The organism is Flavobacterium sp. Root186, assembly GCF_001428525.1.
GTDB lineage: Bacteria > Bacteroidota > Bacteroidia > Flavobacteriales > Flavobacteriaceae > Flavobacterium.
In genome coordinates, this window is sequence record NZ_LMHW01000011.1 from 57672 (window position 1) to 115342 (window position 57671).

Annotated in this window: 38 protein-coding genes and 2 pseudogenes (1 of these 40 only partly in view); 23 read left to right on the forward strand and 17 right to left on the reverse strand. The window is 34.4% G+C overall.

Annotated features, from left to right (window positions below; all coding sequences use genetic code 11):
- From ASD98_RS09395 to ASD98_RS09410, 4 genes are all read left to right on the forward strand, one after another.
- A protein-coding gene (locus ASD98_RS09395; protein ID WP_056203406.1) for a glycoside hydrolase family 2 protein crosses the window boundary here: on the forward strand, window positions 1-529 show its 3' portion. Its footprint begins 1286 nt before the window's first position; the window shows 529 of its 1815 coding nt (coding positions 1287-1815); its start codon lies beyond the left edge, outside the window; it ends in the stop codon at window positions 527-529.
- A 32-nt stretch (window positions 530-561) separates the two neighbouring features.
- Window positions 562-1584 (forward strand): family 43 glycosylhydrolase, encoded by a 1023-nt coding sequence (locus tag ASD98_RS09400; RefSeq protein WP_056203409.1) that lies wholly within the window; start codon window positions 562-564, stop codon window positions 1582-1584.
- Window positions 1585-1664: 80 nt separating this feature from the next.
- Entirely contained in the window at window positions 1665-2840 is a 1176-nt protein-coding gene (locus ASD98_RS09405) for an aldose epimerase family protein (protein WP_056203412.1), read from the forward strand.
- A 191-nt stretch (window positions 2841-3031) separates the two neighbouring features.
- On the forward strand, window positions 3032-4018 hold the full coding sequence (locus ASD98_RS09410; protein WP_056203416.1) for a glycoside hydrolase family 43 protein: 987 nt from the start codon (window positions 3032-3034) through the stop codon (window positions 4016-4018).
- A 567-nt stretch (window positions 4019-4585) separates the two neighbouring features.
- Here the strand turns inward: ASD98_RS09410 and hmpA are convergent.
- Window positions 4586-5797, reverse strand: coding sequence for an NO-inducible flavohemoprotein (gene hmpA / locus ASD98_RS09415; protein ID WP_056203419.1), 1212 nt, complete (start codon window positions 5795-5797; stop codon window positions 4586-4588).
- 362 nt (window positions 5798-6159) lie between these two features.
- Here hmpA and ASD98_RS09420 point away from each other — a divergent pair, with 362 nt between their 5' ends.
- Together ASD98_RS09420 and nagB are read left to right on the forward strand one after the other, a co-directional pair.
- Entirely contained in the window at window positions 6160-8250 is a 2091-nt protein-coding gene (locus ASD98_RS09420) for an alpha-L-fucosidase (RefSeq protein ID WP_082577825.1), read from the forward strand.
- A gap of 149 nt (window positions 8251-8399) precedes the next feature.
- On the forward strand, window positions 8400-10313 hold the full coding sequence (gene nagB / locus ASD98_RS09425; protein ID WP_056203423.1) for a glucosamine-6-phosphate deaminase: 1914 nt from the start codon (window positions 8400-8402) through the stop codon (window positions 10311-10313).
- 139 nt (window positions 10314-10452) lie between these two features.
- On the opposite strand, the gene ASD98_RS09430 is transcribed toward nagB, so the two are convergent.
- Window positions 10453-11166: a LytTR family DNA-binding domain-containing protein gene (locus ASD98_RS09430; protein WP_056203426.1), complete on the reverse strand. Its 714-nt coding sequence runs from the start codon at window positions 11164-11166 to the stop codon at window positions 10453-10455.
- Between the two features lie 68 nt (window positions 11167-11234).
- The gene (locus ASD98_RS09435; protein ID WP_056203429.1) at window positions 11235-12293 is read right to left on the reverse strand and encodes a sensor histidine kinase; all 1059 of its coding nucleotides are present in this window, start codon (window positions 12291-12293) and stop codon (window positions 11235-11237) included.
- A 121-nt stretch (window positions 12294-12414) separates the two neighbouring features.
- On the opposite strand from ASD98_RS09435, the gene ASD98_RS09440 reads away from it, so the two are divergent.
- The 17 genes and pseudogenes from ASD98_RS09440 to ASD98_RS24570 all read left to right on the forward strand — a co-directional run.
- A complete protein-coding gene (locus tag ASD98_RS09440; protein WP_056203432.1) occupies window positions 12415-14658 on the forward strand; it encodes a GH92 family glycosyl hydrolase in 2244 nt (747 codons plus the stop codon).
- A 44-nt stretch (window positions 14659-14702) separates the two neighbouring features.
- On the forward strand, window positions 14703-16580 hold the full coding sequence (locus ASD98_RS09445; protein ID WP_056203435.1) for a sodium:solute symporter family protein: 1878 nt from the start codon (window positions 14703-14705) through the stop codon (window positions 16578-16580).
- A gap of 65 nt (window positions 16581-16645) precedes the next feature.
- Window positions 16646-17611 (forward strand): glycoside hydrolase family 130 protein, encoded by a 966-nt coding sequence (locus ASD98_RS09450; protein ID WP_056203439.1) that lies wholly within the window; start codon window positions 16646-16648, stop codon window positions 17609-17611.
- Between the two features lie 7 nt (window positions 17612-17618).
- Complete coding sequence (locus tag ASD98_RS09455; RefSeq protein WP_056203441.1) at window positions 17619-18689, forward strand: carbohydrate-binding family 9-like protein; 1071 nt, start codon at window positions 17619-17621, stop codon at window positions 18687-18689.
- A 14-nt stretch (window positions 18690-18703) separates the two neighbouring features.
- On the forward strand, window positions 18704-19780 hold the full coding sequence (locus ASD98_RS09460; RefSeq protein WP_056203444.1) for a putative glycoside hydrolase: 1077 nt from the start codon (window positions 18704-18706) through the stop codon (window positions 19778-19780).
- 20 nt (window positions 19781-19800) lie between these two features.
- Entirely contained in the window at window positions 19801-20826 is a 1026-nt protein-coding gene (locus tag ASD98_RS09465; protein ID WP_128414811.1) for an isoaspartyl peptidase/L-asparaginase family protein, read from the forward strand.
- 262 nt (window positions 20827-21088) lie between these two features.
- On the forward strand, window positions 21089-24226 hold the full coding sequence (locus ASD98_RS09470; protein ID WP_056204368.1) for a glycoside hydrolase family 2 TIM barrel-domain containing protein: 3138 nt from the start codon (window positions 21089-21091) through the stop codon (window positions 24224-24226).
- 5 nt (window positions 24227-24231) lie between these two features.
- Window positions 24232-26553, forward strand: coding sequence for a family 20 glycosylhydrolase (locus tag ASD98_RS09475; protein ID WP_056203448.1), 2322 nt, complete (start codon window positions 24232-24234; stop codon window positions 26551-26553).
- 274 nt (window positions 26554-26827) lie between these two features.
- Complete coding sequence (locus ASD98_RS09480; RefSeq protein ID WP_056203451.1) at window positions 26828-28312, forward strand: alpha-L-fucosidase; 1485 nt, start codon at window positions 26828-26830, stop codon at window positions 28310-28312.
- A 4-nt stretch (window positions 28313-28316) separates the two neighbouring features.
- Window positions 28317-30566 (forward strand): GH92 family glycosyl hydrolase, encoded by a 2250-nt coding sequence (locus ASD98_RS09485; RefSeq protein WP_082577826.1) that lies wholly within the window; start codon window positions 28317-28319, stop codon window positions 30564-30566.
- A gap of 12 nt (window positions 30567-30578) precedes the next feature.
- Window positions 30579-33239, forward strand: coding sequence for a glycoside hydrolase family 3 N-terminal domain-containing protein (locus ASD98_RS09490; RefSeq protein ID WP_056203454.1), 2661 nt, complete (start codon window positions 30579-30581; stop codon window positions 33237-33239).
- 262 nt (window positions 33240-33501) lie between these two features.
- Window positions 33502-36588 (forward strand): SusC/RagA family TonB-linked outer membrane protein, encoded by a 3087-nt coding sequence (locus ASD98_RS09495; protein ID WP_056203455.1) that lies wholly within the window; start codon window positions 33502-33504, stop codon window positions 36586-36588.
- Between the two features lie 17 nt (window positions 36589-36605).
- On the forward strand, window positions 36606-38192 hold the full coding sequence (locus ASD98_RS09500; protein WP_056203457.1) for a SusD/RagB family nutrient-binding outer membrane lipoprotein: 1587 nt from the start codon (window positions 36606-36608) through the stop codon (window positions 38190-38192).
- Between the two features lie 90 nt (window positions 38193-38282).
- Window positions 38283-39332: an exo-alpha-sialidase gene (locus tag ASD98_RS09505; protein ID WP_056203460.1), complete on the forward strand. Its 1050-nt coding sequence runs from the start codon at window positions 38283-38285 to the stop codon at window positions 39330-39332.
- Window positions 39333-39349: 17 nt separating this feature from the next.
- Window positions 39350-39682, forward strand: coding sequence for an L-rhamnose mutarotase (locus ASD98_RS09510; RefSeq protein ID WP_056203463.1), 333 nt, complete (start codon window positions 39350-39352; stop codon window positions 39680-39682).
- Window positions 39683-39841: 159 nt separating this feature from the next.
- Window positions 39842-40813: a M20/M25/M40 family metallo-hydrolase gene (locus tag ASD98_RS09515; protein WP_056203466.1), complete on the forward strand. Its 972-nt coding sequence runs from the start codon at window positions 39842-39844 to the stop codon at window positions 40811-40813.
- Window positions 40814-40819: 6 nt separating this feature from the next.
- Window positions 40820-40954, forward strand: a pseudogene (locus ASD98_RS24570) (transcriptional regulator); the annotation flags it as partial.
- 64 nt (window positions 40955-41018) lie between these two features.
- On the opposite strand, the pseudogene ASD98_RS09520 reads toward ASD98_RS24570, so the two are convergent.
- The 14 genes and pseudogenes from ASD98_RS09520 to ASD98_RS09585 form a co-directional block, all read right to left on the reverse strand.
- Window positions 41019-41316 (reverse strand): annotated as a pseudogene (locus ASD98_RS09520) (transposase); the annotation flags it as partial.
- Window positions 41317-41367: 51 nt separating this feature from the next.
- Complete coding sequence (locus ASD98_RS09525) at window positions 41368-41787, reverse strand: hypothetical protein (protein WP_056203473.1); 420 nt, start codon at window positions 41785-41787, stop codon at window positions 41368-41370.
- Between the two features lie 4 nt (window positions 41788-41791).
- The gene (locus ASD98_RS09530) at window positions 41792-45412 is read right to left on the reverse strand and encodes a DUF6443 domain-containing protein (RefSeq protein WP_056203475.1); all 3621 of its coding nucleotides are present in this window, start codon (window positions 45410-45412) and stop codon (window positions 41792-41794) included.
- Window positions 45413-45419: 7 nt separating this feature from the next.
- Window positions 45420-48830 (reverse strand): RHS repeat domain-containing protein, encoded by a 3411-nt coding sequence (locus ASD98_RS09535; protein WP_128414812.1) that lies wholly within the window; start codon window positions 48828-48830, stop codon window positions 45420-45422.
- A 182-nt stretch (window positions 48831-49012) separates the two neighbouring features.
- The gene (locus ASD98_RS09540) at window positions 49013-50149 is read right to left on the reverse strand and encodes a type II secretion system F family protein (RefSeq protein WP_056203480.1); all 1137 of its coding nucleotides are present in this window, start codon (window positions 50147-50149) and stop codon (window positions 49013-49015) included.
- Window positions 50139-50615 (reverse strand): type II secretion system protein J, encoded by a 477-nt coding sequence (locus ASD98_RS09545; RefSeq protein WP_056203482.1) that lies wholly within the window; start codon window positions 50613-50615, stop codon window positions 50139-50141. Before ASD98_RS09545 ends, ASD98_RS09540 begins: the two co-directional genes overlap by 11 nt.
- Entirely contained in the window at window positions 50597-50941 is a 345-nt protein-coding gene (locus tag ASD98_RS09550; RefSeq protein WP_056203485.1) for a hypothetical protein, read from the reverse strand. The genes ASD98_RS09545 and ASD98_RS09550 overlap by 19 nt, the downstream gene beginning before the upstream one ends.
- Complete coding sequence (locus ASD98_RS09555) at window positions 50929-52206, reverse strand: hypothetical protein (protein WP_242412094.1); 1278 nt, start codon at window positions 52204-52206, stop codon at window positions 50929-50931. The genes ASD98_RS09550 and ASD98_RS09555 overlap by 13 nt, the downstream gene beginning before the upstream one ends.
- A gap of 2 nt (window positions 52207-52208) precedes the next feature.
- A complete protein-coding gene (locus tag ASD98_RS09560) occupies window positions 52209-52694 on the reverse strand; it encodes a hypothetical protein (protein WP_056203491.1) in 486 nt (161 codons plus the stop codon).
- Window positions 52695-52701: 7 nt separating this feature from the next.
- Window positions 52702-53808, reverse strand: a complete 1107-nt coding sequence (locus tag ASD98_RS09565) for a pyocin knob domain-containing protein (protein ID WP_128414813.1) — start codon at window positions 53806-53808, stop codon at window positions 52702-52704.
- Window positions 53809-53815: 7 nt separating this feature from the next.
- Window positions 53816-54766: a tail fiber protein gene (locus tag ASD98_RS09570; protein WP_056203496.1), complete on the reverse strand. Its 951-nt coding sequence runs from the start codon at window positions 54764-54766 to the stop codon at window positions 53816-53818.
- Window position 54767: 1 nt separating this feature from the next.
- Window positions 54768-55706, reverse strand: a complete 939-nt coding sequence (locus tag ASD98_RS09575; RefSeq protein WP_056203498.1) for a tail fiber protein — start codon at window positions 55704-55706, stop codon at window positions 54768-54770.
- Window positions 55707-55714: 8 nt separating this feature from the next.
- Window positions 55715-56635 carry a tail fiber protein gene (locus ASD98_RS09580; protein WP_128414814.1) on the reverse strand — a complete coding sequence of 307 codons (921 nt, stop codon included), beginning with the start codon at window positions 56633-56635 and terminating at the stop codon, window positions 55715-55717.
- An 89-nt stretch (window positions 56636-56724) separates the two neighbouring features.
- Window positions 56725-57657 carry a hypothetical protein gene (locus tag ASD98_RS09585; protein WP_056203503.1) on the reverse strand — a complete coding sequence of 311 codons (933 nt, stop codon included), beginning with the start codon at window positions 57655-57657 and terminating at the stop codon, window positions 56725-56727.
- Window positions 57658-57671 lie beyond the last annotated feature (14 nt).

A 57671-nucleotide genomic window follows, 5' to 3' on the forward strand; every position in this document is an offset into this window, starting at 1 on the left:
AATGGATCATTTGTATTCGTATCCAAGTATTGTGGTTTGGGTTCCGTTTAACGAAGCTTGGGGACAATTCAAAACGGTAGAAATTACAGAATGGACCAAAAATCACGATCCAAGCCGCTTAACGAATTCATCAAGCGGAGGAAATCATTTTCAAACTGGAGATATTTTAGATTTACACAATTATCCGGGACCAGAAATGTACTTATATGATGCCAGAAGAGTTACCGTTTTAGGCGAATATGGCGGAATTGGCCTTCCACTTGAAGGACATTTATGGCGAGCAAACGACAATTGGGGTTACGTCAAATTTAAAAATGAAGCTGAGGTAACTGCTGAATATATCAAATACGCTCAAATTCTAAAGAATTATGTAAAAACCGGATTTTCGGCAGCAGTTTACACACAGACAACTGATGTTGAAGGAGAAGTGAACGGTTTTATGACCTATGACAGAAAAGTAGATAAAATGGATTTTAAAGCTATAAATAAAATTAATACAGAAGTTATAAATGCATTGAATCAGCAGTGATTTTTTTAAAGACGGATAATAAAAAAACTAAAATGAAAAAATACCTAATTCTTTTTCTGCTCACAACAATGAGTTTTGCTCAGCAAAAAACATTCACAAACCCCATTCTGCCATCGGGCGCAGACCCATACAGCACGTATTACAAAGGCTATTATTATTACACCAATACACTAGGAAATCGTTTGGTTTTGTGGAAAACAAAAGATTTATCAGATATCAAAAATGCTGAAAGCAAAGTGATTTGGACACCGCCAAAAAATACGAATTATTCGGCAGAAATCTGGGCACCGGAGTTTCATATCATAAATGGAAAATGGTACTGTTATTTTGCCGCAGACAATGGCGATAACAACAATCACAGAATGTATGTTTTAGAAAATAAAGCATCAGATCCGTTTAAAGGAAATTTTGAATTTAAAGGAAAAATTGCTGCAAAAACAGATAAATGGGCAATTGATGGAAATGTCTTCGAACATAAAAAACAGCTTTATATGATTTGGGCTGGCTGGGAAGGCGATACCAACGGACAACAGAATATTTACATCGCCAAAATGAAAAATCCGCTAGAAATTGATGGTGAAAGAGTTATGATTTCCGCACCAACAAACGACTGGGAAATGCATGGCGCATTACATGATGACGTAAATCCGGCACAGGTAAATGTAAACGAAGGGCCGCAGTTTTTAGAAAGAAATAGTAAAATTTTCATAGTGTTTTCGGCAAGCGGCTGCTGGACAGATTTTTACTCTTTGGGATTATTAACTTTTAACGGAGGCGATAATTTATTGGATGCCTCGGTGTGGAAAAAATCTCCCAAGCCAATTTTCAAACAATCAGATAAAAATAAGGTTTATGCACCGGGACATAATTCGTTCTTTAAATCTCCTGATGGAAAAGAAGATTGGATTTTGTATCACGCCAATTCAAATCCGGGTGAAGGCTGCGGAAATAAAAGATCACCAAGAATGCAGAAAATTGATTGGGATGCCAACGGATTTCCGGTTTTAGGGGAACCCGTAAGTGAAGAAACCAAACTGGCAATTCCTTCAAAATAAAAACATTAACTAGAGGATGAGATTAGCTTACGCTCAGTTCGCTGGCGCTCGAGTGCTTCGTTCCTCGCAATGACATAAAGATGAAAAATATTCAAATCGCTGCGGTTGTTTTACTGGCACTTTTTCAATTCAACTGCAAAGACAATAAAAAAGAAAATGCAGCATCAACAGAAACTACTACAACACAAACAGATTCAGTAAAAACTGTTTTAGAAACTAAAAATTTCGATACAATTATCGACGGTAAAAAAGTCAATTTATACTGGATAGAAAACAAAGGAATCAAAGCTGCTTTTACCAATTATGGCGGAAGGTTAATTGGACTTTGGATTAATGATAAAGACGGAAAACCAACCGATGTTGTAGTTGGAATGAACAGCGCAAAAGGTTTTAAAACTTCTACAGAACCTTATTTTGGCGCCACAATTGGAAGAGTTGGAAACCGAATTGGAAAAGGGAAATTTACTTTGGAAGGAAAACAATACCAAGTTCCATTGAATAACGGAAAAAATGCTTTGCACGGCGGTGTAAAAGGTTTTCAGGATGTGGTTTGGAACGCTGAAAAAACAAATGAAAACACATTAGTGTTTACTTATGTTTCGCCAGATGGAGAACAAGGTTTTCCCGGGAATTTAACGGTAAAAGTAACGTACACGATTACAGATGATAATTCGGTAAAAATGGAATATGAAGCCACAACCGATAAAACAACAATTGTCAATTTAACGAATCATGCTTTTTTTAATTTAAACGGAGAAGGAAGCGGCACAATCTTAAATCACGAATTACAGATCTATGCCAATGAATTTACTCCGGTTGACGAAGGTTTGATTCCGAGTGGCGAATTAAAAGCAGTAAAAAACACAGTTTTTGATTTTACTTCAAAACATACCATTGGAGAAAGAATTGAAACGAAAGATGAGCAATTGAAATTTGGAAAAGGTTACGATCATAATTACGTTCTAAACGGAACCAAGAAAAACGGACTTAATCATGCCGCAACAATTTCCGGAGATAAATCTGGAATCACGCTTGATATTTTTACAGAAGAACCGGGATTACAATTTTACAGCGGGAATTTCATGCAGTCAAAAAATACTTTTAAAAGTGGTTCAAAAGATGATTTCAGAACGGCTTTTGCTCTAGAAACACAACATTTCCCAGACGCACCAAATCAGCCAAAATTTGCACCGATTGTTTTGAAAGTAGGAGAAAAATATCATACGGTTTCTTATTATCAGTTTTCGACGAAATAATAAAATAGTTTAACCGCAAAGAGCGCAAAGAATTACGCAAAGGACGCCAAGTTTTTTTTTTATCACTTTTTGTCATCCTGAGCGAAGTCGAAGGAACGCAAAGTAATTCCTTATTTTTTTACTCTTTGCGTGCTTTGCGTAATTCTTTGCGCTCTTTGCGGTTAAAATCACCAACTAAAAACAACCAAAAAATGAAAAAAATACTATCCCTAATAACATCACTTTGTGTCTTCGCAGCCTGCTCGCAGGAAAAAGACACTAACCAAACAAAACCAATAGAAGTAAAACCAGCACCAGCAATTTTACTGGCCGACCCAACCATTTTTTACAACAGTGGAACTTTTTATTTATATGGAACTACAAGCGGAGACATTCCAAATGGAGAAGGGTTTCAAGTTTATACCTCATCCGATTTAAAAGACTGGAAAGGCCCGGTTGGAGCACAGAATGGTCTGGCTTTAAAAAAAGGAGATGCTTTTGGAGACAAAGGATTTTGGGCACCGCAGATTCTTTCGTATCAAAATAAATTTTATATGATTTATACGGCGAATGAAAACATTGCTGTTGCTACCAGCGACAGTCCGCTTGGGCCATTTAAAAGCGATTCAAAAGAGCCGATTATCAAAACCGGAAACCAAATTGATCCGTTTATTTTTATTGATGAAGATGGAAAAAAATATTTGTATCATGTACGTTTAACAAACGGAAACAGAATTTTCGTCGCAGAAATAAACGATGATTTTAAAAGTATAAAACCGGAAACTTTAACGGAATGTATTTCCGGAACTATGCTTTGGGAAAACACTCAAAACGTAAGCTGGCCGGTTACAGAAGGGCCAACAGTTTTAAAACACAACGGTTTGTATTACATGATTTATTCGGCAAATGATTTCAGAAATATTGATTATGCTGTAGGTTACGCTACAAGTAAAAGTCCGCTTGGGCCTTGGGAAAAAGCTACTGATAGTCCAATCATCAGCAGAAAAAATACCAAACAAAACGGAATTGGCCACGGTGATGTATTTTGGGATAAAGACAATAAAATGCATTATGTTTTGCATACCCATTATAGTGAAAGTGCTGTTTCGCCAAGAAAAGCCGGAATTATTTCAATTGAGTTTAAAGATGGAAAAATAGTCGCTGATCCTGCAAGTTTTCAGTTTCTAAAAGTTAATTAGTAATTCAAAAGCCTTCAGAGTACTGAAGGCTTTTTTTTGTTTTTTAAAGAAAACTTAATTTTATCATTTTTTGATACTGATTATCATTCCGTAGGAATGTTTCGTCGGTAGAAAAAAAGATCCGCTACATTTTACGTTCCGTAGGAACGTTTGATAGGTTAGATTATAAAAAAGCGTTGTAAAAATCAAACGTTCCTAAGGAACGTAAACAATGATAACATTATAATTTTCTACCGATGAGATGTTCCTACGGAACAAAATATATAAAATCAAAAAGGACTGTCTCAAAAAATCGAGACAGCCCTTTTTTGATTTCTTGCAAGGTTCCCCAAACCTTGCAGGAATAAAACTCATTTGAAGAATCTATTTTTATTTGAAAATATAAAAAATGAAAACAGGTTTGAAATTAAAGCAGCAACCAGCCAGGAACGCATCCAAAAAAATAAAAAAATAGATTTATTAGAGCAGTTAATACTGGCAAGGGTTAAAGTTATAAAAAACGTTGTTGTCAGATTTTGAAGTATTTGAATTAATAATTTCCTATTATAAAACCGGACAAATCTCATTTTAATTCAAATTAATTAGCTGAGGTCCAAATTCTTCGTAGAAAATATTTTCCTGATTTACGTTTAAATTAATAAGCGCTTCATATTGCGTTTTGATGAACATTTCTGGCCCGCAGATATAATATCTGGCTTCTTCTAATAAAATAGAATCTTTGCATTTATGAAGATCAACACGACCCTGAATTACTTCATTTGAAATCGTATTTTCAGGTGTTACAGCATCATAAAACGTAAATGTTTCCAGATCATTTGCTTCCTCTTTTAAAGCCAAAATCTGATCTTTGAAAGCATGAACAGATTCGTTTCTGCAACCGTGAATCCAGATTGTTTTTTTATTTTGAATCGAATTCAAATTCGTTTCCAGCATGCTTAACATCGGCGTAAGCCCAACTCCGCCGCTTATTAATATTAAAGGATTTTCAGAATCTTTTTCTAAATGAAATAATCCTGCAGGAGAAGAAATCGAAATAATATCCCCTTCAGATTTTGAATGCATTGTATTCGAAACCCATCCGTTTGGATTTGGTGCAATTCCGCTTTCTTTTTTTACCGAAATTCTGTAATATTCAGGATTAAAAGTACTCGATAAACTATATTGTCTTGGCTGTAAAAGATTCAGTTCCGGCACAAAAACCTGAACGCTGATAAACTGTCCGGAATGGAAATTAGCAATCTCTTTTCCGTCTTCAGGATAAAGATAAAAGGATTTAATTTCAGCCGATTCTTCAACAATTTTTTTAATGACGAATTTTCTCCAGCCGTTCCAGCTTCCGGGTTTTTCGATATTTTCCTTGTATAAATCTTTTTCAAGGTTAATCATGATATCGGCAAGTTCGTAAAAAGCAACTGTCCAGGCTTCAAGAATTGGCAGTGTTGCGGCTTCTCCAACAACTTCTCCAATAGAAGCAATAAGGTGTGTTCCTACGATTTTATATTGTTCCGGCTGAATATTAAGGCTTCGGTGTTTGGTTCCAATTCCCTTTAATACGCCAATTAAAACTGACGGATCGTCTATATTTTCGGCGTAAGCCAAAACTGCATTTGCCAAGGCAGATTTTTGTCTTCCGTTTGCCTGATTTCCCATATTAAACATATTTCGCAATTCAGGATGATGCTTAAACATTCTGGCATAAAAATAATTGGTAAGGTCTTCGCCACTCGCTCGTAAAATTGGAATCGTAGCTTTAATAAGCTCTTTTTGATGTGGATTCATTTTGAATAATTTGATTAGGATTTAAATTTAAAATTCTAAGAAATAAAAGGCCTCAGAATTTATATCAACAAATTTAATTCCGCAGTAAAGCTTCATTTTATGATTCAAATCATAATGGGGTAAGTTTTTTTGTTTCAAGTTTCAAGTTTCAGGTTGAGACCCAGAATATAAATATTCTCATTTTATTCGTTGTGTAGACACACTGCTGTGCGTCTCTACAATATACTTTGTGTGATTTTTGATTTTTTTACAATTAATAATCAACAATTAACAATTCAAATCCGTTGTTGGTCGAAATTCTGCATTGCGACATTTCAATTTATAGTACATTTATATTTACAGACTATTTAAGTGAATCAGCAATGAAAAATATTTTTCTTTCCTTATGTTTTTTTGGTTTAATTTCCAGTGGTTTAAGTCAGGAATTGGCAAATGCTCCAAAACCTTTTGGCCCGCTTCCTACGCAAAAACAAATCGACTGGCAGGAAATGGAATTTTATGCTTTCGTGCATTTTTCATTAAACACTTTTACCAATAAAGAATGGGGTTATGGTGATGAATCTCCAGAATTGTTTGATCCGACCAATTTAGATGTTCGTCAATGGGCGCGTATCGTGAAAGCGGCCGGAATGAAAGGAATTATTTTGGTAGCGAAACACCACGACGGATTTTGTTTATGGCCGTCGGCATATACGGAACGTTCTGTGAAAAATTCTCCATGGAAAAACGGAAAAGGCGATTTGGTTAAAGAATTGGCTGCAGCCTGTAAAGAATACGACTTAAAATTAGGATTATATCTTTCACCTTGGGACAGAAGCCGCGCAGATTATGGCAAACCGGAATATGTTACGTATTTCAGAAATCAGCTAAAAGAATTATTGACCAATTACGGAGATGTTTTCGAAATGTGGTTTGACGGTGCCAATGGCGGTGACGGTTATTATGGCGGAGCCGATGAAACCCGAAAAATAAATACACTTGAATATTACAATTGGGATGAAACCTATAAATTAATATATAAAACCGCGCCTAAAACTTTGGTTTGGGGAGTTGGTCCTTCAGAAGCCAGATGGATTGGAAATGAAGAAGGCCGTGCCGGAAAAACAAACTGGTCGCTTTTACGCCAAAAAGATGAATTGGCCGGAAAGGTTCATTATACCGAATTTATGTCGGGTCATGAAGATGGCGAAAAATGGGTTCCGGGCGAAGCCGATGTTTCGATCAGACCGGGATGGTTTTATCATTCGGTTGAAGATGATAAAGTGCGTCCGCTGGATGAAATGGTTGATATTTATTATGAATCGGTTGGTCGAAATGCTACTTTATTATTGAATCTTCCGGTTGATAAAAGAGGTTTGGTTCACGAAAATGACGAAGCGAGATTAAAAGAATTGGTTGCAACTATCAAAGCCGATTTTAAAACCGAATTATTATCTAAAACAAAAATTTCTGCTGATAATGTTAGAGGTAACAGTGAAATATTCGGAGGGAAAAATACTGCTGACGGAAATAAAAACACGTATTGGGCAACAGATGACAATGTAAAAAAAGCTTCGATAACTTTTGAATTTGACAAACCTACAGACATAGACCGGGTTTTGCTTCAGGAATATATTGCACTTGGGCAGCGCGTAAAAGCTTTTAATGTTGAAGCAAAAGTTGATGGAAATTGGAAAACCGTTGCAAACGAAACGACTATTGGTTACAAAAGAATTCTAAGAATCGACAGAGTTAAAGCATCGGAATTAAGAATTAATATTACAGATTCAAAAGCAAATATTGTTATTTCAAATATTCAGGCATACAATGCGCCGACTTTCGTGCGTATGCCGGAAATTCAGCGTGATAAAAATGGCGATATAACGATAAAATCTGAAGATGGAAATCCAGTTTATTATTCGCTTGACGGAAAAAATCCAACGAAAAAAAGTACTTTATATAAAGGTGTATTTCGAGTTAATAAAGCTGTAACAATAAAAGCAGCTACTATTGATGCTTTAGAAAATATTAGCAGCGCTGTAAAAACAGCCAAATATGGTGCATCAAAAGAAAACTGGAAAATTGTAACGGCTTCAAGCGGTGATTTGAGTACTGCAAATAGAATTATAGACGGAAATCCAAATACGGATTGGAGTTTTGGAAATGAAACCAATAAACTTCCTCAGGAAATAACGATAGATATGGGAAGTCTTATAACCATAAGCGGCTTTACATATGTACCGCAGCAAGTGGGCAATAATCTTAATTTAATATCCAATTACGAATTCTACACGAGTGCCGATAATGTAAACTGGACATTGCAGTCTGAAGGTGAATTTTCGAATATTAAACACAACCCAATCGAGCAGGTTAAGACTTTTAAAAAGACTAAAGCGAGATATATTCGTTTTGTTGCCAAGTCAGCGGTAGCGAAGGGATCTACGGTTTCTATTGCAGAAATTAATGTGATCTAAACATTATAATTGCTTTTTGATTTGTAATCTTTTTGCTTAAAGTTTCCAATTTTGTTTTTTAGCGAAGCTTACAGGTTATTAGTCGAATTTTTGATTATTTACATTATGTAATATTTAATTTTATACTAAATAATTACAACAACAGGCAAATGATTAAAGAAAGTATAAATTTCAAAGAAGCAGGAAAGTTTGAAGAAACGCGTTTTGAAAAGATACACAATGTAATTTTCGATTCGTCTAAAGAAGCTTCGATTTTAGTTGCTCAGGAAATCGCCAATATAATTCAGAGAAAAGAAGAATTAAACGAACCTTGCGTTTTAGGTTTGGCAACAGGATCTTCTCCTATAAAAGTATACGAAGAATTAGTTCGTCTTCATAAAGAAGAAGGTTTAAGCTTTGAAAATGTAGTAACTTTCAACTTAGATGAATATTATCCAATGGATAAAAAAGATATTCAGAGTTATTGGTATTTCATGCATGAGCATCTTTTTAATCATGTGAATATTCTGCCTCAAAATATTAATATTCCTGACGGAAGTGTCAGCAATGAAGATCTTCAGCAATATTGTATTGATTATGAAATGAAAATTAAGGCTTACGGCGGATTGGATTTTCAGCTTTTAGGAATTGGAAGAACAGGACATATAGGGTTCAACGAGCCGGGATCTCACGTAAATTCCGGAACGAGAAGCATTACTTTAGATCACTTAACGCGTGTTGATGCAGCATCATCATTTTTAGGAATTGATAATGTGCCTAAAAAAGCGATTACAATGGGAATTGGTACGGTAAAAAATGCCAAAAGAATTGTACTTCTTGGATGGGGAATCAGCAAAGCAGAAATTATAAAGAAAACAATCGAAGGTGAAATTTCATCCCGGGTTCCGGCGACGTATTTACAACAGCACAACAACACAACATTTGTTTTAGATACCGAAGCTTCATCAGAATTAACGAGGGTAAAAACGCCTTGGTTAGTAAAATCTGTAATCTGGACAGACGAATTGAAACTGAAAGCGGTTGCTTGGTTAAGTGAATTGACCAAAAAACCTTTCCTGAAACTGACAGACAAAGATTATAACGATAACGGAATGTCGAGTGTTTTAAGCGAAGAAGGAACTGCATACAATTTGAATATTAAAATGTTCAACAAAATGCAGCAGACTATTACGGGATGGCCAGGCGGAAAACCAAATGCAGATGATACATACAGGCCAGAGCGCGCTACTCCGGAAAGAAAAAGAATTATCATTTTTAGTCCGCATCCTGATGATGATGTAATTTCGATGGGAGGAACTTTTGATAGATTGGTAGAGCAGGGGCATGATGTTCATATTGCATATCAAACTTCTGGAAATATTGCAGTTTCGAATCAGGAAGCTTTAAAATTTGCTGAAATTACAAAAGCATTAAATAGTGATTCTACTGAAGCCGAAAAGATTATTGACTTTTTGAAAAACAAAAAAAGTAATGATATCGATTCATTAGAAGTTAGAAAATTAAAAGGTTTGATTAGAAGAAGTGAATCTCTGGCAGCAACACGTTATTTAGGTTTGCCGGATTCTAATGTAAATTTCCTTGATCTTCCTTTTTATGAAACAGGAACGGTAAAGAAAAATAACCTTGGTGAAGCGGATATTCAAATTATGTGCGATATCATCGAAAGAATAAAACCTCATCAAATCTATGCAGCAGGAGATTTAGCTGACCCGCACGGAACGCACAAAGTTTGTCTGGACAGCTTATTTGAAGCTTTGAAACGATTGAAACACAAAAGTTTTATGGATGACTGCTGGGTTTGGTTGTACAGAGGTGCCTGGCATGAGTGGGAAACATACCAAATTGAAATGGCGGTTCCAATGAGTCCGGATCAGGTACTGAAAAAACGTCACGCGATTTTCTATCACCAGTCTCAAAAAGATGGTGTAATGTTCCAGGGCGATGACAGCCGAGAATTCTGGATTAGAGCAGAAGACAGAAACAGATTAACTGCAGAAAAATATCATGCTTTAGGTTTAGCAGATTACTCTGCAATCGAGGCTTTTAAGAGATATTTCTTCTAAGAGAATCTTTAAAATATAATAAACTATTTCATGTGGTTTATTTGGTTAGTTACCAAGTTTTGAAATGCAGCCGTGGTTGGCTGCATTTTTTTTGTTTTTAATTTAACCGCATAAATCTTAGCGCTCTTTGCGTTAAATACTATATAGAAGAATTCAAAATTCTCTGTTTCACATGATCGATATACGATCGTCCAATGACATATCTAAGTCCTTCAATTTCAATGCTGTTTCCTTCAACGGCGTCTATTTTATCAATTGCAATTGTATATGATCTATGAATTCTTAAAAAGTTTTTTTCCGGTAATAAATCCGTAAAGTCAGATAATGTGCTGTGAATAATATATTTTCCCGTTAAGGTATTTATTTTTAGATAATCTTTTAAGCTTTCAATAACCAGAATTTCGTTGAAGAAAATTTTCTTCATTCTTTTTTTGTCAATTTTAACGAAAATAAAAGGGCTGTCTGTGCTGTTTTCTTGTGGAGAATTGGTTTTATTTTCTAGCCTTTTGCTGATTTTATTCAGCGTTTTCATTAATCTTGGAAATTCAATTGGTTTTACCAGATAATCTAAAACATCCAGTTCGTAAGTTTCAATTGCAAACTGGCTGTAAGCACTTGTAATTACCAGTAAAGGTGGATTTTCAAGACTTTTTATAAAATTAATTCCGTCTAAAACTGGCATATTTATGTCAAGAAAAATAACATCAACTCTATTATTTTTCAGAAAATTTAAGCCCTCAATCGGATTGCTGAAAGTATCTATTACCTCAAAATTTTCAACTGGCTCTAAATAGTTTTTTATAACATTGATTGCCAATGGCTCATCGTCAATAATCAAACATTTTATTTTCATTTCTATAATCTTATGTTATTTGAGCGAAATAATTTAGCAGGTAAACTTATATACGAGGAAAAGTGGTGTTAGGTTACTTTAATCACCAACTTCACGACAAAAATATTCTTTTTATTTTTAAAAGAAAGCTTATAGTCACTTTTATTATAACCTAATTCCAGTCTTTTTTTAACATTTTCGATACCTATACCACTTGACTTGTTAAAATTATCCTGATGCTGTGTAATTTCTGGCGTTGGGTTTGAAATCGTAAAATGCAGAAAATCTCCTTTTACTTTAAAGTCAATATTAATTCTAACTTTTCCTGTGTTTTTATTTACACCGTGTTTGAACGCATTTTCAACAAAAGTCAATAAAATTACCGGAGAAATCTCTTTGTCGTGAATCTCTCCCGAAACTTCCATGTTAACTTCCAGGCGTTCGTCGTTTCTGATTCTTTCTAAATCCAGATAATTCTGAATGCATAAAATTTCGTTTTCTAAACTTTGCTTTTTTCCACTTGTATCATAAAGCATATAACGCATTAATTCTGAAAGTTTTAAAACAATCTTCGGAGTTTTATTCGATTTTTCTACAGATAAAGAATAGATATTATTTAAAGTGTTGAAGAAAAAATGCGGAGAGATCTGAGATTTCAGAAAAAGCAATTCGGTTTCCAACTGCGATTTCTCCAAATCAGTTACTCTTTTTTGTTCTTTTAAAAAGTCTAAAGTGATTTTGATTGCTGTAACAAAAGTGATTACATACAATTCTCCCATCATCATATCAATGGTATAATTAAGTGTCAGTTTATCAATTGTCTGCGGACCTTCCGGCCATACATTATGTGTGATTAACAGATATGTAAGATTAAATTTTACCAATACCATAGCAAAAATGGCAGATAAAACGGCAAGTATATAAAGCACATACTTTTTTCGGTACACCAGATACGGCATAAAAACCAGAATATTCAAATAACATAATGTCATGTGAATTGGGAAACCCAGTAAATTGGTTTTTAGTGAATACAAATAGTCATTAAAATAGCTTCCCCATCTAAAAGTATTAAATAAGAAATAAGTCAGCCAAAAAACCACATGATAATACAAAGGTACGCGGTATAATTTGTTAGAATTGAAATTCATAATATGAGTATGTTTTGTGACTTTTTTTGATGTTTATCTAAGTTTATGTGTTGTCCGTCTAAATAAGTTTTAATAAAAAGTCGGTTTGTTTAAATTTAAAGTTAAATTAAGGTTGTTTTATATGAAGAAATTTCTCGTGCCTGCTTTATTTGCAATTCTGGCTACAAGTTGTAAAATAAATGTAAACAAAAATAATAATCAAGAAAATATTTTTGTAAACCATGTTGATCCTTTTATTGGAACAGGTGGACACGGCCATACATATCCGGGTGCAACCGTTCCTTTTGGTATGCTGCAAGTAAGTCCGGATAACGGAATCTCAAGCTGGGACTGGTGTTCAGGCTATCATTATTCAGATTCTATCGTTTCTGGTTTTAGTCATTTGCATTTAAGCGGAACAGGAATTGGCGATTTGGCCGACATTTTATTTATGCCGACAAACAAAAAAGTCGATTTAACATTAAAAACAACTTCACGCGATCAATTACCTTATAAATCATTTTACAGTCATGTTAACGAAAAAGCAACACCGGGCTCTTACCAAGTTTTTCTTAAGGATCCTAAAATCAATGTAGAATTAACTTCTTCACAAAGAACAGCTTATCATAAGTATACTTTTGCAAAAAACGACAAACAATCTGTAGTTGTCGATTTAGGATTTGCCATAAATTGGGATAAAGCTTTAAAAACGGGAATTACAATTGAAGACGAATATACTATAAGCGGCTACAGATATAGTAAAGGCTGGGCAGTAAATCAAAAAGTATTTTTTGTGGCTAAGTTTTCAAAACCTATCACAGAATCAGTTTTAACAGCTGATAAACAAATTGTTACTGCTAAAAAAGCAGATGGAGAAAATACATCAGTACAATTATTTTTTGATCCGAAAAACTCTGATGAATTATTTGTAAAAGTGGCGCTGTCATCTGTAAGTGTGGCTAATGCCAAAGATAATTTAGACGGAGAAAAAGAAACCTTTGACAATACAAAATCCGAAGCATCTTCGATTTGGAATAAAGCATTAAGCAAAATTAAAGTCGAAACACCAGTAGATTCGTTAAAAACGATTTTTTATACTGCGATGTATCACGCACAAGTTGCCCCTGTAACCTATAGTGATAAAAACGGTCAATTTAGAAAAGAGGATGATCAAATTGTTACAGCAAAAGATTATACTGCATATTCGACCTTATCACTATGGGATACTTTTAGAGCCGAAAATCCTTTATTGACATTATTGGCGTCAGACAAAACTTCAGACATTGTAAACTCAATGTTAGCGTATTACGATACCAAAAAAATATTACCGGTTTGGACTTTATACGCTAATGAAACTAATACCATGACAGGGTATCATTCAATTCCGGTAATTGTCGATGCTTACTTAAAAGGTATAAAAGGTTTTGATGCCGAAAAAGCATTCGAAGCCATGAAAACCACCATGATGCAGGACGAACGTGGTTTAAACTTCTACAAAAAATACGGTTATATTCCGTATAATTTATTAGACGAATCGGTTACCATTACGCTGGAATATGCTTACGACGATTGGTGTGTAGCGCAAATGGCGAAAGCTTTAGGTAAAAATGCTGATTATGAATTTTTCTTAAAACGTTCTCAGGCATACCAATATTTATTTGATCCGAAAACAGGATTCATGAGAGGAAAATCTGAAGACGGAAAATCCTGGAACGAACCTTTCGACCCGAAACATTCTAACCACAGAGAACACACCGATTATACAGAAGGAAATGCCTGGCAGCACAGTTGGTTTGTACCGCAAAATGTTGATAATTTAATTTCGATTCACGGCGGCAATGAAACCTTTACCAAACGTTTAGAACAGTTGTTTACCGAAAGTTCAGAAATTACAGGAAATAATGTTTCGGCAGATATTTCAGGATTAATAGGACAATATGCGCACGGAAACGAGCCAAGTCACCACATTGCCTATATGTTTAATCACGCAGGTCAGCCTTGGAGAACGCAATATTGGGTTCGTCATATTTTAGATACACAATACAATACAACTCCAAACGGATTAAGCGGCAACGAAGACTGCGGACAAATGTCGGCTTGGTATGTTTTTAGTTCAATGGGATTATATCCAATGAATCCGGCTTCGGGAGAATATGAAATTGGAAGCCCGATTTTCGAAAAAGCAACCATCAATCTTGAAAAAGGTAAAACGTTTGTGATTGAAGCAGAGAATGTTTCAGACAAAAACTTTTACATCCAGTCGGCTACTTTAAATGGAGTTGAATTCAATCAAACAGCAATCACACATCAACAGATTTTAAAAGGCGGGGTTTTACATTTTGTAATGGGACCTCAGCCAAATAAAAACTGGGGAACAAAAAAATAAACAAAAACAAAAAAACGTAACTAACCTACTAACAAATAAAATTAATGGATATTATTGACGTATCGATAATCGTAGCTTACATTCTGCTCTCAGTGAGTATCGGAATTTGGATTTCAAGAAAAGCAAAAAAGGGATTAGATGACTATTTTCTTGGCGGAAAAACAATCAAATGGTACTTTTTAGGTCTAAGTAACGGATCTGGAATGTTTGATGTTTCAGGAACTTCCTGGATGATTGGGGTACTTTTTCTATACGGTGTAAAAAGTTTCATGTTCATGTGGCTTTGGCCCATCTGGAATCAGATTTTCGTAATGATGTTTCTCGCAGTCTGGATTAGAAGATCAAAAGTAATGACAGGTTCTGAGTGGATTTTAACCCGTTTTGGAAGCGACAGAGCCGGAAAAGCATCGCATATTATTGTGGCTATTTTTGCCATTATTTCTACAATTGGTTTTATAGCTTATTTCTTTGAAGGAATCGGAAAATTTGTAACCATTATTCTTCCGTGGGATTTAACGCTTCATTATGGCGATTTAATTCTATTGACTTCAGAGCGTTCTTATGCGTTAATCATTATCTTTTTAACTACCATTTATACTGTTAAAGGCGGAATGTTTTCTGTAGTAGCAACTGAGGTTGTACAATATTTAATCATGATTGTAGCCGGAGTTTTAATTGCCGGATATGCTTTTGTTAATTATACTGATATTCAGATTAATTCGGTTATTACCGAAGAATGGAAAAATGTTTTCTTCGGATGGCAGTTTGAAACCCAATGGAGTGATAAATTTCAAACTTTCAATAATTTAATTGATTCTGAAGGATATAAAATGTTTGGTGCTTTCATCGGAATGACCTTGTTCAAAGGATTTTTTGCAAGTGTGGCCGGGCCAACGCCAAGTTACGATTTACAGCGTGTTCTTTCAACTAAATCAGTGAAGGAAGCAGCTTATATGAGCGGTTTCACCAACTTAATTTTATTCATTCCGAGATATTTATTAATTACCGGAATCGTGGTAATTGCGTTGGTAAATTTAGCGCCGGAATTAAATGCAAATACAGGTTTAACCGGAGCAGATTTAGAATTATTAATGCCAAAAGTGGTCAATTTATATATTCCGGTTGGAATTAAAGGAATTCTTTTGGCTGGCTTATTAGCTGCATTTATGTCGGGATTCTCAGCATTTGTAAATGCAGGGCCTGCATATATAGTAAATGATATTTATAAAAAATACTTTAAGCCAGTTGCTACAAACGCACATTATATTAAAGTAAGTCAGATTTCTTCTTTTCTTGTAGTTGGTTTAGGGGTTTTCATGGGATTCTTTGCAGATTCAATTAATTCCTTAACGCTTTGGATTACAAGTGCTTTATACGGAGGTTACGTCGCAGCAAATTTCCTAAAATGGATTTGGTGGCGTTTTAACGGCTGGGGTTATTTCTGGGGAATGTTCGCCGGATTAATTGTAGCTTCTTTGCAATTTGCTTTAGGTCAGGCCAAAGGAAGTTTAACCGAAGGATCATTTTTATACGATTTAGCACAAGTACAAGCCATTTACTTGTTCCCAATAATATTTGGTTTCTCCATTTTAGGCTGCGTTTTAGGAACATTCTTAAGCAAACCAACCGATATGGAAGTTTTAAAATCGTTTTATGCAAACGTAAGACCTTGGGGCTTCTGGGGGCCGGTTTATAAAGTATTAAAAGCGGAAGACTTTACTTTCGAAAAAAATAATGATTTCTGGAGAGATATGATGAATTGTGCCATCGGAATTGTATGGCAGTCCAGTATGATTTTGCTTCCGATTTTCTTTATTATCAGAGATTATCCAAAAGCAATTACGGCTTTGATTGTGTTTTTAGTAACGACTACGATATTAAAATTCACATGGTTAGATAAGGTTAGAAAAATAGAAGATTAAATAATTAGATAATTTGGCAATTAGATAATTATAAGTAAAAACAATAAACAAAAAAAATAAAAAAAATGAGCAGTATTCCTTGGCAAGACAGACCCGAAAACAGTAATGATGTAATGTGGAGATATTCTGAAAATCCAATTATCGACAGATATGCAATACCGTCATCAAACAGTATTTTTAATAGTGCTGTGGTTCCTTTTGGAGATGGTTATGCGGGAGTTTTCAGATGTGATAATAAAGCGGTTCAAATGAATATTTTTGCCGGCTTTAGTAAAAATGGAATCGATTGGGACATCAACCACGAACCAATCGTAATGCAGTCTGGTAATACAGATATGATTGAATCTGCTTATAAATACGATCCACGTGTAGTTTTTATTGAAGACCGTTACTGGATTACCTGGTGTAATGGTTACAATGGACCAACAATTGGAATTGGATATACTTTTGATTTTAAAGAGTTTTTTCAATGCGAAAATGCCTTTTTACCATTCAACAGAAACGGCGTTTTATTCCCTCAAAAAATAAACGGAAAATACGCCATGTTAAGCCGTCCAAGTGATAACGGACATACACCATTCGGAGATATCTGGATCAGCTACAGCCCGGACATGAAATATTGGGGAGAACATAGATTAGTAATGAAACCAAGCCCTTTTGAACAAAGCGCATGGCAGTGTACAAAAGTAGGAGCGGGGCCAATTCCTATCTTGACAAATGAAGGCTGGCTGATGATCTATCACGGTGTTATCAATACCTGCAACGGTTTCCGTTATGCAATGGGATCGGCACTTTTAGATGTTGATTCGCCAGACAAAGTAAAATACAGAACGCAGCCTTATTTATTAGGGCCTGCAGAAATTTATGAAATGGTAGGAGATGTACCAAATGTTGTTTTCCCATGTGCCGCTTTACACGATACAGAAGAAGATAAATTAGCCGTGTATTACGGTGCAGCAGATACCGCTGTAGCCATTGCATTTGGTAAATTAAGTGAAGTAATTCAGTTTACAAAAGATAACAGTTTATAGAAAAAGCATGCGTTTAAAATTTCAATGGTTAACAGTTGTTTTAGTTTCTTTTTCGGTTGTGGGTTTTTCGCAAGCGAAGAAAAATACCATTATTCCTAAAACATACGTCGCGGCAAAAACGACAAGTCCAGTTACTATAGACGGAAACGAATCAGACGCTGCATGGAGTAAAGCAGATTGGACAGCTCTTTTTGAGGATATAGAAAATGGCATTAAACCCAAATATGCAACAAAAGTTAAAATGCTCTGGGATGAAACCAATTTTTATATTTTAGCAAAGATTGACGAGCCGCACGTTTGGGCAAATTTAAAACAGCGTGACACTATTATTTTTTACAACAATGATTTCGAAGTTTTTATAGATCCCGACAGCGACACTTTTAACTATTACGAATTAGAAATAAACGCCTTGAACACTGCTTGGGATCTATTTTTATCAAAACCTTATAGAGAAAATGATCTCGTAGTTTTAAACGACTGGAATATTCCGGGTTTAAAATCAGCAGTTAAAGTTCATGGAACGCTCAATAATCCATCCGATATTGATCAGGGCTGGGTTTTAGAAATGGCGATTCCGTGGGCATCTTACAAAACATCTTATTTTGATCAAAATGTGCCAGTAGATAAATTCTGGAGAGTTAATTTCTCAAGAGTAAATTGGCAGCATTCAATTGTTGACGGCAAATACGAACGTAAAAAAGACGCTGACGGAAAGTTTCTTCCAGAGTACAATTGGGTTTGGTCGCCAATGGGTGTGATCAATATGCATGAACCTGAAAAATGGGGCTATGTTTATTTTTCTTCAAAAGAAGTAAAAGATACCTTTACAATTCCGCAGGATGAAAAAGTAAAATGGGAACTTTACAATTTATACAGAGCTCAAAAAGAATATTTTCAAAAGAATAAAGTTTGGGCAAAATCGCTGGCAAATCTAACAAAAGAAACCATCAGTGTTGATAATAAAATTTTAAAACCTATCTTAGAAAATCATTCCAGCGGATATAATATTTCAATAAAAAGCCCTTTTTCGAATCAAACATTTGTTATAAAAGAGGACGGAAAAATAATAGCAAAATAAACCACAAAGCCACTATGAAACTACCAAAACTATTACTTTTTTTACTGGCATTCAGCATTTTTTCTTGTGCCAAAAAAGAAGAAACCACATTTAAATTTGGAGTCTGGACAACCGCAGATGCCAAAAAATCAGACGCAGATTACACCAAAGAATTCAAAAAATACAAAGACGGAGGTATCGATGAAGTATTAATCAATACGACAACAGACCCAAAACTTTTAAAAAGATTAGTACCTCTTGCTACGAAAGAAGGCCTAAAAGTTCACGCCTGGATTATGGCCATGAACAGACCCGGAGATTCTGTTGCGTTACAGCACCCAGAATGGTATCAGGTAAGCAAAGAAGGAAAATCTTGTTTCGATAACCGTCCGTATGTGGATTATTACCAATGGTTATGTCCAACCAGAAAAGAATCCAGAGAACACGTTTTACATTTAGTTGAAGAACTGGCAAAAGTTGAAGGAATCGAAAGTGTTCACTTAGATTATATTCGTTTCCCGGATATCTTTTTACCAATTAGTTTACTTCCAAAATACAACTTGGTTCAGGATGTAGAATTACCGCAATTTGATTTTTGCTATTGTGAGGAATGTGTAAAAGCATTCGAAAAAATCCACCATAAAAATCCAAAAGAAAGTCACAATACTTCTATCGATATGGAGTGGAAAAACTTCCGTTTAAATGCAATAAAAGCCGTTGTTGATGATGCCTATAAAATTGCACACAAACACAACAAACAATTAACTGCAGCTGTATTTCCTTATCCTGAAATGGCAGACCACATGGTACGCCAGCGTTGGGACAAATGGAATATTGACGAAGTATACCCAATGATTTACCATAGTTTTTACAATGAAGAAATTGACTGGGTTGGTTATGCTACCAAACAAGGTGCTGCTGATTTAGAAGATAAGAAAACGAAGATCAATACAGGAATTTATATTCCGGGATTGAAAAATGATAAAGAGCTAAAACAAGCTATTTTAGAAGCAAAAGAAAATGGAGCGGTTGGTGTTTCATTTTTCGACGGAAATGCATTGTCTGCAAGTAATTTGAAGACAATCAAAGAAACAAAAGCAAGTTTAAAATAATATTTTCTAAAAGTAAAAGCATGTCAAATAGAAGAGACTTTATCAAAAAAGCAGCTTTAGGCGCAGCAGCCGTGAGTTCTGTAGGCTTTAGTGGATTTGCAAAAGAGAAAGAAAATGAAAAGGAAGGCACATTAGAATTTCCTTCAAAAAAAGTAAAAAAACCAGTTGTTATTTCAACCTGGAATCACGGTTTACCTGCCAATCAGGAAACCTGGAAACAATTAAAAGCAGGAAAATCAGCTTTAGATGCCATTGAAGCCGGAATGAAAATTCCCGAAGCAGATCCTAATGTTCGCAGTGTTGGTTACGGAGGATATCCGGATCGCGAAGGAAAAGTAACCCTTGATGCCTGTATTATGGATCACAACAGCAATTGCGGTTCAGTTTGTTTTTTACAAGGCATTATGCATCCAATTTCTGTAGCAAAAAGAGTATTACAAAATACACCGCACGTAATGCTGGCCGGACAAGGCGCATTGCAGTTTGCTTTATCAGAAGGATTTAAAGAAGAAAATTTACTAACTCCGGAATCTGAAAAAGACTGGAAAAAATGGCTGGAAGATTCAAAGTACAAACCAGTTATTAATATAGAAAATCACGATACCATAAGCATGCTAATGTTAGATCAAGATGGCAATCTTTCGGGAGGGTGTACCACCAGTGGTGCTGCCTGGAAGATGCATGGCCGCGTCGGTGACTCCCCAATAATCGGCGCGGGTCTTTTTCTGGATAACGAAGTAGGAGCTGCAGCTGCAACCGGTTTGGGCGAAGCTGTAATTAGGACAGCCGGAAGTGCCATGGTTGTCGAATTAATGCGTCAGGGAAAATCGCCTTATGATGCCTGTAAAGAAATCACAGAACGTATTTACAATAAACACAAAAACCACAAAGACATGGAATATCTGCAAGTTGGTTTTATTGCCTTAAATAAAAACGGCGAACATGCTGGATACAGTTTGAGATCTGGTTTTAATTATGCCGTTTCTGATGATGAAAAAGGACACAGAATGGAAGATGCAAAATTTAAAATGGCTTGGGATAAATAATTACGCAATTTTGTCATTGAATTTTGACAAAGTTTGACCACAATCTTGTCATTTCGAGGAACGAGAAATCTTCGCAAGTAGCTCTACAAAGATTGACAAGCTGCTAGGAAGAGTTTCTTACGAAGATTTCCCCTCCGTTGAAATGATAAAAATTGAGAAAAACTCAATTACGAATAAATTTTAAACACATAGATACATAGATTTTTCTCTCACAATCTATCCCGATAGCTATCGGGGCTATGTGTTCAAACAAAAACAAAGAATGAAAACAACAATATCCATATTAACCTTATTACTTACAGTATTATCAGTTAACGCTCAGGAAAAAGTTCCGTTTTGGCAGAATGAAAAAATCAATGAAGATAATAGAGAGCCAATGCATGCTGCCTATTATGTTTTTGAAAATGAAGCATTAGCTGCTAAAAACGAATGGAGACAATCTAAAAATTATCTGGACATTAACGGAGCCTGGAAATTTAAATATGTTGATAATCCGGCTGCACTTCCAAAAGATTTTGAGAAAACCAATTTTAACGATAACTCTTGGGATAATTTTAAAATTCCGGCAAGCTGGGATGTAAATGGTTATGGATATCCGGTTTACGTAAATACAACTTACGATTTTGATTATTTAATGGCGCCAAATCCGCCGTTTGTACCAACAAAATACAATCCTACAGGAGTTTACAGAAGAGAAATCAACATTGATAAATCCTGGGAAGGAAAAGATATTTTTCTTCATATTGGAACAGCAAAATCAAACTTAACGGTTTGGGTAAATGGCGTTTATGTAGGTTATGGTGAAGACGGAAAATTGCCTTCTGAATTCAAATTAAATAAATACGTAAAAACGGGCAAAAACACTATCGTTTTGCAGGTTATGAAATGGAATGACGGTTCGTATTTAGAGTGTCAGGACATGTGGAGAATGAGTGGAATTACTCGTGATTCTTATCTGGTTGCCCGAAATAAAGCCCATTTAAATGACTTCGAAATTATTTCGGATTTAGATGCAAATTACGTAAACGGAAGTTTAAAAATTACAACTCAATTCTCTGATTTAGATAAAAAAGACAGCTATACTTTAGACGTTCAGTTAAAAGATGGTGACAAGATTGTAACCTCAAAAGTTATTTCCGCTTTAAGCGAGAAACAAACATTTGATTTTGCAGTAGAAAATCCGAAGAAATGGAGTGCAGAAATTCCGAATTTATATCAGGTACGTTTTATTTTAAAAGATAAAAAAGGAACTGTAATTGAAGTTATTAATCAGAATGTTGGTTTCAGAAAAGTAGAAATTAAAGGCGGACAGCTTTTAGTAAACGGAAAAGCAATTTATATAAAAGGAGTAAACCGTCATGAAGTTGATCCGGTAACGGGACAAACCATTTCAAGAGAAAGAATGGAAGAAGATATTAAATTAATGAAACAATTTAATATCAATGCGGTGAGAATGTCACATTATCCTAACGATGAATATTTCTACGAATTATGCGATAAATACGGAATTTATGTGGTCGATGAAGCGAACATAGAATCGCACGGAATGGGTTACGATATTACCAAAACTCTAGGCAATAAACCAGACTGGGAATTAGCGCACATTCAGCGTATGCAGCGTATGATCGAAAGAGATAAAAATCATACTTCAGTCATTATCTGGAGTATGGGTAACGAAGCCGGAAACGGTTACAACTTTTACAGAGGTTATTTATGGATTAAAAACCGCGATAAATCAAGACCAATTCAGTATGAAAGAGCAACTGCCGGAGCTTGGGACGGAAAAGATTTAAAATTCGAATGGGACTCTGATATAATCGATCCAATGTACAGTTCTCCAAACAAAATGGAAGAATATATTCTGGCGAATCCAAATCCATCAAGACCTTACATTCAGTGCGAATATGCGCATGCAATGGGGAATTCGATGGGGAATTTTAAAGATTATTGGGATGTGATTCGTAAATATCCAAACTTTCAGGGAGGGTTTATCTGGGATATGATCGATCAGTCGGTTTATAAAAAACTGGACAACGGAACTACGATTTTAGCTTATGGAGGAGATTTTGGACCAAAAGATGTAAAAAGTGATAATAACTTTGTGAATAACGGCGTATTTACGGTAGACAGAAAACCAAATCCGCATGCGCTTGAAGTACGAAATGTGTATCAAAACATTCTAACTTCCTGGGAAAATAAGGAAACGGCTACAATAAAAGTTTACAATGAATTTTCATTTAAAGATTTAAGCAACGTAACTTTGCATTGGACCTTAATTTTAGACGGAGTGAAAGAAACGACAGGCGTTATCGATTATTTAGCAATCGATCCAACACAATCAAAAACCTATACTTTGCCAATTAAATTAGGCGATAAAAAATTTCAGGAAGCTTTTATAAACATAAGCTACCAGTTAAAACAGGAAGAACCATTTTTACCAAAAGGTTTCGAAATTGCTACAGAACAATTGGCGTATAAAGGAACCTGGAAAAACGATATTAAAATTGATGGAACATCAAAAATCACGGTGGAGAAAAAAGCCAATGCGACAGTATTTAAAAGTGATAAAACTGAAGTTACTTTCGACAAAAAAACAGGATTTATCAGCGGTTATTCCTTCAATAATCAGCCCATTATAAAAGACGGATATCAATTGCGTCCCAATCTTTGGAGAGCACCAAACGACAATGATTTTGGAGCTAATTTTCAGATAAACTTAAAGGCTTGGAAAGATGCGACAGAAAATCCAACATTGGTAAACTGGACATTCTCTCCAACAAAAGACAATAAAATTTTAGTAAAAGCGACTTATAGTTTGCCTCAGGTTTCTTCAACTTTAGAATTGAATTATGAATTAAACGGAAACGGAGAATTAGTCGTAAAAGAAGTTTTAAATATTGATAAAAACAAAGAACAGCCTATTTTGCCAAGATTTGGAATGGAAGTAATTGTTCCTAGAGATTTTAGCAATATGACCTATTACGGAAGAGGCCCGCACGAAAATTACATCGACAGAAACTACAGTTCAAAAGTGGGATTGTATACGCAAACCGTTTCAGAACAATATTATCCATACATCCGTCCGCAGGAAACGGGAAACAAAACCGATATACGTTTCTTAGAATTGTCAGGAGATAAACTAAAATTAACCGTAACATCAGATGAATTATTGGCCGTAACTGCTTTACATTTCTTAAATGAAGATTTAGATGACGGATTAAAAAAAGACCAAAGACATGCCGCTGAATTGAAAGAAAGAGATTTAACCAGTTTAAAAATTGATTATAAACAAATGGGAGTCGGTGGAATTGACAGCTGGCAGGCCTGGCCAATGGAAAAATATCTTTTGAGAGGAAAAAATTATCAGTATCAATTTAAAATAACACCATCTTTAAAATAATAATTATGAGATCATTAAAACCCTTATTTGTCTTAATCTTCTTAACTGTTTTAAGTTTGAGTTACAGCCAGAAAAAAGTTTTTACTGCAAAAGACATTCAAATTATCCCGAAACCAAATCAATTATTGATTCAATCAGGAAGTTTTGAGTTTTCTAAAAATACAGTTTTTGTTGCCAATACTGATTTTCAAAAAGATATTTCAAACGCTTTAATCAATAAATTTGAAACTGCAGCAGGCTGGCGCCCGGTTTTGGGAGTAAAGGCACCGCAGAGTAATTTCGTTCAGTTCAAAATAGATCCAAATTTTCATAAAGAAGCATATAAAGTTGAAGTAATCAACAATACAATCACAATAACGGCAAAAGGAAATGCCGGTTTTATTTACGGATTAGAAACCATCAGGCAATTGCTTCCAACGGCTATTGAAAGCAGTTATGCAATTTCATCTGCAAAATGGCAGATCCCGAATGTTACGATTACAGACGAACCACGTTTTCAATGGAGAGGTTTAATGCTGGATTTATCACGTCATTTCTTCGATAAAAATTATATTCTGGCTACCATCGATCGTTTGGCCATGCACAAAATGAATGTTTTGCATTTGCATTTAGTTGATGATCAGGGCTGGAGAATTGAAATAAAAAAATATCCTAAACTAACCGAAGTTGGAGCTTGGAGAGTAAATCAGGAAAATGTAGCATGGAATGCCAGATTAGCCACAAATCCTGATGAAAAAGGAACTTACGGAGGATTTTTTACACAGGAAGAATTAAAAGAAATTGTAAAATATGCCGCAAGCAAAAACATCGAAGTAATTCCGGAAATCGAAATGCCGGCGCACGTAAGTTCTGCAATTGCAGCATATCCGGAACTGGCTTGTTTTGATCAGCGTATTGGCGTACCGTCTGGCGGAGTCTGGCCTATTACTGATATTTATTGTGCAGGAAAAGAATCTACGTTTGAGTTTCTTCAAAATGTATTAGATGAAGTGATGGCAATTTTTCCATCAAAATATATTCATATTGGAGGCGACGAAGCGACAAAAACCAATTGGGATAAGTGTCCGAACTGCCAAAAAAGAATGAAAGATTTAGGCCTAAAAAATTCAACGGAACTGCAAAGTTATTTTGTAAAACGTATTGAAAAATACATCAATTCAAAAGGTAAAAAAGTTATTGGCTGGGATGAAATTGTAGAAGGAGGTCTAGCTCCGGAAGCAACGGTGATGAGCTGGAGAGGAACAAAAGGAGGCATTGAAGCTGCAGATCAAGGTCATGATGTCATTATGACTCCGGAATCTCCTTGTTATTTTAATTTTTATCAAGGTCCTCAAAATGAAGAACCATTGGCTTTTGATGCTTATAATCCTTTAAATAAAGTGTACGAATTTGATCCGGTTGTACCAACCATGTCGCCTGTTGAAGCGAATCATGTTTTAGGCGGACAGGCCAATTTATGGGCAGAATATCTTTCAGGACCAAAGGATTCAGAATACATGATTTTTCCGAGACTGGCAGCAATGGCTGAGGTTTTATGGAGTTCGAAAGAAAGCCGTAACTGGAGTGATTTTACAACACGATTAAAACCATTATTAAACCGCTACGATTATCTGGGAATCAATTATGCAAAAAGTGCTTATTTGGTAACTGCTTCTTCAACAGCAAATCTAGCTAATAAACAAGTTAGTGTGTCTCTGCAGAATGAATTTCCAAATCCGGATATTCGATATGTTTTAGGCGATGGAAATATTGATCATCATGCCTCAAAATATATGATTCCGCTTGATTTTAAGCAAACTACAATCTTAAAAGCATCGCTGTTTCAGGACGATAAACCAATAGGGAAAGTATTTACAGATACCATTATTTTTCATAAAGCTTTTGCAAAAAAAGTAAAATACTTAACGCCTTATAATGATAATTATAAAGGTGATGCTAATACTATGGTCAATACAATTCGAGGAAGCAAAAATTTTCACGACGGACAATGGCAGGCATGGCTTGTCAACGATATGGAATTGGTAATTGATTTTGAAAAACAAGAAAGTGTTGAGCAGGTAATCGTAGGAACTTTAGAAAGTCAGGGAGCTGGCGTTAATTTTCCTGTAAAGCTGAAAGTTTTGGTTTCTAATGACGGAATTAAATACCAGGAAGTGGGTAAAATTTCACGCCCATATGCTCCAAATGTGACTTCGGAATTGAAAGATTTCAAAATCAATTTTGGAAAAGTCAATACACGATTTGTAAAAGTAATTGCTTATAACCTTAAGAAAAGCCCGAAAGGGGAAAGTTCTTGGTTATTTGTGGATGAGATTTTAGTGAATTAAAACTTAGCACGTTTCGAACTTTGTCAAAGTTTTAAACTTTGACAAAGTTGAGATTACGCATAATTTTTAAACACATAGAAACATAGGTTTATTTTTTGAATGAATAAAAAAAGGGTATAAAAAGAAACTAGTTTCTCACACATAGCTTCAATGTTTGTTAATGCAAGTGAAACGCCTTTTTTTATAAACTATGGGAGCTATGTATCTATGTGTTGAAATGTGAATTTCACAATTAAACAAAGAACAAAAACAAAAAACTATAAATAGAATAAAGATGAAAAAAGGAATATTCATAATCGCGTTATTATTTTCCGTTCAAATGTTTTCGCAGGCCATTTATGAAGATGAGCGTTATGTACCGGAAACGGATCCATTAGTGTTGAAAAATTTAGAAACTTGGCAAGGCAAAAAGTTTGGATTATTAATGCACTGGGGAACATACAGCCAATGGGGAATTGTAGAATCATGGTCAATATGCCCGGAAGATTATGGATGGTGTGAACGTAAAAAAGGAAGTAATCCTGCCAATTATAATCAATATGTAAAAGATTATGAAGGCTTGAAAAAGACTTTTAATCCAACCAAATTTGATCCTGTAAAATGGGCAAAAGCAGCAAAAGCAGCGGGAATGAAATACATGGTTTTTACCACCAAACACCATGACGGATTTAATATGTACGACACTAAATATTCTGATTATAAAGTAACAGATAAGGATTGTCCTTTCAGTACAAATCCAAAAGCAGATGTTTTAAAAGAGGTTTTCAATGCTTTTAGAGCAGAAAATATTTCAACCGGAGCGTATTTCTCTAAACCAGACTGGCACAACGAAAATTACTGGGATCCTTATTTTCCCCCTTTCGACAGAAACGTAAATTACGATCCGTCATTATATCCGGAAAAATGGCAGAAATATGTTGATTTTACACACAATCAAATTTTAGAAATCCTTACGAATTATGGTAAAGTAGATATTTTATGGCTTGATGGAGGATGGGTTAGAAAAAGAGATCAGCAAAACTTAAAAGAAAACTACGACGAGAAATTTGCAGAAAACGAATCTAAAAACGGATTCATCAAACACAGAGTTGTAGATCAGGATCCAAAAATGGACGAATTGGTGATGAAAGCGCGCCAGAAACAACCAGGATTAATCGTGGTTGACAGAGCGGTTCATGGAAAAAACCAAAACTATTTAACGCCTGAAGGTCGTGTTCCGGCAAAAACATTACCTTATCCTTGGGAATCTTGTATTACGTCTGGCGGCGGATGGTCGTATACTCCAGATGCAAAATACATGACGGGAAGACAAGGAATTCACATGTTGGTTGACATTGTTGCAAAAGGCGGAAACTTATTATTGAATGTGGCACCAAGTCCGGAAGGAGAATGGCAGCAAGGTGCTTATGATTTATTGCAGGCTTATGCAGACTGGATGAAAGTAAATAGTATTGCAATTTACGATACGAAACCAATCGAGCCTTTTAAAGAAGATAATATTTGCTTTACACAAAATAAAGCCGGAAATGTATTTGCTTTTTATTTAGCAAAAGAGGGAGAAGATAAAATTCCTGCAAGCATTACAGTTAAATCTATCAGCCCTAAAAAAGGAACAAAAATTACAATGTTAGGTTCTAAAATTGCTCTTAAATGGACAAAAGAAGGAAATGGATTTAAAGTGGTGATTCCGGAAAGCCTTAGAAATAATTTACCTGCAAAAGAAGCATGGACTTTAAAAATAGAAGCTATTAACAGATAAGAATATGTTTTCAATATCAAAAAAAATACTATCAAAAACAGCATGCAGCTTTTGCATGCTGTTTTTTAGCATCACGAGTTTTGCGCAACAACCGGCAGATTATGTGAATCCGTTTATTGGGACTTCCAACTTTGGAGCTGCTTTTCCGGGACCGATTGCGCCACGCGGAATGGCAAGTATAAGTCCGTTTAATGTTGCGGGCGTAAAAAATACTCCAATGGAAAAAGACAGTCAGTGGCTTTCGAATCCTTATGTAAACGAAAACACTTTTTTAACGGGATTCAGTCAGGTTAATTTAAGTGGTGTGGGTTGTCCGGAATTAGGCGTTATTTTATTGATGCCAACAACCGGAAATCTGGAAATCGATCATTTAAAATACGGATCGACATATTCTAATGAAGTGGCAAAAGCCGGATATTACAGCGTTGATCTTAAGAAATATAAAGTTAAAGGAGAATTTACAGCTTCAAAACGAGTTGGAGTAAGCAGATTCTCTTTCCCGAAAGGGCAGTCCAACATTTTAATAAATCTTGGTTTAGGATTAACGAATGAAGAAGGCTCGATGATTAAAGTCGTTTCTTCGACAGAAATTGAAGGAATGCGTTCCGTTGGTTCGTTTTGTTATAATAGTCCTGAAGATGCTTATCCGGTTTATTTTGTGGCTAAGTTTTCTAAACCTGCTGAAAAATTCGGCGTTTGGAAAAAACCTTCCAAATACAACGGTGTTGAAGCGCAATGGATGGCAGGATATAATGGCAAGGCAAGAATAATGAAAAATACCATCAAAACAGTAGTTGGCGATAGTATTGGAAGTTATTTTACGTATAAATTCGATAAACAAGAAACGGTTGAAGTTAAAATTGGGATTTCGTATGTAAGTATCGAAAATGCCAGAGAAAATTTAGAAAAAGAAACCGGAGATAAATCGTTTGATGCCGTTTATAAAGACACTTACAAAGAATGGAACGACGAACTTTCGAAGATTTTAGTCGAAGGCGGTTCAGAAGATGATAAAACGATTTTCTATACGGCTTTGTACCATACGTTAATTCATCCGAATACTTTAAATGATGTAAACGGAGAATATCCGCAGATTAAAAGAAGCAAGATTGGTAAAACCGATGGCACTCGTTATACCGTATTTTCATTATGGGATACCTATCGAAACATGCATCCGTTAACCTCTTTAGTTTATCCTAAGCAGCAATCTGATATGATAAAAAGTATGTTGAAAATGTATGATGAAAACGGCTGGCTGCCAAAATGGGAATTAAACTCTACAGAAACATTTACAATGGTAGGAGATCCGGCAAGTATAGTTATAGTCGATGCCTGCTTAAAAGGGATTCAGGATTTTGACGTTTACAAAGCCTACTATGCAATGCTTAAAGGAGCAGACCAAATTGAAAATAATCCGCTGCGTCCGGGACTTAAAGAATATATAGAAAAAGGATATTTATCAACTAATTATCCCGGACCTGTTTCTACAACGCTGGAATATAATACTTCAGATTATGCTATTTCACTTTTAGCAAAAGCTTTGGGTGAAAAAGAAGATTATAAACGTTTTGCCAAACGTTCATTATCCTACCAAAAATTATTTGACAAAAATTTAAAATTACTGCGGCCAAGAATTGCTAACGGAAATTGGTACGAACCTTTTGATCCGGAAGCAGGATCTAATTTTCAGACGAATGTAGGTTTTATCGAAGGAAATGCGTGGCAATATGCTTTTATGGTTCCGCATGATATCAAGGGATTGATAAAATTAATGGGCGGTGATAAACCTTTCTCAGATCAATTGCAAAAAGTTTTTGATACCAAACAATTTGATATGGCAAACGAGCCGGATATTGCTTATCCCTATTTATTCAATTATATAAAAGGAGAAGAATGGAAGAGTCAGGAAATGGTTAAAAAACTGGTACAGGAATATTTCCAAAACAAACCAAAAGGATTACCTGGAAATGATGATACCGGAACAATGTCGGCATGGTTAGTATATTCCATGATGGGATTTTATCCAATATCTCCCGGCGACCCAATTTACACGATCACAACACCAATGTTTGATAAAGTAACGATCAAATTAGATTCAAGATATTATAAAAAAGAAAATATTGTTATTGAAAAAGAAATCAATACTGATGGAAAAATCAAAACAATAGAATTAAACGGAAAACCACTAAACAGTTATTTTATTTCACACGATGATTTTGTGAATGGAGGAACACTGAAAGTGATTCAAAATTAAACTCTCACAACTATGTTACAACTCAAAATCAAAAAAACAGCCATTATTTTTGTAATGGCTGTAGGTTTTTTTAACCAAACCTATGCCCAGAAAAAATACCCGTATCAAGATTCAAAACTACCGGTAGAAGATAGGGTAAAAGACTTGTTAAGCCGCATGTCTCTTGAAGAAAAAGTGCGTCAGATGGATATGTACAAAGGCGAATTTTTTAAGGAAAAAGAAGATTTCTCAAAAGTAAAATCAGATGCTAAAATTGGAAATCTGGGAATTGGGGCGATTCATGATATTTATCCGCGTTCGGCTAAAATGATTAATGATCTTCAAAGTGAGATAATTAAAAAAAATAAATGGGGAATTCCTGCCCTTATTATGTGCGAGATGCTTCACGGATATTTAGATGAAGGAAGTACGGCTTTCCCAATGAATATTGGTCTTGGAGCAACCTGGGACGTAAGTGTAATGGATAAAGTGGGAAAAGTAATTGCGATGGAAGCAAGAGCGCACGGAGTTCATTTTGGTTTAGGTCCAAATTTAGATTTGGGTCGTGAACCGCGCTGGGGACGTGTTGCCGAAACTTTTGGTGAAGATGCGTATTTAAATAGTGAAATTGGTTTAGCGATGATTAAAGGAATGCAGGGCGATGATTTAAAATCAGATCGTTCGATTATTGCAGAACCTAAACACTTTGCCGTTCACGGTATTCCGCAAGCGGGAGGAAATTCTTCTCCAATTTTGGTTGGAGAACGTTCGGCAAGAGAAGATCATTTGCCTTCATTTGAAAAAGCATTCAGAAAAGGCGGCGCATTGGGAACAATGTGTGCGTATTCTGAATTAGACGGAATTCCTTGTGCAGCCAATCATTGGTTATTGACTGATGTTTTAAGAAACGAATGGGGTTTTAAAGGAATTGTAGTTTCAGATTTAGGAGCTATAAAATATCTTCAGGTAACGCATTTTGTTACCAATTCTCCAAAAGAAAGTATCAGAGAAGCAATTGCAGCGGGAGTTGATATGCAGTTTTATGATTTTACAAATGAGTTTTGGCAAACCAGCATTATCGAATTGGTAAACGAAAAGAAGCTAACAATGGAGCAGATTGACCGTGCTGCCGGAGGAGTTTTACGTTTGAAATTCTTATTGGGGTTATTCGAAAATCCATACACAGATAAAAACTTAATTAAAGAGCGTTTTCATACCAAAGAAAATCAGAATGTCGCTTTAGAAGCGGCTCAAAAATCTATGGTTTTGTTAAAAAATGACAACAATATTTTGCCTTTAAGTAAAGGGATAAAAAATGTTGCTGTTATCGGACCAAATGCAAATGCTTCAAGACTTGGAGGTTATGCTCCAAAAAATAGTGTTGGAATGACAGTTTACGAAGGTATTCAGCAATTAGTTGGGAAAACTGCCAATGTTGTTTATGAAGAAGGTGTTCCTTTGATTGTAAAAGGACAAATTATTCCATCTAAATATTTATTTACTCCAGATGAAGCTCAAAACGGATTAAAAGGAGAATATTTCAATAACAGAAATGTGGAAGGAACTCCGGCATTGACTCGTATTGATAATCAATTAGAGTTTGACTGGCCTTGGTCTCCTGGGGATGGCGTTACCGATGATGATTTCTCCATTCGCTGGACAGGTTACATAAAATCAGATAAAGCATTTGACGGCTGGATAGGTTTAAGTTCGGATGACGGAATCAGAATGTGGATTGATGATCAATTGGTAATCGACAACTGGACAAAAGGTGCAACAAGCATGGTTACCACTCCAAAAAATATTGAAGCAGGAAAAAAATACAAAGTCCGCATTGAGATGTGGGAAGGCGGATGGGGAGCCAGAGCCCATTTACGTTGGAATTTAGAAAAAGTAAATTTACAACCGGCAATTGATGCTGCTAAAAAAGCCGATGTTGCAATTGTAGTTTTAGGAGAATCAAACGAATTAGTAGAAGAAAACAGAGATGTAGCTTCTTTAGACTTATTCGGAATGCAGCAGGAATTGATCGAAGAGATTCAAAAAACAGGAACTCCTGTGGTTTGTGTATTGTTAAACGGTCGTCCGCTTTCGACAAACTGGATTGCTGAAAATATTCCGGCAGTGGTAGAAGGCTGGTTTCCGGGAGAGCTAGGAGGAAGAGCCGTTGCTGATGTTTTATTCGGAGATTACAATCCGGGTGGAAGATTGCCTATTACAGTTCCAAAATCAGTTGGGCAGTTACCTATATATTACAACCAAAAGCGATCTGCGATTCATAGATATGTAGCAGAGAGCGAACATCCGTTATATACATTCGGTTACGGATTGAGTTATACAAAGTTTGAATATTCTAATTTGAAGATCAGCACAAAAGAAATTAAAGCTGACGGAGAATTAAAAGTTTCTGTTGATGTTAAAAACGTTGGAAGCAGAGACGGAGATGAAGTGGTGCAATTGTATATTAAAGATGTTTACAGCAGCACTACAACTCCTGAAAAGACCTTGAAAGGATTCAAAAGACTAAATATTAAGAAAGGTGAAACCAAAACGGTTGAATTTACACTTACACCAGATGAGTTATCTATTTGGAACAGAGAAATGAAGCGCGTTGTAGAGCCTGGAGATTTTGAAGTTATGGTTGGAGGAAATTCTACAGATTTGATCAAAACAAATTTCAAAGTTTTGAACTAATTCGCACGAATTGAATAATATGTTTAACGTTTAAGTCAATTAAAAAAGAATGTTGTTAAAAAAAGAGTGAAACACTTCGATTAATGCGAACAAGGTGTTGGAAATAAAGAGGATAAAGATTACAATTTAAAACGTTTTCGTACCCTTAAATGATAAATGTATTCCCAACACCTTTTCAAACTTGTCATTTGTCGAAATTATATCTTGTTAACAAAATGTATTCTTAAGTTTAACATGTTATTAACTCAAAAAACAACTAAATATGATCAAGAACGTACTAAAATTACTGTTTGTGATATGCTTATTTGGATTTCAAAATCTAGAGGCACAAACAACAGTAAAAGGAACGATAACAGATGCTCAAAGCGGAATTCCGATCCCTGGGGCAAATGTTGTGGTTAAGGGAACAAAAACAAGTACATCATCAGATTTTGATGGTAAGTACTCTATTACTGTTCCGAATCAATCAGCAGTTTTGGTTTTCTCTTATGTTGGCTCAGCTTCAAAAGAAGTAGCCGTAGGAAGTCAAACTACCATTAATGCAGCTTTAGGCGCTTCGGCACAACAATTAGGAGAGGTAGTAGTAACTGCTCTTGGTATTAAAAGAGAGAAAAAAGCAATTACTTACTCAGCTCAAAACATTGCAGTAGACGAGCTTTCAGAAGCAAGATCATTAAACGTTGCTAACTCACTATCAGGTAAGGTTGCAGGTCTTAACTACTCTACAACTTCAAATGGTGTTGGTTCTTCTTCAAGAATTACATTAAGAGGTAACAGATCTCTTAACGGAAACAACCAGCCGCTATATGTAGTAGATGGTGTGCCTATTAGTAACGGTACAACTACAACAAACCCGGATATTGATACGGGAGGAACTACACAGCCAGACGGTATTTCAAACATCAACCCGGAGGATATTGCTTCGATGACTGTTTTGAAAGGACCTTCTGCAGCAGCTCTTTACGGATCAAGAGCGAGTAATGGTGTTATCGTAATTACAACAAAATCAGGAAAATCAGGAAAAACATCTGTTTCGGTATCTTCTAATTTCATGGCTTCATCTGCTTACAACCTGATGAACTTACAAAATGAGTATGGTCAGGGAACAAATGGAGTTTACAATCCAACTTCTACCTCAAGCTGGGGAGGAAGATTAGACGGAAGTCAGGTTTCAAACTGGCAGTTAGTTCGCAACCCAAATTATACAGGACCGGCTACACAAAGTTATTCTCCACAGCCAAACAACGTTATTGATTTTTACAAAACGGGTTACAATTTAGCTAATACTTTAACGGTTACAGCTGGTAACGAAAAAGCGCAGGGTTATTTCTCTTACACTAACACGCGCGCTGAAGGTATTGTTGGCGGAAACCAATTAGACAGACACAATCTTAACTTAAGATTGACTAGTAAAATCTCTGATAAATTATCATTAGATGTAAAAACAAACTACATCGTTCAGGATATCGATAATTTATTGAGAACTGGTGAAGAATCTATCGGAACATCTGCTTATTTATTACCTCGTAGTATCGCTTATAACGATTATAAAAACTTCGAATATTTTGATGCTGCAGGACAAAGACAAGTAAATTATTTTGTTGACGAAACTGGATCTCCTGGAGGAAACCCATTCTGGTCTGCATTACGTGATGATGCTCGTACAGATAAAAGAAACAGATTTATTGGTTTAGCTTCTCTTAAATACGAATTTACAAAAACGTTAAGTTTACAGGGTAGAGCTGGTTTAGACCAAATGACAAACAAAAACGTAAGAAACAGATATGCAACTATAGCATTCAATAATAACTTAGGTTCATACAGCGAATCTTATGAAACAGTAAGTGAATTGAATATTGATGCTTTACTTTCTTACAATGAAAAATTTGGAGATTTTTCTGTGGGACTTAATGCTGGTGCCAGCTCATTGCAGCAAAGTAATTCAGCTTTAAATTCAGGAGGAGTTTTAAGTAAGAGAAACTATTTTGCATTGTCTAACGTACAAACAATTCAATCTACTTCTACAGCTTCAGAAAAAAGAATTAACTCTGTTTATGGATTTGGTCAGATTGGTTTCAGAAACTATTTATTCTTAGATTTAACGGCTAGAAATGACTGGTCATCTACTTTACCAACAGATTATTTTTACCCTTCTGTAGGTTTATCAGCTGTTATTTCTGATATGGTTAAATTACCAGAAGTAATTAGTTTTGCAAAAGTAAGAGCTTCTTATGCGCAAGTTGGTAACGATACTGATCCTTATCAAACACAGCAAAGATTTTCATACATTGGAGGAAATGGTGGTATGTTATACGGACAAAGTACTAAAGCTAATCCAAACTTAAAACCGGAGATCTCTTCTTCTACAGAATTTGGTGCCGATGTTAGATTCTTTAATAATCGTTTAGGTTTAGATTTTACATACTTTAACACATTAACTGATAACCAGATTTTCTATATCAATACTCCTGAGGCTTCTGGATATTCAAGAGCTATTGTAAATGGTGGAGATATTGAAAATAAAGGTATCGAGCTTACACTTACTGCGACTCCTATTCAAACAGAAAATTTTAGCTGGGATATTACAGCAAACTACGCTTCTTATAAATCTAAAGTAAAATCGATTTATGATGGTAGAGATGAATTAGTTTTGGGAGAAGGACGTTTGGTAAGAAGTAAAGTTGTTCAAGGAGGCGAATACGGAGATTTATACATTAAAGGTTTCCAAAGAGATCCAAATGGAAATATTATTGTAAACAGTGCAGGTATTCCATTAGCAACAAATGGTTTTGATGTTCGTGCTGGTAATTTTAACCCAGACTGGACAGCAGGTTTCAAAAATAACTTTAAATACAAAGATTTCTCTTTAAGCTTCTTAGTTGATTTTAGAATTGGCGGTGAAGTTATTTCATACACTCAGGCCAGACAAGCTGGTTTAGGAGTTAGTGACGTTACTTTAGCAGGAAGAGAAGGCGGCATTGTTGTTGATGGTGTTGTTTCTAACGGAAACGGTACTTATTCTCCAAATACTACAAGTATTACAGCAGAGCAATACTGGACAGCTATTGGACAAAGAACCCCTATTGCAGAACCTTTTATTTATGATGCAACAAACATCAGATTAAGAGAACTTGTTTTTGGGTATTCTTTACCAAAACGTTTATTGGGTAATTCAGGATTTACAAATGTTGATTTTTCATTAGTGGGAAGAAATTTATTCTTCTTCGTGAACAAAGCTAAATATTTTGATCCAGAGGCAGGAGCAGGAACAGGAAACCTGCAGGGTATAGAATCTTTCAACATTCCTTCAACGAGAGATTATGGAGTTAATGTTAAATTTGGATTTTAATTAAATAAAGAGATATCATGAAATATAGTTTTAAAATAAAAACGTTAGGAGTTGCATTAATGGCAGTTTCGATTTTATCAAGCTGTACCGGCGACTTTGATGAAATAAACAAAGATCCTAATTCATTGACTGAGGATCAGTTAGATGCTACGTTAGCAGGACCTTCATTTGCATCTGCGCTTTATGCGGGTATTCATAACGGATCTTATTCATCGCCAGGTGTTGATGATCAGGGAACTTGGGGTATTGCTACAGGTATTTTATCTTCTACTTTTGTTCAATATTTAGATTGTAGATATGGTACTGAGAGAAATGCATTCGTAAACGGCTACGAAGGCCGTGGATGGACAAGATTTTACACCGTTGCAGTTCCGGCTTTAAACAATGCTATTAAAGCATCTGAAGGAAACGCTGAAGCTTTGGCAGTTCTTAAAATCTGGAAAGTTTTTATGTACAATCAAATGGTTGATGCTTACGGACCAATTCCTTATACTGAAGCAGGAAACGGAAAAGAGAAAGTAGCTTATGACAGCGTAGAATTTATCTATACAGACTTTTTTAAATTATTGAACGAAGCAAATGCTACATTATCGTCTTCTTCTTTAACAACTGTGGCTTCATTTCAGCCAAACGACAGAGTGTATGCAGGAAGTGTGGCAAAATGGAGAGTTTTTGGAAACAGTTTAAGACTTCGTTTAGCTTTAAGAATTTCTGATAAAGAACCTGCACAAGCAAAAACAGAAGCAGAAGCTGCTGTAGCTGCAGGTGTAATGCAGACAAACGATCAAAGTGCTTATTTCAAAGCAAGCAACATTACTCCAAACAATTTAAATATGATTGTAAACAGCTGGGGTTATGTAATGACTTCTTCTATGGAAAGTATTTTGGTAGGATACAACGACCCACGCTTAGCAAAATGGTTTGCTCCAATCGATACAGGAGTTTACAGAGGACAGCCTATTGGAGGTTTACAAGATCAGTTTGGAACGACTAAATTCTCAGCTTTCAATAATGATGTTATGGGTAACGGAGCTGCAGGAAATCTTAGTGAATCTAAAAATATTGAAATCTTCATGGCTTCTGAAAATTATTTAAGCAGAGCAGAAGGAGCTTTAAACGGATGGAACATGGGTGGAACTGCTCAAAGTTTATACGAAACTGGTATTAGATTGTCTTTACAGCAATGGGGAATTGTTGATAATACAGCAATTAACGCTTACATTGCAGGATCAACTTTGCCAACTTTACCAAACGTACTTACTGTTTATCCAACTTTAGACTTACAAGATATTCCGGTAAAATTACCTGTGGCTTGGTCTTCAACAGAAGCAAATCAGCGTACACAAATTGCAGTTCAAAAGTATTTAGCGATTTTCCCAGAATCTTGGGAAGCCTGGTCAGATTTACGTAGAAGTGATGCGAAAGTTATTTATCCGCCGTTGAATACAGACAATAATGATCCGGGAGTTGGAAAAAGCTTAATGAAACGTATAATTTATGTTACAAACGAATATTCTTCAAACAAAGATGCAGTTACAGACGGAATCTCAAAACTTGGAGGTCCTGATTCTGGAGGAACTAAACTTTGGTGGGATACAAAATAATTATTTGGTTGAGTAAAGATCCACACAATCTTTACTTAAAAATTCAAAAGGAGAGGAAACTCTCCTTTTGTTTTATATAAAAGTCAGATTATGAATTTAAAAAAATATGGGTCGATTGTTTTATTAGTTTCTGTTTTTCTTGCTTGTAAATCAATTAAAACCGAACCTAAAGCAGTTAATATTACTCAAAATTATATTGCAGCAAATCCGGTTACAGCGGCCAGTCATGCCTCAACATTGGTGGAGTTAGAAAATAATACACTTTTGGCAGCGTGGTTTGGCGGAAAATATGAAGGAGCAAAAGATGTCAGTATTTATATTTCATCTTATAAAGAAAAAAAATGGTCGGCACCAAAAAAACTGATTGAACCTTTAATTAGAGACGGAGATACACTGCCATGCTGGAACCCGGTTTTGTTTAAAAGTAAAAGTCAGAATTTGTATTTATTTTATAAAGTGGGTAAAAATCCGCGAGAATGGTTTGGTGCAATGATTGTTTCTAAAGACGATGGAAAGAGTTGGAGTAATCCAAAATATCTTCCAAAAGGAATTTTAGGACCAATTCGGAATAAACCCATCGAAACTATTCCCGGAATTATTTTATGCGGAAGCAGCACAGAAAGTGTCGACGATAATAAATGGAGAGTTTTTATAGAAACTTATAATGAAGCGACAGACAGCTGGACTATTACAGATATTAACGATAAGAAGAATTTCGATATTATTCAGCCAACTTTTTTAGTTCATTCTGATAAAGAAATTCAGATTTTATCCCGAAGCCGACATAATAAATTAATCTCATCCTGGTCTGAAGATAATGGCAAAACATGGCAGAAAACAGACAGCATTAATGTTGTAAATTCAAATTCTGGAGTTGATGCCGTAACTTTATCAAATAAATCTTTTTTATTGGTGAATAATCCACTTAAGATGGGAAAAGACTGGTTTAACGGAAGAAATGTTTTGGATGTAGAATATTCTAAAGATGGTGTAAATTGGAGCAAATTATTTGATTTAGAAAACCAACCGGAAGGTGAATTTAGTTATCCGGCGATTATTCAGATTTCTGATAAAAAGATTCATATTTTGTATACTTATAATAGAAAGTTTATCAAGCATACAATATTTGATTTAAAATAAATTTTAAAAACAGCATTATGCAAAAACACTGTCTTGCCTTAGACTTAAATAACCACCCAGATTTAATTGCTGAATATATCGATTACCATAAAAATGTCTGGCCTGAAATTCAGAAGAGCATTAAAGATTCGGGAATTATCAATTTAGAGATTTACAATGTCGGCGATCGTTTGTTTATGATTATCGAAGCCAATGACGATTTCTCATTTACAGAAAAAACAAAACAAGATGCCGAAAATCCAAAAGTACAGGAATGGGAAACGCTAATGTGGAAATTCCAAAAAGCTTTACCACAAGCCAAATCTGGGGAAAAATGGATTTTAATGGATAAAATTTTTGAACTTAAATAAATTTATTGGCACACGGATGACACGGATTTGCTTCGCAAAGACGCTGATTAAAACGGATTTCTTTTTATATTTTTTTATAATAAAAATCTGTGTCCACCCGCGTCTTTGCGAAGCAAATCCGTGTCATCCGTGTGCTAATTTTAGACAACTAAATTAATTATGAAATTTTTGCAAAAGATCAACTTTGTTTACGGTTTGTTACTTTTTAGCTTTATAACAAATGCTCAAAAAAGCAACTTAGCCCAGACATTTTATAAACACGATAAATATCTTTCTTCAGATAAATTAGAAGGTCGTTTCGTTGGAACAAAAGGAAATAACGACGCAGCATCTTACATCAAAAAATATTTTAAAAAGTATAGATTAAAAGAATTTAATTGCAACTATTATCAGCCTTTTAAAGTTTTTGTAAAAGAAGGAATTAACAAAACAAAATCAGATAGTGTTTCGACTCAAAATGTTTTAGGATATATTGAAGGATCTGACGAAAAACTCAAAAACGAATTTATCGTTATTGGTGCACATTACGATCATTGGGGTTGGGGCGGAAGCGGTTCTGGAAGCAAAAAGAAAGATACCGTTGCGATTCATAACGGAGCAGATGATAATGCATCTGGAGTTTCGGCTTTGTTGTGTATTTTGGAAGAAGTTTCGAAGTTGAAAATCAAGCCTAAAAGAAGTATTATTTTTATTTCTTTCAGCGGAGAAGAAGAAGGATTATTAGGTTCAAAATATTTTATAAATCATTTACCGATCAAAAAAGAAGCTGTAAAAGTAATGCTGAATATGGATATGGTAGGAAGATTAAATGCCGAAAAACAAATCTATATGGGCGGCGCAGGAACTTTTCCAAACGGAGTTGAACTCATGAAAAAACTAGGTCAAAACAGCGGATTAAACTCGGTTGTTTTCGCAGGAGATGTTGGCGGATCTGATCATGTTTCTTTTTACAAAGCTTCGATTTCTGCTATAGGTTTCCATACAGGCGGACATCCGCAATATCATACGCCAGAAGATGATATTGACTTAATTAATTTTGAAGGTGGTGCTTTGGTGAGTAAGTATATTTATAATGCTTTGGTAAGTATTGCGAATTATGATGAGGAATTGGTTTTTATAAAGCAGGATTAAGGAAATAATTATTGTACATTCAATCTACTTGATAAATTAGTTGAAGTTTATGAGGAAAACAAAAAGCTTTATGAGTATTTGTTAGAACCTGAGAAAGAGAAAAATGCTTATTTGGAGAAGTTGTTGTTGGGGGAGAAGTAAATTTTTTATACAATATTTGAGTTGTCCTAAAATAGATTGGCAGATTTTACAGGAAAAATTCATATTAACCAGTCAGGTTTTCTTGGCTGGTTTTTTCATGTACAAAATTTGGAGTCTGCATCATTAAACTTAAATGTGGTCTCTTTGTATTGTAACTACTTATAGAGTTGTTTATAAGTTTTTCTAATGTAGTTCCATCTTTGCATTTATAAATTAAAAACTCATTTTTTAATATTCCATTTATTCTTTCTGCTAAAGTATTTTTGATAAGAGTCATATCCATCTGTCATTGATGGTTTAATGTTATTTTTAGCTAAAACGTCCTGATAAATCTTTGAACAGTATTGTAAGCCTCTATCGGAACAAAAAAGCCACTCCGTATGGAATGGCTTAAATGTAAATATTTGTTTTTACTACTTATCTTTATCTTTTTCGATAAATTCTTTAATTTCTTTTAGAAAATCTGGAGTTGAAGTAGGATATTTAGGAAATGAGTCAACCATAAATATAACCGATTTTACTGTATTAGCTGTTTGATAAGTGAGTTCATAACGAAATGAACTTTTTTTATCAATAGAAAGAATATTTTCGAATAATACCTTTTCATTCTTAATTAGAAGATATTTATTGCCTAAATAAACTTCTTCTAATTTTCTAAAATTAAATATCCATGCAAATAGAAAAATTAAAGTTGGAAAAAAAATAAATGCTAAATTTTTAAAAGTCAAATCAAAGATGGTAAAACCAAAAAGTAATATTAAAGCATTAATTAAAAGAATGATTGGTACAATTTTCTTTCGAAAATACGTTGTTTTACTAGATATTTTTTTCATAAAATTAAAATTTAATTCCTATTTTGAATCCTCCTTCACCACCAATACCAATTCCTTGGCTATAATTCACATTAATTCCTATAAATTGAGAGTCTTCTGATTTTTCATACGAAATAATTCCATATCCTGCAGAAAAAGAATGACCTTCCTTTTTATCGTAAGTATATTGAGCTCCACCTTCCGCACCTCCTCCTACAACAATTTTATGTGTTTTAATCTTGTCCAGACCTTCTTGATTAGACCATGAATATCCCCATTCATTATATTCTCCTATTGTAACCCGTGCCGTATGTTTTAATCCTACATCATAATATGTTCCAATTTTAAGTGACGTTGAAGCTTGTACGTATGTATGATCAGCCAGCCAAGTATCTAGTGCTTTAATTACTTTTTGTCCCTTTTTTTGCCATGGTGCATATTTTTCTTTCTTTCCACTTTTTCCTTTTCCACCTTTTCTTTTCTCCCCTTTTCCTGATCCGCTTTTTATTTCTTTTTCTCCACCTGAAATATAATTAGGTTCATAATTAAAATCTTTAATTGAAGGTTGATGGTTTGGATTAGGGTCATCCTCTCTATATTTTCCTTCGTCATTATAATTCTGTGCTAGATTTAATTCTACAGGTTCCTTTTTAGTGCCTTTATCATTATCCATTCCTCTATTTGAAGCATTTGCCATTCCGTCAGGGTCTATAAAAAAGGCAGGGCAATTAAGAGCGTAAACATATGGAGAGTTTCTTCTCGAAATCTCAGCCAGCGGATCAATATTCATCCAACGCCCAAGAGCAGGATCATAGTTTCTTGCCCCGTAGTCATACATATTTAACTGTACGCCGCCGATATTTTCATCCTGCAGTTCTTTTCCGTTATATTTGAATTTGTTGTCTGTACCATTTACTGCACCATTATATCCTTTCTGCGTCAGTCCAAAAGCATAATAATTGTTTTCCTGTACAATTTCACTGCTGTTTACAGCACCGTTATTGTCTTTGTCCTGATAGCTTAAACGGATATTTCCTAAATGGTCTTTGTACTGGTAAATATAATTATAAATTCCTGCATTGTAAACTATATATCCTTCAGGTTGAGAGAACTGCTTTAAAATATTATTTTCATAAACAAAACTCCCAGCATAATCGGTACTGCTTCCTGTGCTTACAGTTTTTCGCTGTTTTCCTCCAGCAGCATCATAAACATAATTTATTGTACCGCCGTTTATAGTGACAGAAGTAGGAAGGTTTAAATGGTTATAACTTACAGCAGTAATTTTTTTATTGGCATCAGTTTTCATATTGCCGTTACTATCATAAGTATACTCTGTCGTTGTACTGCTTCCGTTATTAAAACCCTCTGTACTGCCTGAGGTATCTTCTACTTTAATAAGTTTGTTTCCTGTGTCGTAGGTATAAGCCAGATTATCCATAGTGCCAAAAGTGGTTGCTGCTGCATTTGTGTTTCCTAATCTAAGGATACTCATGATATTTCCATTTTTATCATAACTTAAACCTTCGTTATATCTTCCGGTATTCACAGCTGAGTTGTCTGTTGCTTGGGTTAATCGGTTTAACTGGTCATACGAATAGGTATAATTTTTTAAACTGCTGTCAGTATTGGCGGTTTTCCAAAAAGTCTGGCTGATGTTTCCGTTAAACAATGGTGTTCCGGAAGTTGGGGTATTGTAGTTAACTTGAAAAGCAAATAACTTGCTTCCAAGTGTAGTAACATTATTGATCCCTTTTAGCCAGCCTCTCACATTATAAGTATAATCGATACTCTGCAGTCGTGACTGGGTGATTTTACCTCCAACCCCTTTTGACATTAACTGTCCTAGATTATCATAGGCATTATCAGCGATAACTTCCTGTGTCTGGCTGTTTATGGTTTGTTTCTGTGTCAATAAGCGTCCGACATGATCGTAATCAAAAACATCTACTAATGTAATCTGGGGGTCTGTTCCTTTTTGATGTGTACTGGTTGTTTCTATAGGCTTACCAATAAAATCAAGTTTTGTTTTTACAGTCGCGGTCACTGTCAAGTAATTGTTTTTACTGTAATTATAAACAGGCCTTCCTTTTGCATCATAATAGTTAACATTGGTAATCCAGCTGCTGGTGCCTAAGACACGTATTTTTGAGCAGGTATTTAACCCTTTTGCATTGGTAATAGGGGTAACGCCATAAGATTGAACAGAAACTCCTCCATCAAGGTCTATGTTGCTGTAATCATCATAGTATGTTATGGTAAACAAATCCAATCCCGTATTTGGGAAAGCATTATTCGAGTAATTTACAGAAGTACTATTAATGGTTAAAGGAGCTGCAACTTTATTTTCAAATAAAGTGGTGCCTGTATTAGCCAGTGTTTGAACCGCTGCTCTGGTTACCTGCACAGCATTTACATATTCACCAGTGTATATGGGTCTGCTGAAAGCGTCATACTTGATAAAAAGCCATTTATTGGCAGGTCTTAGGTTAGCATCCTGTGTCAGGACTGGTCTGTCTAATTTATCATACACTATATATTCCCAATCCTTGCCAGGCAGTTTTTTCTCTACGAGCCTGTTACGATCGTCATATTTATATTGGTAACACAAGTCATTTAAAACTGCTGCTGAGATTGCTCCATCGGCTTTTGGAGGGATAACATACGTTAAGTTGCCGTATATATCATAAACATAATAAGTTTCATGCGAAGTATTGGTTAAAACCAGATTCACCATAGAATTTCCGTACGTTTTTTTTAGTATAATACGGCCTTCTTTGTCTTTAAATTCCTCAGTAGTATTGTTAGTTCCTGAAGTCCAGTTTTCATTTTTTACTACAGTTTTATAAAGCTGGTTGGCTGTATAATAAACATTTGCAGTGCTGTTGCCTAAACTTATATCATATATTCCCTGCGCAGCATTCCAGGTCGTTACAGCGGTAAAAAGTTTAACGTTTTCCGCTGCTGTGTTAGCGATCTCATCTACTTTTACTTCATGTCCAGAATTAACAGCCCAGGCACTTCCTGGTGCACCCTGCAGTAAAACCCTGTTTAAAGGGGAATCTTCAAACTTTTTTTGAGAAAATGGGTTAGGGGTTGTGCTGTTGATATCTGTAGGATAATTTGAAACATAATAACTATTTGTACTTGAATCAGCTCCGGTTCTATAGGAAGCAATTGTTCCTGCTGTTGCCATGAAAGGAAGATAATCCTTATCCTGTCTTCCAAATCCGTCATAACCAATATGTGTTACAATATCCTGTTTACCTGGAGAAGCTTTAATTGCAATATTTTGTACAGGTCTTCCCAGTCCGTCAAAATAACCAATAGATTCTATAACATCCTTATTATTTAATATTCCGGAAGTACTTGTCATTGGGGTTTGAAAAGTTCTGGTGAAAATATAATTTTCGTTTGAGAAATTTAGCGGAATATAAGAATCGGCATTAACTGTAGCTAAAAAAGTACTTCCGGCTTGTATTGCCGTTGTCGGCAGTAAAGTTATACTCTGTGTGGCGATAAGTGTCTCTGTACCGGTAACGGTATAATTGCTTTTTGTTATAGTTGCTGGTACTTGCGCTATTGCTTTAAATGATATAAAAACCAATAAAAGGCAGATATGGATATGTTTTAAGATATTTTTCATCGTGATATTAGTTTTTATAGTGGTATTGGTTTTCAGAAATCAAATTACCTTGTGCATCTTTTACAAATTGTAACCTTCCGGCGCTGTCATAAGTATAAATGATCTTATCTCCTTTTGGATCTGTTATGGTGCTAACGCCAACAAGGGGCAGATAGGTATAGGTTGTGACCATTGCATTTGGCAGCGCTGTTCTTAAAGCATTAAGAGCAGTAATTAAGTCAGCTTCAGTTCCGGTATTCGAAAGACTCTGAAGGTTTGCTGCATAGGACGAAACCTGACTGTAGTTAGCATTTTCGATTTTGGCAATAGGCTGTGATTTGTTATATCCCCAGATAATTGAAACAGGTGTACCATTTTCAAGGGAATATTCCAGGACATTCCCATTTCCTAAACTAACACTGTTTATTACATCAGTATCATATAACGTAAAGTTTATTTTACGGTTTGTATTATTGAAAGGAAAAGTTTCGACTAATCCTTTTGAAGAGTGAATTTCAGTTGGTAAAAGCAGGTTCCCGGTAGCCGTACTCTGTCCGTATTTAGTAATAGACTCAGATGTCTGTACATTATTGACAAAAGTTTCTGTTTTGATTGGTTTATCAATCTTATTTAGGTTTATTAAACCTTGCATCTCTGTTGTCTGCCCAGTAGAAACTAAATCTTGAGGGTAGCTCAGCTGTGTTTTTAATGTTTCGTTTTTACTGTTTATGGTTTCAGTTTTGGTCAGCTGATAATGAAGCGGGTTTTGATAACTGTAAGTAGTTGTTTTTTGGTTTGTTGGGTTTTCGTTATCATCGTATTCGATTTCTGTTGTAGAAGTAATTTCTTTTTTTCCTTGTGAAGTTTGTCCTACTGCATAATAGAACATTCCGGAATGAAAATCGCTTCCTTGACTATAAGGCTGATTAAATGATACTGTATATTCATTAGGAAAAACAGGTATAGGATAACTATTAAAAACAATATTATATGATAGTGTTGATTCTTTTAATACCGTATATTGATTAATAGTACTATGAATTATCTTATATGTATTAGGTGCTGTATCTGTTTTATAAATATTTTTCTTTAATAAAGATCCTTGGTTCCATAGATCATTTTTATAAAAAGCAAAATTAGTTAAAGATCTTGAAGCAAGACCAATATCATAAGCTTGAGCAATATTGAAACCAGGGCTTTGAAAAAGAGTTGGTAAATTTCCTGTATTTATATCGAAAAGTCGGGTTACAGGTATGTTTTCATAATAATATTCTGTTTTACCGTTTTGTTGTGTATTATCTGCATTAGATTCTATTTCTGTTACTTTTCCATAAGTAATAGATGGAGAGCCTCCACTATTGTTATCAAAAAGGGCTGAAGTGGACAAAACAGGAATAATATCACTTTTCCTATTTTCAGTAAACATACCTCTGACATATGTACCATTCCCTTCTTTAACTAAAGGATTTTCTGTAGCATACTCGTATGATTTAGTATAAATAGCATTACTGTCTTTACCATCATAACTTTTTACAGATTTTATCCTTAAGCCTCCAAGTAATCTTGCGGTTAAAACAGGTGTTCCAGGATCAGTAACTTCTTTCCAGCTCGCTGTTATATAACTAAAAGGACATCCAGCAGCTCCCATAAAACCACTTCTATATTCATACGCACCTAGAGTATATGTACTCGTTCCAAAATTTTCAATCACAGTCCCACTACCAGCAGGATATTTCGATCCACTAGGGTTTGGTCGAAAATATATTGTTGAACCAAAGGTTACTTTTGTATTAGGACCATTTTCCTGAGTAGCTTCGGTAAAACCATATGTAATTTTCCCACTGCCCTGAACGTAAGTCGATGATGGAGTAAAAGTGGTGGTACTAGTATTAGGGCCTGCATTGTAATTACAACCACTACCATAGGCGATAGCAGTAGCTGATTTATCAGTTACAATAGGAGTTGTAACATATTCAAAATATCTATTAGCTTCATATTCAAAAGTAGAATACCCACCTTCTGGATAAGTTATTTTTTGTAAAATACCAGATTTCATTAAGTTTTCATTAGCACTCCTGTCTCCATTTCCTACTGTATAATAAAGGGACGCTGGGCCTATATCTATAAATCTTCGACTTATCAAAGTAGGAGGACATAAGTTTCCTGAATTGCCATTGATATAGCCCCAATAATCTTTTTTTGTTGTACCTCTTGACGGAAGGGTTGTACCTTCATACTCAAATATATGTTTTACATTTAGTGTATTATTTATAACTTGAGTAAGTTTTAATGATTTATCACGACTACTAATGTTTTTAGAAGAATTATAAGAATTTAGATTTCCTATTCCATCATTTGGATCAGTAGTTGTTCTAGATCCTCCTGATCTATTATAATAATCATAAACAAAACTATAGTCTTTAATTAAAGTCTTTGTAATACCTTTAAGACTATATATACTTATTTTATCTAATTTGTAATCGTCTGTTAAATCTTGCCTATTTTGATTAGAAGTAAATTCAACAATCCCATTATTAAAGTTTATAGATGTTAAAAATTGTCTACTCGAACTTGTTTTTTCAGGGAAAATAGATTTTAATGCAGGTGTAATATTTGTTTTGATATCGTTGTCAACTAACTGTTCGCCTGTTACTATTTGATAATCAAACACGTTAGCAAGTGTTTTGTATTTGAATGATATAATGCCGTTAGGAGCTTTACTATTTGCAGGAATTATTTCTGTTAGATACCAGGTTGAGATATAATCTGCTTTATTTACATCTGAATTGTTATGAGTTATTTCATTTGCATTGTAGCCAGCAAGATCTTGTCCAAAACGATAAATTGTTCCATCACTTTTAGTTACTTCTAATGTTTGTGTGTTTCCATACAAACCATTGTTAGAGGAGGAAGTTTTAACTACAGTATTCTGTAGATCTTTAAAAATCGCTACTTTGTTAACAAAATAAAATGTTCCCGATAATCCAGGAGCATTTACAATGAATTCATCATATGCTGAATCAGTCCCACTAGATCCTGTCCAATATGGGTTGTATTGATTAAATAAAATATTATAAGCTGCAGCTGTAAAGGGAGAATTGACAATGTTAGGGATCGTATTTCCATTATCAGGAACCCCTTTTACATTTCGTACAACTGCGCCTCCAGCATTTAAATTCCACCCTAAACCTACCCAAGAAGCAAGTTCGTCTAGTTGTATACCTGCACTGTTATAATTTAAATCGATAGGAACTGTTAGTTCGTTAGTTTTTATAGTATATAACGGAATGCTAATGTTTATCTTTCCTGTTGAATAATCTACAGGAAATAATCCTTCTTTCGCAAAGGAAGCAGCATTTGGACTTACAGGAAAATAATTAGGAAGATCTTTAGTGACTTGAGAAAAAACTGCATTAGAAATAACTAATGTAAAAAGCATTAGTTTTAAAAAAGATGTTTTGAGCATATTAAGATAATAATTATTAAAAATGTTAAATAATTTTAATGCGATATGTAAGAAAATACAAGTTTAGTTTAATTTTGTTAAAAGATTACTTATTTATTTTGATAAATATTAACAAAAAAAACTTTATTGTTGATATGTATATTTTGATTTATAAATTAACTAATAGCACTACTCAACTGGAACATTGGTAAGTACATAGCAACCAATAAAACAGCGACTAAAATTCCAACAAAAAGAATAATAAAGGGTTCAAGAACAGTAGTCATAACTTTAGACTGCTGCACCACTTCTTGATTGTACTGTTCGCTTAACTGCTTGAATACATATTCAGTCTGGTTGGTTTCTTCGGCTACTTTTACGAGAGATATAATTCGGTTATCGAAAAGAGGAGTGTTTTTTAAACTGGCACTTAAACTATTTCCTTTTAAAATACTATTTTCTACTTGTTCAAGTGCTTCTTGAAGCGGTACAAAACGAATCATCTTCTTGACCATTTGAATACTGTTCAATAACGGAACTTTAGCGGTTGTAAGAAGTGTTACTGCCTGAGTAAATTGTGCCAGATAAACCTTTGTCATAAAAGGCCCTAAAACTGGAATTTTTATAAGAAAATAATGCAATGCTTTTTTGTACTTATGATTGTCTTTAAAAAACTGAGTTGAAAAAATAAAAATAATTATTGCCAAGAAAAAGTAGAGTCCGTATGTTTTGGTCCAGATCGATAACTTTACAATCATCTGTGTCAAAAAAGGTAGTTCCATATTGTTTTGTTTGAAAATATCCTGAAACATAGGTACGACATAACTCAACATAAAAATAACAACCAAAACCGCTGTACTCAATACAATAGAAGGGTAGGTGAGTGCAGCTACAATAATTCTTTTTTGTTCATTTTTGCGTTCAAAAAAACGACCAAGTTCTTCACATACCTGTGCTGTAGTTCCAGTTTCTTCCCCAATTTGTATAGAATAATATTCATATTCTGTAAATGATTTTGAAGTCATTAAAGCATCAGAAAAAGGCCTTCCATTCACTACATCATTTAGAATTGTCTGGATTAAATCTTTATCTGTTTTTTTCTTTAATGACTCGATAATCAACGATAATCCTTCTTTAAAACTAACTCCAGCTTTTAGTAAAACAGCAAGTTCAAGATAAAAAGCCTGTTTCTTTTTATTATTGAAACTGTCACCAAAAAGAGTGATTTCTTTTTTTAACAGACTCTCGATACTATTCTCATTTTTAGATTGAACAGCTTTTTTATTGGGTGTGTTTTCTATTTTAAAGGCCATCTTCCTGATTCATAAAAAAGGTTAAATCATTTTTTTTCGAAACAAAAATTTGATAATCGGGTAGTTCTGTTTCAGCAAATATTGATAATGCATCTATTTGTCCATTGCTTATTTCTTTTCCTTTAAAAAAAGCTTTTCTCGGAGCAATTTTCAATTTAATTGTGTCACGATTTCGCATGCTAAATTTGTCCTGAAAGGAATATGTTACCGTATCAATTTCTGAAATCATTATTAATAACTGTTTATCGCTATCATACATTATATTATGTGGTTCATTAAAATCCTGCCAAAGTTTTTGTTCGAAGAGCGCCAGAGTACTCGTTTTTTCAAAATTGTTTTGAATGGTATGAATTTGCTTTTGAACAATCCGCAAAACACTAAATGCCATACCGACTACAATAGCAGTAATAATCATAACTACTATCATCTCTGACAATGTAAACGATTTTAATTTTCCTGCAGCCATATTACTTGTTGTTTTGTAATTTCTTTTTTGGAAATGTTATTTACTGCTGAAATCGAAATCATCTTTTTCGTCGATACAGCTTCCAATTCAATGCTGATATTCCAATTTTTATATTCTTCCTGATAGGGTAATTTGATAGTATTATTTTGAACTTCATATTCAAGTTCATTAATTCGGGTTTCAATACCATGGGTGTTTTTAGAGAAGGTATTAAAGACTAGATTGTTTAATATTAAACTTGCCACAATGAAAATAATGACTACTAAAACTGTAGCTACAATGGCTTCGACCAATGTTGCCGATTTTATTTTTTTTAGTATAACCATTTCAAAACAGTTTTAGGTTGTTGCTCTAAAATTATTCCTCCATAAATTGCCGGTACAGTTTCGTTTTCAATAGTAGCATTATAAACGTGATTCATAAAAATAGACCCAGCCTGATTTGCCACAAATTGTTTAGTATAAACAGATCCGGAAACGGTTCCTTTTATTTCAAAATTGCCATTACAATAGACCTGGCCTTTTATTTTTGAATCTTTTTCTAATACAATTTGGGTCTGAAAATCGGATGTTTCTTTTGTCTGGATATAAGTTACGCATCCTTTTAAAATACTTCCTTCTCCAATAAAGATTTGATTTTCTGATAAAGTATTATAATTAGAGTTATCACTGACACTATTTTTATTGTCCTGAAATAGAAGTAAAGCCGATGGGTAGCTTAAATTACATTTTTTGCCCAATGTGATTTTTTTAGATGCAATAGCCTGAAAACTTCCAATTGTTTCATCTTCAATTTCAATAATAGGCGCAATTAAGATTAAGTCATTTAATAAAGCAGTTTTTCTAACTTTAATAGCCGTTTCTGATTTAATTATAATATTTCCAGATATAATTTTGTTCTCAAGTGTTATGGCATTCTGAGAATAAAATCCGTTTGTTTTTTCTTTAAAAGAATTTGTAATTTTCACAGACGAATTTAGATTGATATAATCTTCCTGGCGATCTATTTTATATTCTTTTAGATAAAAATTTAAGGCATCAAGAAAAGCTTTTTCCGGTTTTGGCAGTTCGGAAGTACTTTTTTCAATACGTCCGTAAATTAATTGAGTCCCATAGTAACTGTTACCTCCAATATAACCTGAGTTTACACCTTGGGTTGGCAGATAAGCAATACCTTGAATTTTGGTACTTCCCACTACAGTCAGTGCATTATGTGTCTCTTGTAAAAAAAGAGTAGGGGATTTGTCTGCTACGATAAGAGATCCTATTATAGCAGTTTTGGTAAATTTTTTTTTGCGGAATTGTGTTATTGTGACCCCTTTTTGAAATACTCCCCATTGAGATAAATGGGTTTTTATGGTTTGATTTTCTTTTTTTATGAAATCAATTGTGACCGTGTCACTATTTAATTCCTTTTGCTCTAAAAGTGACTGGATTCCTATATCTGCAATCTGGATATTTTCAATGGCTCCTTTTGACTGCTCTTTCATGTATATAAATGTATATGCATATAAAACAAGGCTAGCGAGAAGCAAAGCAATTAATACAGCAATAAAAACCGTAAACTGCAAAGCACCAGATTTAAGTTTCAATTTCAATCCTGAAGCATTATAAGATTAAGATTACCTTTGTATTTAACATATACAGATTCTTTGCCACCATCTTTAAGGAAAATTTCGTTTTCTGTATCGCCAATTTTCATATAGTAGTTTTTACCATCAATAATAAGCATGTAGATTTTGCTTTTACCTTTTGTATCAGTAATTAAACCTTTGTATACAATATTTGGCCAAACCAAAGGTTCAGGCTGTTTAATAACTTTTGGAGTTTTAGCTTTAGCTGCTTTTGCAGAGGATACAGTTTCAGGATTGTACATTTTTCCTAAAAAAGGATCTCTATAATTTACATTAATAGTAAAAGATTCTCTTTTATTAACTTTTAAAGGTTTAAAATTAAATTCGGAATTGTTTTCAGGGATTATTTCATTTGAACTTGTAAACGAAAATACCTGAAACAAAACAGCACCCCAAACAAATAAAACGAGTGGTAAAAGAACGTATATGTTTTTTTTGTTTTTCATTAATAACCTATTTTTGACCTAATTCTTTTTCGATTTTTTCTATTCGCAAAGCTAAAGCTTTTAATGCTTCAATCTCTTTTGCCTGCTCTTCAATTTTTTTATTTTGCTGAATAGAATATAAAGTTAACTCTTCAATTTTTTGAAGCAATTTAGAATTCATTTCCCCTAGATTAATTCCATTTTTTAAAACTTCTTCTTCGCTTGGAATGTCTTTTAGATGACCTTTTTCTGCAATATGTTTTTCCACTTCTTCAAGTGTTGGTAAATTATATTCTTTTTTGAAAACAAAATCTGACCAGCCAGTTGCCTGAACTTTTATTTCTCTTGCACCAATAGATCCTTCTACAGCCAGTTTATGTGTTCCTGTTGTTAAAGTACCAATTCCAACGTTGCCATTTAAGGTTACAACCATTTTTGATGTGTAAGTTAAATTTTGTGCTGAAGTCGCAGGATCTGCAGTTTGAATCAGTAAACCGTTAACACCAGTATCTGTCCCACTATAAAATCTAATGCCAAAAGATTTTGTTTGATCTGCATGTGTAATCATTTCTAGGCCGCTTTGACCATTACCATACTGGCCTAACTTTAGCTCTTCAAAATTATATACTCCCGGTATAGATAGTTTTGAAGTACCTCCATTATTAAATTCCCCAATTTGGAGTTTGTTTTGTGGGGCAGTTGTTCCAATTCCAAAATTTCCACCTGAGATATAGCTATTGCTAGTTCCTGTAATTTTTAAGTTTCCTGCTGACTCAACATCACTTTTAGAGTCTAATAGATTTCGCCATTCATCCCAGGTATTCTGATTATAAAATGCACTTCTATACATTATTCTACCACCTTCCCAGGTACTTTTAAAGTATAATTGAGAAACTAAATGTCCAGCCTTTCCATAAATTTCTAATAATGAACCATAAGTTGAAGGAGCATTTGTTCCTCCATAATTATCCCATAACTTTAAGGACATTGGCGTGATTCCAACTCGCGGAAGACTGTTGAAATCTTTTTGTTCAGTGGCCCACTTTAAGCTGTTAGAGCCCAAATTACCATCAAAAGTTTGAGCACTCATGAATGAATGGAATGAAATTAGGGTAAGAAGTAATATTTTTTTCATTTGGATTTTATTTTATTTTTTGTTCTAATTGAGTTAGTCTTTCAAGAATAGATTTAAAAGTTTCGTTTTCCTTTTTTAATATTTCAATCTCATCTGATTGTTTATTGTTTTTCTTTTCCTGCTCAATTAAATAAAGCGTCATTTCTTCGATCTTTTTAAGTAAAGTCATATTCATTTCAGCCAACATTAAACCATTCTTTTCAATTTCTATTGCAGAAGGAACTTCAGGTAAATGCTTATTTTCTTTAATATAATTTTCAACTTCTTCTAAAGTTTTAAGCTTGTAATCGTTTTTAAAAACATAATCAGGAACTAATGGCCCAAGCATATCAACTCGCACTTCCTGCGTGTGGATTTTTCCTTTTACAGTTAGTTTTTCATCTGGTGCTAAAGTTCCTATTCCAACATTTGCAGTAAAATATGCATTTCGACTTTGATAAGTACCGGTTGTTGTTGCATAAGTATCAACTGCAGTTTTAAAAGTTAATTGGCCTCCATTGATTATATTAAAAGGGAGTGGATTTTGAACTTCATCATACACAACAGGGTTTACAGCATAATTAGATTGATAATAATAAGTAGTTGCACCACCTCGAATCCAGATTATAATTTCTTTATTTCCAGATGCTGCTGTGATATCTTGCCATCCAGCTATTAATGGACTACTACCGGTAATTATAAGAGGCTTAACTTCAGCATCAATAAAATTAGAACCATTTCCCCAAGCAGTAGTATGAAAATTAAATGTAGCCATTAACGACCCTCTCCATGATGCATTAGTATGAACATTACTTCTGCCTAAAATTAGATTAGTTGGAACATTATTTCCCCATCCTCCATCAATAAATTTTACTGGATAAAATTTGTCGAGATCACCATTTACTACAAAATTACCAGAAACTTGTCCGTAAGAAATTATAGAGATTAAAAGTATAAGGCTGGTTAGCAGTTTTTTCATGTTATTTATCTAATTGTTTTAATATTGCTATATCTTTTTTTATTTCTTCATTCTCCTTTTTCATTTCAATCATATAAAGTGTCATTTCTTCGATCTTTTTAAGTAAAGCCATATTCATTTCTGCAAGCATCAAACCGTTTTTTTCTATTTCTTTTGCCGATGGAATTTCTGGTAGATGTTTTTTTTCTTTTATATAATCTTCAACTTCTTGTAAAGTTTTAAGTTTATAATCATTTTCAAAAACATAGTCAGGAACTAACGGTCCAGTCATATCAACTCGGACTTCCTGCGTATGGATTTTTCCTTTTACAGTTAGTTTTTCGTCTGGATTTGCTGTTCCAATTCCCACATTACCATTTTGGATGGCTTTTATGGCAAGAGTTGCACCATCTGCAATAAAAACATTTCCGACATATAAATCCCAATCAGAAGTCATTGGAACGAATTTAGAAACTGTTGTATCATTTCCACTAGTATTTAAAGCAGTAAAAATACCATTTGTGTTTAAAGCCGTTACCTTTATGTAAACAGTAATTGGGGTGTTTATTCCTAAGGTATTTATTGCTCTTATTCTAAATCGTGGGTTTGCATATTGCGTGTTACAATCAATTGTAAAATTAACCCCGGATCCTACATAAGGGTTGTTATTTACTCTCCCTGCTTCTCTCCACAATGCCGGGTTAGAATGAGATATTGAAGCAATATGAGTCGCTGCTGAAGCAACATTCCCTCTTGTATAATTTATCGAAATTTGATAATAACCACTGGCTCCTGCAGAAGCTGGATTTACACTTAAAAATTCAATATAATCACCTACAACATATCCTGCAGGGAAAGTAACACTGCTTTCATATTCTGTTGTATAAAATAAATTATTTGATTTAGCAGAAAGTTTAATAAAAAATAAAACGGTAAATAGTAGAAGTAATTTTTTTTTCATTTTAAGGATTATTTAGTTAGGATTGTTTCGATTTTCTTTTCAAGATTTTCAATTTTTTTATTTTGTTCAATCATATAAAGCGTCATTTCTTCAATCTTTTTAAGTAAAGTCATATTCATTTCGGCTAACATTAAACCATTCTTTTCAATTTCCTGTGCAGAAGGAACTTCAGGTAAATGCTTATTTTCTTTAATATAATTTTCTATTTCCTCCAATGATTTAAGTTTATAATCATTTTCAAAAACATAATCAGGAACTAGTGCTCCTAACAAATCAACACGAACTTCTTGTGTGTGAATTTTTCCTTTTACGGTTAGTTTTTCGTCAGGAACCATTGTGCCAATACCAACATTATTACCCATTACAAGAAAATTACCTACAGAATGAGTTTCGCTTAAATTAGGTGTAAAATCTTCAATATTGGAAAGGACATCTGTATTTACAGGAGTTCCATTTATTTGATACGCTACAGATTTCATGTTTTCACCAGTCGATTTTGTCCAGCCAGAAAATTTAAAACCCCAATTGTGATAGGCATTTGAATAAGGTACATCGACGGCTAAATATTTTTTTCCATTGTAAATACATGTTTTTAAAGTCCAATAACTAAAATTATCAATTGATTTTATAGCAGCAGTAGTATTGTTGTAAGATGATGAAGAGTTAACTTCGAGTATATTTATTCTATTACCGGCTGATGCAGCTCCTCTAAGCGCTGTAATTGTACCTATTGCGTTATTCATATTTATTAATGTGCCGTTGTACATTTCATGAAGTAAGATTAAATTTCGAGTGTAATCGCCTCCACCATTCCAACCAATATCAATGATTTTGTAATCACCAGCTAAAGGTGTTGTTGTTATCTGTGCATTAATATATAAGGGAGTAAATAATATAACCAGACAAATAAATTTTAGTTTTTTGTTCATTTCTTTTGTTTTATAGCTGTAATTTTTTAGTTGATATTGCAAGTAATTCTTTGCCAAATTTAATAAAGAGAAAGAAATTATAATACGTTTTAATTTATAGTAAAATTAAAAACCGTACTTCTTGCACTTTGATTTCCGGCTTCATCAAACGATTTTACAAACCAATAATATGTTCCAGTAGTCATAGTTTTATTATATAGACTGGTACCTCGGTCTTTAAAGTTTAAATTGGTCAATGCGCTTTCAGTATAAACGTATATGCTGTCTCTTTCTGCGCTTCCAGAAACAGGATTTCTGTTCCATTGAAAATCTATGCTTTTATTAGTTGTAGTACTTGCATTTGTCGGGCTAGATAAGATTGGGGTGTTGGGAGCTTTCGTGTCTACTAAAATTGATCTTGAAGTGTAAAGGGTTTGTGCAGTTCCGTTACTGGCTCTTACTTTCCAAGTATATTTACCCTCATCAAATGTAAAATTAAAAAATGTAGCTGCTGAATTTTGTTCTTTTACCAAAGTATTGTTTTCATCCAGAACTTGAAGCTGATAGTTTGTTGCACCAATAATAGCATCCCAGGATAATTTTTGTAAAGCAGTTTTTGTTGTTAAATTGTTGCTGGGTGTCAATAACACAACGGTATTATTTTGAAAATCATCATTATTTAAAATTTCAAAACTTCTTCTTGAATACTGAGTTTCATAAGCACTGTTGACTGCTTTTATTCTCCATTCATATTTTCCAATATTTAATTGCTGCGTGTAAGAGTTTTTTGTGACTAAAGTGTCAAGTATTATTTGTTGCGGTGCATCAAAATTTGGAATCGCAATTTGTAATTGATATTTATCAGCCCCTTCAACGATCTCCCATGAGAATGTAACCCCTGTTGAAGATAAAGCGGCACTGTTTGCGGGAGCTGTTAATGATACCTCTTTTTTAGAGATATCATCTACCATTAATATTTCTTCGCAAGAAATAAAAGTTACAAGAACTAGAAATAGAAAATATTTAGATAAAATTTTATGCATGATATTTAATTAAT

Coding starts and splice junctions, on each gene's coding strand:
- ASD98_RS09400 (WP_056203409.1), top strand. CDS start 562: ATGAAAAAATACCTAATTCTTTTTCTGCTCACAACAATGAGTTTTGCT.
- ASD98_RS09405 (WP_056203412.1), top strand. CDS start 1,665: ATGAAAAATATTCAAATCGCTGCGGTTGTTTTACTGGCACTTTTTCAA.
- ASD98_RS09410 (WP_056203416.1), top strand. CDS start 3,032: ATGAAAAAAATACTATCCCTAATAACATCACTTTGTGTCTTCGCAGCC.
- hmpA (WP_056203419.1), bottom strand. CDS start 5,797: ATGAATCCACATCAAAAAGAGCTTATTAAAGCTACGATTCCAATTTTA.
- ASD98_RS09420 (WP_082577825.1), top strand. CDS start 6,160: ATGAAAAATATTTTTCTTTCCTTATGTTTTTTTGGTTTAATTTCCAGT.
- nagB (WP_056203423.1), top strand. CDS start 8,400: ATGATTAAAGAAAGTATAAATTTCAAAGAAGCAGGAAAGTTTGAAGAA.
- ASD98_RS09430 (WP_056203426.1), bottom strand. CDS start 11,166: ATGAAAATAAAATGTTTGATTATTGACGATGAGCCATTGGCAATCAAT.
- ASD98_RS09435 (WP_056203429.1), bottom strand. CDS start 12,293: ATGAATTTCAATTCTAACAAATTATACCGCGTACCTTTGTATTATCAT.
- ASD98_RS09440 (WP_056203432.1), top strand. CDS start 12,415: ATGAAGAAATTTCTCGTGCCTGCTTTATTTGCAATTCTGGCTACAAGT.
- ASD98_RS09445 (WP_056203435.1), top strand. CDS start 14,703: ATGGATATTATTGACGTATCGATAATCGTAGCTTACATTCTGCTCTCA.
- ASD98_RS09450 (WP_056203439.1), top strand. CDS start 16,646: ATGAGCAGTATTCCTTGGCAAGACAGACCCGAAAACAGTAATGATGTA.
- ASD98_RS09455 (WP_056203441.1), top strand. CDS start 17,619: ATGCGTTTAAAATTTCAATGGTTAACAGTTGTTTTAGTTTCTTTTTCG.
- ASD98_RS09460 (WP_056203444.1), top strand. CDS start 18,704: ATGAAACTACCAAAACTATTACTTTTTTTACTGGCATTCAGCATTTTT.
- ASD98_RS09465 (WP_128414811.1), top strand. CDS start 19,801: ATGTCAAATAGAAGAGACTTTATCAAAAAAGCAGCTTTAGGCGCAGCA.
- ASD98_RS09470 (WP_056204368.1), top strand. CDS start 21,089: ATGAAAACAACAATATCCATATTAACCTTATTACTTACAGTATTATCA.
- ASD98_RS09475 (WP_056203448.1), top strand. CDS start 24,232: ATGAGATCATTAAAACCCTTATTTGTCTTAATCTTCTTAACTGTTTTA.
- ASD98_RS09480 (WP_056203451.1), top strand. CDS start 26,828: ATGAAAAAAGGAATATTCATAATCGCGTTATTATTTTCCGTTCAAATG.
- ASD98_RS09485 (WP_082577826.1), top strand. CDS start 28,317: ATGTTTTCAATATCAAAAAAAATACTATCAAAAACAGCATGCAGCTTT.
- ASD98_RS09490 (WP_056203454.1), top strand. CDS start 30,579: ATGTTACAACTCAAAATCAAAAAAACAGCCATTATTTTTGTAATGGCT.
- ASD98_RS09495 (WP_056203455.1), top strand. CDS start 33,502: ATGATCAAGAACGTACTAAAATTACTGTTTGTGATATGCTTATTTGGA.
- ASD98_RS09500 (WP_056203457.1), top strand. CDS start 36,606: ATGAAATATAGTTTTAAAATAAAAACGTTAGGAGTTGCATTAATGGCA.
- ASD98_RS09505 (WP_056203460.1), top strand. CDS start 38,283: ATGAATTTAAAAAAATATGGGTCGATTGTTTTATTAGTTTCTGTTTTT.
- ASD98_RS09510 (WP_056203463.1), top strand. CDS start 39,350: ATGCAAAAACACTGTCTTGCCTTAGACTTAAATAACCACCCAGATTTA.
- ASD98_RS09515 (WP_056203466.1), top strand. CDS start 39,842: ATGAAATTTTTGCAAAAGATCAACTTTGTTTACGGTTTGTTACTTTTT.
- ASD98_RS09525 (WP_056203473.1), bottom strand. CDS start 41,787: ATGAAAAAAATATCTAGTAAAACAACGTATTTTCGAAAGAAAATTGTA.
- ASD98_RS09530 (WP_056203475.1), bottom strand. CDS start 45,412: ATGAAAAATATCTTAAAACATATCCATATCTGCCTTTTATTGGTTTTT.
- ASD98_RS09535 (WP_128414812.1), bottom strand. CDS start 48,830: ATGCTTTTTACATTAGTTATTTCTAATGCAGTTTTTTCTCAAGTCACT.
- ASD98_RS09540 (WP_056203480.1), bottom strand. CDS start 50,149: ATGGCCTTTAAAATAGAAAACACACCCAATAAAAAAGCTGTTCAATCT.
- ASD98_RS09545 (WP_056203482.1), bottom strand. CDS start 50,615: ATGGCTGCAGGAAAATTAAAATCGTTTACATTGTCAGAGATGATAGTA.
- ASD98_RS09550 (WP_056203485.1), bottom strand. CDS start 50,941: ATGGTTATACTAAAAAAAATAAAATCGGCAACATTGGTCGAAGCCATT.
- ASD98_RS09560 (WP_056203491.1), bottom strand. CDS start 52,694: ATGAAAAACAAAAAAAACATATACGTTCTTTTACCACTCGTTTTATTT.
- ASD98_RS09565 (WP_128414813.1), bottom strand. CDS start 53,808: ATGAAAAAAATATTACTTCTTACCCTAATTTCATTCCATTCATTCATG.
- ASD98_RS09570 (WP_056203496.1), bottom strand. CDS start 54,766: ATGAAAAAACTGCTAACCAGCCTTATACTTTTAATCTCTATAATTTCT.
- ASD98_RS09575 (WP_056203498.1), bottom strand. CDS start 55,706: ATGAAAAAAAAATTACTTCTACTATTTACCGTTTTATTTTTTATTAAA.
- ASD98_RS09580 (WP_128414814.1), bottom strand. CDS start 56,635: ATGAACAAAAAACTAAAATTTATTTGTCTGGTTATATTATTTACTCCC.
- ASD98_RS09585 (WP_056203503.1), bottom strand. CDS start 57,657: ATGCATAAAATTTTATCTAAATATTTTCTATTTCTAGTTCTTGTAACT.